The 57,671-nt window shown below is 55.5% G+C and carries 54 protein-coding genes, 1 pseudogene and 1 riboswitch (1 of these 56 running past the window's edge); of the genes and pseudogenes, 13 read left to right on the top strand and 42 right to left on the bottom strand.

Annotated features, from left to right (window positions below; all coding sequences use genetic code 11):
* The 9 genes from B5D52_RS09045 to B5D52_RS16705 all read right to left on the bottom strand — a co-directional run.
* A partial coding sequence (locus B5D52_RS09045; RefSeq protein WP_200805618.1) for a 2-oxoacid:acceptor oxidoreductase family protein occupies window positions 1-1,449 on the bottom strand: 1,449 nt, incomplete at its 3' end.
* Between the two features lie 55 nt (window positions 1,450-1,504).
* On the bottom strand, window positions 1,505-2,665 hold the full coding sequence (locus B5D52_RS09050; protein ID WP_016147054.1) for a UxaA family hydrolase: 1,161 nt from the start codon (window positions 2,663-2,665) through the stop codon (window positions 1,505-1,507).
* Window positions 2,666-2,676: 11 nt separating this feature from the next.
* Window positions 2,677-2,967 (bottom strand): UxaA family hydrolase, encoded by a 291-nt coding sequence (locus tag B5D52_RS09055; RefSeq protein ID WP_016147055.1) that lies wholly within the window; start codon window positions 2,965-2,967, stop codon window positions 2,677-2,679.
* Window positions 2,968-3,004: 37 nt separating this feature from the next.
* Entirely contained in the window at window positions 3,005-4,288 is a 1,284-nt protein-coding gene (locus B5D52_RS09060; protein ID WP_016147056.1) for a nickel pincer cofactor-dependent isomerase, group 22, read from the bottom strand.
* A 461-nt stretch (window positions 4,289-4,749) separates the two neighbouring features.
* Window positions 4,750-5,259, bottom strand: a complete 510-nt coding sequence (locus B5D52_RS09065) for a TRAP transporter small permease (protein WP_016147057.1) — start codon at window positions 5,257-5,259, stop codon at window positions 4,750-4,752.
* A 12-nt stretch (window positions 5,260-5,271) separates the two neighbouring features.
* Complete coding sequence (locus tag B5D52_RS09070; protein ID WP_016147058.1) at window positions 5,272-5,955, bottom strand: cyclase family protein; 684 nt, start codon at window positions 5,953-5,955, stop codon at window positions 5,272-5,274.
* Between the two features lie 33 nt (window positions 5,956-5,988).
* Window positions 5,989-7,053, bottom strand: coding sequence for a TRAP transporter substrate-binding protein (locus B5D52_RS09075; RefSeq protein ID WP_016147059.1), 1,065 nt, complete (start codon window positions 7,051-7,053; stop codon window positions 5,989-5,991).
* Between the two features lie 62 nt (window positions 7,054-7,115).
* The gene (locus tag B5D52_RS09080) at window positions 7,116-8,405 is read right to left on the bottom strand and encodes a TRAP transporter large permease (protein ID WP_016147060.1); all 1,290 of its coding nucleotides are present in this window, start codon (window positions 8,403-8,405) and stop codon (window positions 7,116-7,118) included.
* Window positions 8,406-8,500: 95 nt separating this feature from the next.
* Window positions 8,501-8,623, bottom strand: coding sequence for a hypothetical protein (locus B5D52_RS16705; RefSeq protein WP_275532122.1), 123 nt, complete (start codon window positions 8,621-8,623; stop codon window positions 8,501-8,503).
* Between the two features lie 731 nt (window positions 8,624-9,354).
* Here B5D52_RS16705 and B5D52_RS09095 point away from each other — a divergent pair.
* The 4 genes from B5D52_RS09095 (at window position 9,355) to B5D52_RS09110 (ending at window position 14,190) form a co-directional block, all read left to right on the top strand.
* Window positions 9,355-11,265 (top strand): acyl-CoA dehydrogenase family protein, encoded by a 1,911-nt coding sequence (locus B5D52_RS09095; protein ID WP_016147061.1) that lies wholly within the window; start codon window positions 9,355-9,357, stop codon window positions 11,263-11,265.
* A gap of 15 nt (window positions 11,266-11,280) precedes the next feature.
* Window positions 11,281-12,495 carry an FprA family A-type flavoprotein gene (locus B5D52_RS09100; protein ID WP_016147062.1) on the top strand — a complete coding sequence of 405 codons (1,215 nt, stop codon included), beginning with the start codon at window positions 11,281-11,283 and terminating at the stop codon, window positions 12,493-12,495.
* 260 nt (window positions 12,496-12,755) lie between these two features.
* A complete protein-coding gene (locus tag B5D52_RS09105) occupies window positions 12,756-13,241 on the top strand; it encodes an RNA polymerase sigma factor (protein ID WP_275532123.1) in 486 nt (161 codons plus the stop codon).
* An 85-nt stretch (window positions 13,242-13,326) separates the two neighbouring features.
* Window positions 13,327-14,190, top strand: coding sequence for a DUF4179 domain-containing protein (locus B5D52_RS09110; RefSeq protein ID WP_016147064.1), 864 nt, complete (start codon window positions 13,327-13,329; stop codon window positions 14,188-14,190).
* Between the two features lie 311 nt (window positions 14,191-14,501).
* On the opposite strand, the gene B5D52_RS09115 is transcribed toward B5D52_RS09110, so the two are convergent.
* Both B5D52_RS09115 and B5D52_RS09120 read right to left on the bottom strand, forming a co-directional pair.
* Window positions 14,502-16,148, bottom strand: coding sequence for a SulP family inorganic anion transporter (locus B5D52_RS09115; RefSeq protein WP_016147065.1), 1,647 nt, complete (start codon window positions 16,146-16,148; stop codon window positions 14,502-14,504).
* 221 nt (window positions 16,149-16,369) lie between these two features.
* Window positions 16,370-17,152 carry an EcsC family protein gene (locus B5D52_RS09120; protein ID WP_016147066.1) on the bottom strand — a complete coding sequence of 261 codons (783 nt, stop codon included), beginning with the start codon at window positions 17,150-17,152 and terminating at the stop codon, window positions 16,370-16,372.
* 179 nt (window positions 17,153-17,331) lie between these two features.
* Window positions 17,332-17,437, top strand: a riboswitch (TPP riboswitch).
* A gap of 84 nt (window positions 17,438-17,521) precedes the next feature.
* Between B5D52_RS09120 and B5D52_RS09125 the strand changes: the two genes are divergently transcribed.
* The 5 genes from B5D52_RS09125 (at window position 17,522) to B5D52_RS09145 (ending at window position 22,343) form a co-directional block, all read left to right on the top strand.
* Window positions 17,522-18,286: an ABC transporter permease gene (locus B5D52_RS09125; RefSeq protein ID WP_016147067.1), complete on the top strand. Its 765-nt coding sequence runs from the start codon at window positions 17,522-17,524 to the stop codon at window positions 18,284-18,286.
* Window position 18,287: 1 nt separating this feature from the next.
* A complete protein-coding gene (locus B5D52_RS09130) occupies window positions 18,288-19,280 on the top strand; it encodes an ABC transporter substrate-binding protein (RefSeq protein ID WP_016147068.1) in 993 nt (330 codons plus the stop codon).
* Between the two features lie 12 nt (window positions 19,281-19,292).
* Window positions 19,293-20,030 carry an ABC transporter ATP-binding protein gene (locus tag B5D52_RS09135; protein WP_016147069.1) on the top strand — a complete coding sequence of 246 codons (738 nt, stop codon included), beginning with the start codon at window positions 19,293-19,295 and terminating at the stop codon, window positions 20,028-20,030.
* Window positions 20,014-20,724: a TatD family hydrolase gene (locus B5D52_RS09140; RefSeq protein WP_016147070.1), complete on the top strand. Its 711-nt coding sequence runs from the start codon at window positions 20,014-20,016 to the stop codon at window positions 20,722-20,724. Before B5D52_RS09135 ends, B5D52_RS09140 begins: the two co-directional genes overlap by 17 nt.
* A 158-nt stretch (window positions 20,725-20,882) precedes the next feature.
* A complete protein-coding gene (locus tag B5D52_RS09145; RefSeq protein ID WP_016147071.1) occupies window positions 20,883-22,343 on the top strand; it encodes a D-alanyl-D-alanine carboxypeptidase family protein in 1,461 nt (486 codons plus the stop codon).
* 51 nt (window positions 22,344-22,394) lie between these two features.
* Here B5D52_RS09145 and B5D52_RS09150 read toward each other — a convergent pair whose 3' ends face one another.
* Window positions 22,395-24,020 (bottom strand): FAD-dependent oxidoreductase, encoded by a 1,626-nt coding sequence (locus tag B5D52_RS09150; RefSeq protein ID WP_016147072.1) that lies wholly within the window; start codon window positions 24,018-24,020, stop codon window positions 22,395-22,397.
* Window positions 24,021-24,032: 12 nt separating this feature from the next.
* Window positions 24,033-24,596, bottom strand: coding sequence for an alkyl hydroperoxide reductase subunit C (gene ahpC, locus B5D52_RS09155; RefSeq protein ID WP_016147073.1), 564 nt, complete (start codon window positions 24,594-24,596; stop codon window positions 24,033-24,035).
* 234 nt (window positions 24,597-24,830) lie between these two features.
* Here ahpC and B5D52_RS09160 point away from each other — a divergent pair, with 234 nt between their 5' ends.
* The 3 genes from B5D52_RS09160 (at window position 24,831) to B5D52_RS09170 (ending at window position 28,356) form a co-directional block, all read left to right on the top strand.
* Complete coding sequence (locus tag B5D52_RS09160; protein ID WP_016147074.1) at window positions 24,831-25,775, top strand: helix-turn-helix transcriptional regulator; 945 nt, start codon at window positions 24,831-24,833, stop codon at window positions 25,773-25,775.
* A 147-nt stretch (window positions 25,776-25,922) separates the two neighbouring features.
* Window positions 25,923-26,195: a DUF6110 family protein gene (locus B5D52_RS09165; RefSeq protein WP_016147075.1), complete on the top strand. Its 273-nt coding sequence runs from the start codon at window positions 25,923-25,925 to the stop codon at window positions 26,193-26,195.
* A 52-nt stretch (window positions 26,196-26,247) separates the two neighbouring features.
* Window positions 26,248-28,356, top strand: a complete 2,109-nt coding sequence (locus B5D52_RS09170; protein ID WP_016147076.1) for a heavy metal translocating P-type ATPase — start codon at window positions 26,248-26,250, stop codon at window positions 28,354-28,356.
* 59 nt (window positions 28,357-28,415) lie between these two features.
* Here B5D52_RS09170 and B5D52_RS09175 read toward each other — a convergent pair whose 3' ends face one another.
* The 5 genes from B5D52_RS09175 to B5D52_RS09195 all read right to left on the bottom strand — a co-directional run bounded on the left by B5D52_RS09175 (window position 28,416) and on the right by B5D52_RS09195 (window position 33,119).
* On the bottom strand, window positions 28,416-29,066 hold the full coding sequence (locus tag B5D52_RS09175; protein ID WP_016147077.1) for an MgtC/SapB family protein: 651 nt from the start codon (window positions 29,064-29,066) through the stop codon (window positions 28,416-28,418).
* 24 nt (window positions 29,067-29,090) lie between these two features.
* Window positions 29,091-30,050 carry a CehA/McbA family metallohydrolase gene (locus B5D52_RS09180; RefSeq protein WP_016147078.1) on the bottom strand — a complete coding sequence of 320 codons (960 nt, stop codon included), beginning with the start codon at window positions 30,048-30,050 and terminating at the stop codon, window positions 29,091-29,093.
* Window positions 30,047-30,508, bottom strand: a complete 462-nt coding sequence (locus tag B5D52_RS09185; protein WP_016147079.1) for a hypothetical protein — start codon at window positions 30,506-30,508, stop codon at window positions 30,047-30,049. The genes B5D52_RS09180 and B5D52_RS09185 overlap by 4 nt, the downstream gene beginning before the upstream one ends.
* Window positions 30,509-30,514: 6 nt before the next feature.
* Complete coding sequence (locus tag B5D52_RS09190) at window positions 30,515-31,510, bottom strand: ComEC/Rec2 family competence protein (protein ID WP_016147080.1); 996 nt, start codon at window positions 31,508-31,510, stop codon at window positions 30,515-30,517.
* Window positions 31,511-31,601: 91 nt separating this feature from the next.
* Window positions 31,602-33,119, bottom strand: coding sequence for a sodium:solute symporter family protein (locus B5D52_RS09195; RefSeq protein ID WP_016147081.1), 1,518 nt, complete (start codon window positions 33,117-33,119; stop codon window positions 31,602-31,604).
* A gap of 283 nt (window positions 33,120-33,402) precedes the next feature.
* Between B5D52_RS09195 and B5D52_RS09200 the strand changes: the two genes are divergently transcribed.
* Entirely contained in the window at window positions 33,403-34,122 is a 720-nt protein-coding gene (locus B5D52_RS09200) for a GntR family transcriptional regulator (protein WP_016147082.1), read from the top strand.
* 65 nt (window positions 34,123-34,187) lie between these two features.
* On the opposite strand, the gene recQ is transcribed toward B5D52_RS09200, so the two are convergent.
* The 24 genes and pseudogenes from recQ to pyrH all read right to left on the bottom strand — a co-directional run.
* Window positions 34,188-36,032, bottom strand: coding sequence for a DNA helicase RecQ (recQ, locus tag B5D52_RS09205; protein WP_016147083.1), 1,845 nt, complete (start codon window positions 36,030-36,032; stop codon window positions 34,188-34,190).
* Window positions 36,033-36,108: 76 nt separating this feature from the next.
* A complete protein-coding gene (locus B5D52_RS09210) occupies window positions 36,109-37,122 on the bottom strand; it encodes a threonine aldolase family protein (RefSeq protein ID WP_016147084.1) in 1,014 nt (337 codons plus the stop codon).
* Entirely contained in the window at window positions 37,109-37,498 is a 390-nt protein-coding gene (locus B5D52_RS09215) for a CPCC family cysteine-rich protein (RefSeq protein WP_016147085.1), read from the bottom strand. Before B5D52_RS09215 ends, B5D52_RS09210 begins: the two co-directional genes overlap by 14 nt.
* Complete coding sequence (locus B5D52_RS09220) at window positions 37,491-38,240, bottom strand: exodeoxyribonuclease III (protein WP_016147086.1); 750 nt, start codon at window positions 38,238-38,240, stop codon at window positions 37,491-37,493. The genes B5D52_RS09215 and B5D52_RS09220 overlap by 8 nt, the downstream gene beginning before the upstream one ends.
* A 10-nt stretch (window positions 38,241-38,250) precedes the next feature.
* Window positions 38,251-39,420, bottom strand: coding sequence for an aminotransferase class I/II-fold pyridoxal phosphate-dependent enzyme (locus B5D52_RS09225; RefSeq protein WP_016147087.1), 1,170 nt, complete (start codon window positions 39,418-39,420; stop codon window positions 38,251-38,253).
* 161 nt (window positions 39,421-39,581) lie between these two features.
* Window positions 39,582-40,055, bottom strand: coding sequence for a pyridoxamine 5'-phosphate oxidase family protein (locus tag B5D52_RS09230; RefSeq protein WP_016147088.1), 474 nt, complete (start codon window positions 40,053-40,055; stop codon window positions 39,582-39,584).
* A gap of 19 nt (window positions 40,056-40,074) precedes the next feature.
* Window positions 40,075-40,398, bottom strand: coding sequence for a phosphoribosyl-ATP diphosphatase (hisE, locus tag B5D52_RS09235; protein WP_016147089.1), 324 nt, complete (start codon window positions 40,396-40,398; stop codon window positions 40,075-40,077).
* A complete protein-coding gene (hisI, locus tag B5D52_RS09240) occupies window positions 40,395-40,739 on the bottom strand; it encodes a phosphoribosyl-AMP cyclohydrolase (protein ID WP_016147090.1) in 345 nt (114 codons plus the stop codon). The genes hisE and hisI overlap by 4 nt, the downstream gene beginning before the upstream one ends.
* A gap of 39 nt (window positions 40,740-40,778) precedes the next feature.
* On the bottom strand, window positions 40,779-41,546 hold the full coding sequence (gene hisF / locus B5D52_RS09245) for an imidazole glycerol phosphate synthase subunit HisF (RefSeq protein WP_016147091.1): 768 nt from the start codon (window positions 41,544-41,546) through the stop codon (window positions 40,779-40,781).
* 1 nt (window position 41,547) lies between these two features.
* Window positions 41,548-42,261 carry a 1-(5-phosphoribosyl)-5-[(5-phosphoribosylamino)methylideneamino]imidazole-4-carboxamide isomerase gene (hisA, locus tag B5D52_RS09250; RefSeq protein ID WP_016147092.1) on the bottom strand — a complete coding sequence of 238 codons (714 nt, stop codon included), beginning with the start codon at window positions 42,259-42,261 and terminating at the stop codon, window positions 41,548-41,550.
* The gene (gene hisH / locus B5D52_RS09255) at window positions 42,258-42,875 is read right to left on the bottom strand and encodes an imidazole glycerol phosphate synthase subunit HisH (RefSeq protein ID WP_016147093.1); all 618 of its coding nucleotides are present in this window, start codon (window positions 42,873-42,875) and stop codon (window positions 42,258-42,260) included. Before hisH ends, hisA begins: the two co-directional genes overlap by 4 nt.
* Before the next feature lie 204 nt (window positions 42,876-43,079).
* Window positions 43,080-43,673: an imidazoleglycerol-phosphate dehydratase HisB gene (hisB, locus tag B5D52_RS09260; RefSeq protein ID WP_016147094.1), complete on the bottom strand. Its 594-nt coding sequence runs from the start codon at window positions 43,671-43,673 to the stop codon at window positions 43,080-43,082.
* Window positions 43,674-43,685: 12 nt separating this feature from the next.
* Window positions 43,686-44,966, bottom strand: coding sequence for a histidinol dehydrogenase (gene hisD / locus B5D52_RS09265; RefSeq protein ID WP_016147095.1), 1,281 nt, complete (start codon window positions 44,964-44,966; stop codon window positions 43,686-43,688).
* 5 nt (window positions 44,967-44,971) lie between these two features.
* On the bottom strand, window positions 44,972-45,610 hold the full coding sequence (hisG, locus tag B5D52_RS16525; protein WP_278246318.1) for an ATP phosphoribosyltransferase: 639 nt from the start codon (window positions 45,608-45,610) through the stop codon (window positions 44,972-44,974).
* Window positions 45,611-45,646: 36 nt separating this feature from the next.
* Window positions 45,647-46,600 (bottom strand): annotated as a pseudogene (gene hisZ, locus B5D52_RS16530) (ATP phosphoribosyltransferase regulatory subunit); the annotation flags it as partial.
* 124 nt (window positions 46,601-46,724) lie between these two features.
* Complete coding sequence (locus tag B5D52_RS09275) at window positions 46,725-46,991, bottom strand: hypothetical protein (protein ID WP_016147097.1); 267 nt, start codon at window positions 46,989-46,991, stop codon at window positions 46,725-46,727.
* Window positions 46,992-47,054: 63 nt separating this feature from the next.
* On the bottom strand, window positions 47,055-51,416 hold the full coding sequence (locus B5D52_RS09280) for a PolC-type DNA polymerase III (protein WP_016147098.1): 4,362 nt from the start codon (window positions 51,414-51,416) through the stop codon (window positions 47,055-47,057).
* 76 nt (window positions 51,417-51,492) lie between these two features.
* Window positions 51,493-52,548, bottom strand: a complete 1,056-nt coding sequence (gene ispG, locus B5D52_RS09285; protein ID WP_016147099.1) for a flavodoxin-dependent (E)-4-hydroxy-3-methylbut-2-enyl-diphosphate synthase — start codon at window positions 52,546-52,548, stop codon at window positions 51,493-51,495.
* An 18-nt stretch (window positions 52,549-52,566) separates the two neighbouring features.
* On the bottom strand, window positions 52,567-53,601 hold the full coding sequence (locus B5D52_RS09290; protein WP_016147100.1) for a M50 family metallopeptidase: 1,035 nt from the start codon (window positions 53,599-53,601) through the stop codon (window positions 52,567-52,569).
* Between the two features lie 18 nt (window positions 53,602-53,619).
* Window positions 53,620-54,771 carry a 1-deoxy-D-xylulose-5-phosphate reductoisomerase gene (locus B5D52_RS09295; RefSeq protein WP_016147101.1) on the bottom strand — a complete coding sequence of 384 codons (1,152 nt, stop codon included), beginning with the start codon at window positions 54,769-54,771 and terminating at the stop codon, window positions 53,620-53,622.
* Between the two features lie 24 nt (window positions 54,772-54,795).
* Window positions 54,796-55,626, bottom strand: coding sequence for a phosphatidate cytidylyltransferase (locus B5D52_RS09300; protein WP_016147102.1), 831 nt, complete (start codon window positions 55,624-55,626; stop codon window positions 54,796-54,798).
* 3 nt (window positions 55,627-55,629) lie between these two features.
* On the bottom strand, window positions 55,630-56,388 hold the full coding sequence (locus B5D52_RS09305) for an isoprenyl transferase (protein WP_016147103.1): 759 nt from the start codon (window positions 56,386-56,388) through the stop codon (window positions 55,630-55,632).
* Between the two features lie 60 nt (window positions 56,389-56,448).
* Window positions 56,449-57,006 carry a ribosome recycling factor gene (frr, locus tag B5D52_RS09310; protein WP_016147104.1) on the bottom strand — a complete coding sequence of 186 codons (558 nt, stop codon included), beginning with the start codon at window positions 57,004-57,006 and terminating at the stop codon, window positions 56,449-56,451.
* Window positions 57,007-57,671, bottom strand: the 3' portion of a protein-coding gene (gene pyrH / locus B5D52_RS09315) for a UMP kinase (protein ID WP_016147105.1). 58 nt of this gene lie beyond the right edge of the window; 665 of the gene's 723 nt are visible here — the last part of the coding sequence; its start codon lies beyond the right edge, outside the window — the gene reads right to left on this strand; it ends in the stop codon at window positions 57,007-57,009.

Here is a 57,671-nt window from a genome sequence, read left to right on the forward strand (position 1 = left end):
AGCTGCCGATACCAGATAGGTGGACTGGATGGGCTCGTCGCCAAAACGCAGGTGCGACTGGGTCAGACCGCCCGACTTCATGGAGTCGTAAGAGAAGTATGCCTGTGCGTACTTGTTTGCGGTCAGGCCGATGGTAGTAATGGCATTCTTGTTTGCGCCAACCGTACCGTCGCCGCCCAGACCCCACAGCTTGCACGATACCTGACCCGGGTGAGCCATCTCAACCTCGGTGTAATCGAGCGAGGTATGAGTTACGTCGTCGTTGATACCAATGGTGAAGTTGTTCTTGGGCTTGTCCTGTGCGAGGTTGTCATAAACTGCAACCAGCTGGCCGGGAGTGGTGTCCTTGGAGGACAGGCCGTAACGGCCGCCGACGATCTGGATGTCGGTTCTGCCAGCCTGATTGAGTGCGGTGCATACGTCGAGGTATACCGGCTCACCAACCGAACCAACTTCCTTGGAGCGATCGAGAACGGCGATCTTCTTACAGGTTGCCGGGATGGCATCCGAGAAGTGCTTAACCGAGAACGGACGGTACAGGTGAATCTGCACCATACCAACCTTGCGGCCGTTCTGGTTGAGGTAGTTTACGGTCTCCTTGAGTGCCTCGGAAGCCGAGCACATCACAACGATGACTTCCTCTGCGTCCGGTGCACCGTAGTAGTTGAACAGCTTGTAATCACGGCCGGTCAGCTTGTTGATCTCGTCCATGTAGTGCTGAACGGTCTCCGGAACGGTTGCGCTCTTGACGTTCGCGCCTTCCTTACACTGGAAGTAAATGTCCGGGTTTACGTTGTTGCCGCGGTTGGTCGGATGCTCGGGGTTCAGTGCCTGTGCACGGAATGCCTTGAGGGCATCGTAATCGACCAGGCCGCGCAGATCCTCGTAGTCGAGGGTCTCGATGCGCTGCATCTCGTGCGAGGTGCGGAAGCCGTCGAAGCAGTGCATGAATGCGTACTTTTCATGGATGGCCGACAGATGTGCAACTGCGCCGAGATCCATTGCCTCTTGGGGCGAGGACGACATCAGCATTGCATAGCCGGTCATACGGCAGGTCATAAAGTCGGTATGATCGCCGAAGATGGAGTGATGGTTCGAGGTAACAACGCGCGATGCGATGTGCATGACGTTGGGCAGGAACTGACCGCCCATTGCGTACATCGCCGGGATCATCAGCATCAGACCCTGCGATGAGGTAAAGGTCGTCGTCAGTGCGCCTGCCTGCAGAGAACCGTGGCAGGTACCTGCTGCGCCAGCCTCGGACTGCATCTGGATGACGTCTACGGTCGAACCGAACAGGTTCTTCTTGCCCTTCGCAGACCACTCATCCACCTTTTCTGCCATCGGCGAGGACGGCGTGATCGGGTAAATCGCCGCGACCTCAGTGAAGGCATAGGCCACATGGGCGGCAGCCGTGTTACCGTCCATTACGGCATACTTTTTATTCATACGGATCTCATCTCCTAGTTTAAATCAATGTCAAATCACACGGAATGATTGTCTATTATACGAAATTGCAGACACGAGCGATCGCCATTTCGGTAAAGCCCAGTGCCTCGGCCTTGGTCTGTCTGCCGCTTGCAACTTCGCTCACGAGCTTCATAAAGTCATCGCCCAGCTTCTTGAGGTCGCCGCCGTAAATGATGGGAGAAGCATCCACGTCGATGTTGTCTTCCATCTTTGCGAAGGTGATGCGGTTACCGGTGATCTTGATGACCGGTGCAAGCGGGTTACCGGTGGGTGTGCCGCGGCCAGACGAGAATACGATGACCTGTGCACCGCCTGCAACCATTGCTGCAACCGAAGACGGGTCATTACCCGGGGTGTCCATGATGACCAGACCCTGATGCGCCTCGACCTGCTTTGCGTAGTCATATACTGCATTAACCGGGGTGTGACCGCCCTTATGGATGCAGCCGAGCGACTTCTCTTCCAGCGTGGTGATACCGCCGGCCTTGTTGCCGGGAGACGGGTTGCCCTCACGGACTTCCTCACCAACCAGCTGCAGAGCCTTCTCGTAACGATGAACGATCTCGAAGATGCGGTCGTGCACCTCGGGGGTTGCTGCGCGGCGTGCCAGAATGTGCTCTGCGCCGATGAACTCGGTGGTCTCGGACAGAATGGAGGTACCGCCTTCAGCGACAATGCGGTCGCTCATCTCACCGATGAGCACATTTGCTGCCAGACCGCTCGTCGGGTCAGAGCCGCCGCACTCGGTACCGATGATGAGCTCGGACATCGGGAACTCTTCCTTCTGCAGCAGAGATGCATCAGCTACCATTGCCTTGGCATAGCGCACACCAATATCAACTGCCTTGAGGGTACCGCCAACTTCCTGAATGATAACCTGCTCGATGGGCTTGTTGGTGCGCTCCTGGATAGCCTTTACAACCAGATCCATCTGGCAGTTCTCGCAGCCCAGCGATACAACAACCGTGCCGTATACGTTGGGGTTTGCAGCGTAGCCTGCCATAACGTCCATGGTGTACTGCTGGTCGGATGCAACCTGCGAGCAGCCCAGCTGGTTATTAAAGGTAACCGCACCCTCGACCTGCTGTGCAATGATGCGTGCGGTATCGGAAGCGCAGACACTGGCCGGCAGGATCAGCACTTTATTGCGGACGCCGACACGGCCGTCCGGACGCTTATATCCATAAAAAGTCATGTCCGTCCTCCTTATTCCTTCTCTTCCAGGTTCTCACGATGGCCTTCCACGTTGTGTACATGGACGTGGTCACCGACTTCAATGTCACACATGGCAACGCCAATGTGCTCGCCGTACTTGACAACCGGCTCGCCTGCCGCAATCTTGCGGACAGCCAGCTTGTGATAAATCGTAATATCCGCGCGTGCGGTCAGCTGCTTCTCTTCGCCGTCGCACAGGTAGGTCACGGTCTCGCCCTTGGTGATCGGCTCGATGGCAACTGCTACGTTGTCCTTGCCGTCAATCATCATGGCATTCAGCATATTTTTTCGCTCCTTTATCTGGGCTAAATTTCAAAAATCAGAACAGGTTACCCTCTTCGTCAAAGGGCAGGTCATACGGCTCGGAAAGAATCTCGATGTTGGGATTCTCCTTTGCCAGCGGCAGCAGGCCCTCGGAAATCTCGATGTACTCGATGTGCATGGTATCCGGAATGCGGATCATCTTCATGTTGTTCTGATCCTCTGCGTCCGGGCAGCAGCACAGTGCCAGCTGCAGCGCCTCGCGGTCATTGTCCATGATCATCGGGATCTTCATCAGATGCAGGAAGGTATTGGTGACACCGGTCGGGTAGGTCATCTCCAGCTTCATCTTATTGAACAGTCTGCGGGTGGTAACCTCTGCAAGGCCGATACCCTGTGCATTGCCGTGGGTCTCATCGGTCAGGTCAAGAATAACAACCTTCTCTGCGTTGATACCGCCAGAGCAGTACTTGGGCTGTACGAAACGGCCGGAAATGTTGGGGTCCATGCCGTCGCCCGAGATGTTCTTGCCGATCTTATCGACAACCAGAACGTCACACTTGTCAAATAGCAGGTGTGCGATGGTCTTGTAGGACAGATCGCGCAGCTTGGGCTCCTCGGTGATGATCTCATCAGTGGTCAGGCCACGAATCAGGTAGGTCTCGTCGTATGCGTTCTCGATGATGGCGATACCACCCAGAATCGGGCAATGCTCCATGATCGTGCGGCCATACTCCTCAACCAGCTCGTGCATGATCGCCGGGCTCTGGTGATGGATGCTCTCTGCGCCGTGCTGCTTGCCCAGGCCAATAGCCATCATCTTCATCAGGCCGCTCTCGTAACGACCACGGAAAGAGGTATGGGGCTTGATACGGTTAAACAGGATGATACCGTCAGCTTCCATGGCGTTCTTGTCCACGAAAACCGGCTGCTTGCGGATGCCGGACAGGCCGACCTGTACGGTCTCCATCGAACTCTTGATCGGGCAGCCCATGTTTTCCTCGGTGATGCCGTAATCCTTCAGAATCTGGGTCTGGCCTTCTGCTGTTGCGCCGCCATGGCTGCCCATAGCTGCAACGATGTACGGCTCTGCGCCCTTGGACTTGACAAAGTCTACGATTGCGCGTGCCATCATAGCGTAATGGTTGATACCGCGGCTGCCGCAGGTGATTGCAATGCGCATGCCCGGCTTAATCTGGCCGCCCAGCGCCTCGCGGGACAGTTCGTTCTGAACGGTCTCGACAATCTTGTCCTCCGGGATGTGTGTGTCGTCAAACACCTCGCGAATCTTCACCATCTTCGGTACCGGTACGTCCTTAATCAGATCGGTAATGGTTTCCAATGAAAATTCCTCCTTTCAAATCCTCGTTTGACTCCTATCATCATTACTTTTTACAATCAAACCGACTTTTCCCTGTGCGGCGATTGTATTTTTCAAGGATTCTTACTTTTATGGTATCCATATCATTCGATTTTTCGATACATTGTTCTTATTTAAGAACAATGTTCTTTATTTCATCCTGATATATTATATCACGCAGTCAACAGGGTGTCAATTTGCGGCATGGTGCTTTTTCATCACTTTGCACAAATTTCCGTCCTTTTCCACAGTTTCACGACAAATCGGTATCTGTGCGCCGGATTCGCTTGTCTTTGCTCACAAATATGCCCTCTGAGAGGCGGTCAGATGGAGTCAAATTGCTGTTATTTTTTACCAGAAACATTTTTTACTCTGCTGCCGCAAAGCAAAAAATCCCATTGAACGTCCATATCCGAGCATTCAATGGGATTTTCTATGACAAATTAGTCTACCGTCTCTGCCTTATTCCCATTGGCCAGGAACTTAATGCATGCGACCAGCTTAACCACAGCCATAATTACGATCAGGACCATGCCTACCATGATACCGCTGTTGAGTACCCACAGCGGATACTTCATAACGGTACTTGCTTCACCGGTAGTCATCTGTGTGGTGATGATCGTATACATCTGTGTTACGATCAGCGCGGAAACACCCAGGGCGATTACGTACTGAAAGGTTTTGAGGATGGTGTACTTTACCATCTGCTTTTTCTCCTTGGCCTTGTCCTCAAACAGGGTCAGGGAAATCAGTTCATCATTTTGGAATGCCAGCGCAGAGCCAACAAATACGATCCAGACGAACAGCAGCTTGAGCAGCTCGTCTACCCACGGCGTAGAAACGATCAGGACGTTACGTGCCAATACAGCGTAAGTCTCGACCAGGATCATAACTACACCGATAAAACCGAACAGTGTCTCTGCCGCCGATAAAAGCTTCTCAGATGTTTTCATAGCGACATCTCCTTATTCTTCTACAACAGCAATTACACGGATCTGGCTGCCGTCGGCCTGCTTGGTATTGAGCGGAAGCGCAATCAGCTGGCAGGTCGGCGTGCCGATCTCCCACAGATTGGTCATATACTCAATCTGCAGAATCTCTCCCTGCTTGAGCACATGCTCATGCACCGGCTGCGGCGTATACGGATCGCCCGGCTTCATAAAGCGATGCTCACGGATCGCATAATCCTGCGGGAAGTCATAGCCGACAACCTTGGGCGCGTACTTCTGAATCCAGATACCTGCGTCCTCGGTCAGATACGGTGCGTTATCCCAGAAATCGGTGGTCTTGAACGACACCTTCTTCGGACGGTCGGTACGAATGATCAGGCTGTCATAGTGCTTGTCCTTAAACGGCTCGTTTGCCTTCTCCAGCATTTCGCCGGTGATCGCCGTATTGTCTCCGCAATCGGAAAGATCGAGCACCAGGCAATCGGTGATCGCCCAATCCTGGATCGGATAATCATCCAGATTCTTGCCGTTGGGATCAAAATGCAGCGGTGCATCAATATGCGTATACCAGTGAGACTGCAAATTATAGGCCGTGCACTGCCAGGGGTCACCGTTTGCATGGGTACGGACCGGAGTAACCTTGAAGCCGTAACGCCAATGCTCCACGATGGGCAGGGTCAAATCAACAATTCTTCTCATATAAATCTTCTCCTTTTTCAGAAAAGAGTCCGCTTACTGCGCATTCTGAATCATATCTACCAGCTCGGTGCCATATACATCGGTAAAGATCGACCAGGAGGGCATTGCTCTCTCCTTGAATGCAGCCTTGTCCGGATTTTCAACGATCTCACAGCCGTTGTCGAGCAGCGTCTGCATCGCAGATGCCTGCGCTTCGTCGACCATCGCAAGCTGTGCGTCACGTGCAACGTCAGCCGCCTCAAGGATCAGAGCCTGCTGAGACTCAGACAGTCTGTCCCAAGTCATCTTGCTCATGCCCATGTACAGAGGCGTATAAACGGCATCGGTCAGGGTAACGTAGGGCTGTACCTCGTAGAACTTACGGGATACGATCTCATGGAGCGGGTTGTCCTGCGCGTTTACGGTATTCTGCTGGAGCGCAGTATACAGCTCGGAAGCGTCGATGCTGGTGGTCAGTGCGCCCATTGCTTCCCAAGTCGCAATCTGTACATCGGAAGCCAAGGTACGCATCTTAATACCTTCCATATCTTCGGGCTTGGTGATCGGACGCACGTTGTTGGTCAGCTCACGGAAGCCGTTCTCCCAGAAGGACAGGCCGATAATGCCGTTGTCCTCGAACATTGCATGGATGGCTTCTGCTGCAGGGCCTTCGGTTGCAGCACGCGCAGATTCCAGATCAGAGAACAGGAACGGCAGCTGAAATACGTCAATTTCGGGTACCAGGTTGGAGAAGTAAGAAGTACCGGCAATGCCGATATCGATCGTACCCTGCTGCAGACCCTGAACCATCGAGGTCGCATCACCGAGTGCGGTGTCGTAGAACGCCAGCGCTTCGATGGTGCCGTCAGAGTATTCGTTGAGGTAGTCTGCCATAACAGCCGTCGCGCCGCCTGCCGGCGTGTTTTCTGCCATGGAGCCGCAGAACAGGCTCATGGAGAAGTGGTCGCCGGTGATCTCGCCCGAAGCAACCGGGCCAGGATCGGGTACTTCACGCTCGGGCTCGGGGGTGATGTCAACAGGCGTACCAATACTGGTGCACGCGGTCATGGTCAGCGCCATGCTGAGCGCCAGACCAAACGCAATCACTTTCTTCTTCATAACAATATCTCCTTTTCACTACTTAATCATCTTGCGGATGCGATTAATCAGGATTTCCCTGTTTAACCGGCAGCACCGTTCATCAGATTCGGCAGGAAGATAACGATGTCCGGAATCAGGAGGACGATCATGGTGCCGATAAAGATGGCAAGCAGCGGAATGGGCAGATGCGGGATGATCTTATGTACCGGCTGACCGCCGACGCTGGATGCGACGTACAGGTTGATACCAACCGGAGGCGTTGCCAGACCGATGCAGAGAACGATAACCATGACAACACCGAAGTATACCAGGTTAATGCCGTAAGCCTGCGCGGTCGGGCAGAAGATCGGAGCGAAAATCAGCAGAGCCGGAACGGCATCGATGAAGCAGCCTGCAACCAGCAGGATGACAACAACCGACAGCATGAACATGAGCGGGCTGCTGATGGAAGAAGTAAACATGGTTGCGATATTCTGCGGGATACCTGCACGGGTAATAACCCAACCGAATACCTGAGTTGCTGCTACGATGAGCATGATGCCAGCAGCGCTCTTAACGCCGCCGTAAACGATCTTGCAGACATCCTTGAGCTTGATTTCACGGTAAACGAACAGGCCGATGACCAGGCAGTAGAAGCAGCAGATTGCAGATGCCTCAGTCGGAGTGGTCTTACCGGAGTAGATGCCGCCCAGAATGATAACCGGTGCGAGCAGTGCAAAGAACGCATGGCCGAAGGACTTAATTGCTGCGCCCAGCTCGAACTTGCCGGCACCGCGGTAGCCCTTCTTGATGCACTGTGCAACGACGACCAGAAGCAGGATCAGGCCGAGGAGCAGACCGGGAATCAGACCAGCCAACAGCATATCGCTGACCGACTCGTTGGATGCAACTGCATACAGAACCATCAGAATGCTGGGCGGGATGATCGGGCCGAATACGCCGCCGACGGTCTGAATTGCACTTGCAAAGCCGGGGTCATAGCCATCCTCTTCCATGTAAGGGATCATGATACCGCCAACTGCAGCCGTGGTTGCAGCGCCTGCACCGGTCATTGCTGCAAAAATCATACTTGCAACAATGTCAACGACTGCCATGCCGCCAGGAATCCAGCCGACCAGCTTTCTTGCGAAGTCGACGATACGGCGCGAAATACCGCCGCCCTGCATCAGGCAGCCTGCAATAACGAAGAACGGAATCGCAAGCAGTGTAAACGAGTCAACGCCCTTGAGCAGCTGCTGTGCCACGATGATCAGCGGGATGTTCGTGTACAGTACCAGATACAGGATCGAGGACAGACAGAGGGTAAATGCGATCGGAATTCCCAGGAAAAGCATCACAAAAAAGGAACCAATCAAAATAACTAGATCCATAGAATTCACCTTCTCAAAAAAAATATTATGTTTTGGTGTTAACAACAGATTTCACCCCAAATTGCAGGCGTGAAATCCGGTACAGATCAGTCACATCACCCCCATAAACCAAGATTTTTCTTATCCATATCACTGTCCCAGGTATTTGCACATGGGACAAGAATTTCGCTGCTCTCATCTGATATAAAACCGCCCAGATGATCGCCATATTCTTTCACAGGTCCCCCCTGTACGTTGAATGGATAAGTAACCGAAATTACAGCACTCATGTATGCGCGCTGTAATCTCAATCAACCCAGCGCATCAACAGCTGTCTTCTCAGACTGCAAGGTGTATTTTGTGAAACCATTTGCCGTCAAAAAGAAGAAATGATTCATCCGCCCATCATTCTATCTCACGGATAAATCAACTTTGTGCGCTGAAAGCTCCGCTCAGCAGAACATTATGTACTACCAAAAGGAGCTTTAGATTGCGTTAATTATATCACAAAGGTGTTCTGTTTTCAAATCATAATTTGATATTCCGAACCGCAGATGACAAAGAAAAAAACGCTATAACCCTCTGCATATGTGCCTATTTTATCGCATATTGTCGTTTCCGCGCTCCTATATCTCTTGATATATGCAACCAAGTCAATCGAAAAAGATTGTATCAGAAAAAAATTTTGGGCAATTTTTCCTGAAGAATAACCCATCCAATTGTTGCCTAAGCAACCATAATCTCTGCTTTTTTGCTTTATGCGCATAAAATCTTACCTTTTTTGATCTTTAAGGGAAAAGTTAATATTTTTATTTGTGCACAATGCGCAGAGCTTGCATAAGTGCACAAAAAACGCTGTTTTATTCTATCTAAAAGTTCGATTGACGAAGGAATACCAAAATAGTATTCTTTAGGAAAGTGATCGATTCCAGACCGCATAATTTGATTCGAGATAAGGAGGTTTCCTTTTATGTTATTCCAAACCACCGAGGCGCACGAAGCGCTGCGTGCAAAAGTACGGGCATTTGCAGAAAAAGAAGTCAAGCCCCATGCATTCCGCATGGATCAAGCAAACGAATTTCCGACCGAAGCTGTCAAAAAATTGGGTGAGCTGGGTCTTATGGGTATTCCCTACCCCACCGAGTACGGCGGAGCCGGTCTGGATGTGTTAAGCTACGCCATCGCAGTGGAAGAGCTCTCCCGCGTGGACGGCGGCACCGGCGTTATCCTGTCCGCGCATGTTTCGCTCGGCTCGTGGCCGATTTTTGCCTTCGGCACCGAAGAACAAAAGCAAAAATACCTGGTTCCGCTGGCAAAGGGCGAAAAAATCGGTGCGTTTGGTCTGACCGAACCCAACGCCGGTTCAGATGCGGGCGGTACCGAGACCACCGCGATCGACAAGGGCGACCATTACCTGCTCAACGGCGGCAAAATTTTCATCACCAACGCGCCCAAGGCTGACATCTATGTCGTCTTTGCAGTCACTACCCCTGACATTGGTACCCGCGGCATCTCGGCGTTCATCGTTGAAAAGGGTTGGGAGGGTTTCACCTTTGGCGACCACTACGACAAAATGGGCATCCGCTCCTCCTCGACCGCCGAGCTGATCTTCAACGACGTGAAAGTGCCCAAGGAAAACCTGCTGGGTAAAGAAGGACAGGGCTTCAAAATCGCAATGGCAACCCTGGACGGCGGTCGTATCGGTATTGCATCGCAGGCGTTAGGTATCGCGCAGGGTGCGTATGAGTCGGCACTGGAATACGCCAAGGAGCGTGTTCAGTTTGGCAAACCCATCGGCTTCCAACAGGCAATCTCGTTCAAACTCGCAGACATGGCAACTAAGCTGCGCTGTGCACGGATGCTGGTCTACTCGGCAGCCGAACTCAAGGAAGCACACGTGCCGTACAGCATGGAATCGGCAATGGCCAAGATGTACGCATCGGACATTGCGCTCGAAGTTACCAACGATGCAGTGCAGATCTTCGGCGGCACCGGCTTCCTCAAGGGCATGGATGTTGAGCGCATGTACCGTGATGCCAAGATCACGACCATTTACGAAGGCACCAACGAAATTCAGCGTGTCGTCATCGCCTCCCAGCTGCTGGGCAAGCCGCCCAAGTCCGAAGGTGGCAGCGGCAGCCGTGCAAAGAAGCCTGCACCGGTCACCGGTGTGCGCAAAAAGCTCATTTTCCGCGAAGGCTCAGGTGCCGAACGGGTTCAGGCACTCGTGCAGGCACTCAAAAAGGATGGCTACGACTTCTCGGTCGGCATTCCGATGGACACGCCCATTGCGCAGGCTGAGCGTCTAGTATCTGCCGGTCAGGGTATCGGTGACAAAAAGAATATGAAGCTCATCGAGCGTGTCGCCGCTGCTGCCGGTGCAGCAATCGGCTCCTCCCGTCCGGTCGCTGAAACTCTCCAGTATGTCCCGCTTGACCGCTATGTCGGCATGTCCGGACAGAAGTTTAAGGGTAATCTGTACATCGCCTGCGGCATCTCGGGTGCCATCCAGCACTTGAAAGGCATTAAGGATGCCTCGACCATCGTTGCAATCAACAAGAATGCCAGTGCGCCCATCTTCAAAAACTGCGACTACGGCATCGTCGGCGATTTGAATGAAATCCTCCCGCTGCTGGCTGAGGCACTCGACTGCGGCGAAAAGCAGCCCGCTCCGCCCATGGTTAAGATGAAGCGTCCGAGCGTACCCAAGCCCGAGCCGATTGGCAAGACTTACGTCTGCGGTGGCTGCGGCTATGAGTACGTCCCCGAGTTGGGTGATCCGGATGCCGAGATCGCACCGGGTACGCTGTTTGAAAAACTGCCCGAGGACTGGGTCTGCCCAGAATGCGGCGAAGGCAAAGAAATGTTCATCAAAGGATAAAGGAGGCGTTTCATTATGTATTGCGTACGCAATGTAACCGAAGATTTATACTGGGTCGGTGCTAATGACCACCGGCTGACTCTGTTTGAAAATATCCATCCCATTCCGCGCGGTGTGTCCTACAACGCCTACCTCTTGCTCGACGAGCACAGTGTTCTGTTCGATACCGTTGACTGGTCGGCCTGCCGTCAGCTGCTCGAAAATATGGACTATCTGCTTGCAGGCAAACCGCTCGATTATCTAGTCATCAACCACATGGAGCCCGACCACGGTGCATCCATTGAGGAAATCTTACTGCGTCATCCCAAGGTCAAGGTTATCTCGACCGAAAAGTCCTTCCTGCTCATGCGTCAGTTTGGCTTCCAGTTGGATGGTCACGAACTGATTGAGGTCAAGGAGGGTGACACCTGGAGCTTTGGCCGGCATACCGTGACCTTTGTCGCCGCACCGATGGTACACTGGCCCGAAGCGATGGTCACCTTTGACACCACCGACGGCGTTCTGTTCTCCGCCGATGCATTTGGCTCGTTTGGTGCACTGGACGGCAAGCTGTTCGCCGACGAGGTCAATTTTGATCGCGACTGGATTGACGATGCCCGCAGATATTTTACCAACATCGTCGGAAAATACGGTCCGCACGTCCAGCTTCTGCTCAAAAAGGCCGCCGGTATTCTGGATCAAATCCGCTACATCTGCCCGCTGCACGGTCCGGTCTGGAGACAGGATCTCGGATACTTCATCGACAAGTACGATCACTGGAGCCGCTACGAACCGGAAGAAAAGGGTGTTATGATTGCCTACGCTTCCATGTACGGCAACACCGAGGCGGCAGCTCAGGCGCTTGCAACCCAGCTGTGCGCGCAGGGCGTGACCAACGTCTGGATGTACGACGTATCCAACACCCATGTGTCCTACCTGATTTCCGAATCATTCCGTCTCAGCCACATTGTTCTGGCATCGGTAACCTATAATCTGGGCATCTATCCGGTCATGCACAACTTCCTGATGGACATGAAGGCGCTTAACCTGCAAAATCGCACGGTTGCGCTCATCGAAAACGGTTCCTGGGCAGTCAAGTCCGGTGATCTCATGCAGAAGTTCCTCGAAGATGAGATGAAAAACATGACCGTTCTGAACGATCGTCTGTCTATGGCCTCTGCGCTGCATCCCGACAAGGCAAGCGAACTTCAGGCTCTCGCCAGTGCGATTGTGAAATCTATGCAGAATTAAACCAACTCAAACAACACACCCCCGACTGCGCAAATCTCGCGTAGTCGGGGGCTTTCTTGTTTGCGCTGCAAATCTTTACAACGCACAGCCCTTCCTTTATTGTATAGGTATGCGACTTTCGGACGGATTGCCGAGACGTCCCACCTGCTGTCACAAAAAATATTTTTTCTAAATGAACGAAAACTCACAGCAGCATCCGTCTAATCAAGTGAAAGGAGGGACGACCTATCGAACAAGATCAAACGATCGCGTTAGAGCGGCTGATCAACACCTATGGCGACCAACTGTATCGCCTGTGCGTATTAATTCTCGGCGATGCGCATCTCGCCGAAGATGCAGTACAGGACACCTTATTAAAAGCATGGAAAGGTCTGAATGGATACCAAGGGCAGGCCAGTGAAAAAACCTGGCTGACAACCATTGCCGTCAATGTCTGTCGGGACTACCGACGGCTGAACTGGTTTCGCCGTCGTGCGGATGAGGAAACCCTGTTGGAGCAAATCCCAGCCCCACCCACCTCAGAACCCCAGGACGATCTGATTCTGCGTGCCGTTCTGCACTTGCAGCCCCGCTACCGCGAACCGATTCTGCTGTACTACTGGCAAGAATACACCATACGCGAAATCGCCCAAATCACCGGAGAAAAAGAAAACACCATTTCTACCCGTCTGCGTCGGGCAAGAAAGCAACTCGAAGAGGAACTGAAAGGAGTGTTCGATGGAACCGCGTTGGAAAGAATCCCTTGACCGGCGAATGGAACCGGTCACTCTGACAGAAGAAGCACGGGAGCGAATCCTGCTGCAAGCCAATCAAACGAAAGGAGCGCCAAAAATGAAATCTCGTCGTCGTGTCATTTTGGTCGCAGCCGTACTGGCTGCCCTGTGTGCCGGAGCGGCAACCGCTGCCGGCATTATGGATATGATCCGACAGAGCATCACAAGTGCCGAGCAGGAAGTCGGCACAACAACACTCGCACTGAGTCAATCGGATGCCGGATATACGGTAAAGCTGAATTCCTTAATGGGAGATGAACAAAACGTCTATCTGCTCGGTGAGATGGTACGTGAAGACAGTCAGCCACTCAAAACCGATTCCCTTTCGGCACCTGAATATCCCGCTTTCCGCGGTGTCGCTGCCGATCTCAATCTGGAAACCTGTGAATTTCCCGGGCAGGATACGGCTGAGAGCTGGGGATGGTCGACCATGGCTCTGAGCGATGACCAGCCCGAGGACAACATCGTCGAGTTTGTCATCCAGTTGCAATCGGATACGATGCCGATGGAAGGCGAAACCAATCTGGTCATTGACGAGCTGATGTTTGCTGCGGATGGCGCGGAACAGCGTGTTCCGGGTCACTGGGCATTCACCGTACCGCTGAAGCGTGAAGCATTTGGCGAAACGTTACAGGTCGATTTGCAAATTCCGCTGCCTGATGGCACTGTAACACTCAAATCCATCTATTGCGGCGCGATGGACATGCGCACGACTTGGGATGACCCGAATGACCTGATCAGTGACTATCTGGACAGCATCAAACTAGTAACGGTAAACGGCGATCGTATTCCTTGCCGTTCCTGGTATGACAGCACGGTCGAATTTGCTCCGTTTAATCTGGGTCTTGGTCATCTGGCACCTACCGATTTGGCTGCCATTGAAGTCAACGGTCAGTCCTACCCGCTCGCGACCGGCAAATAATTCAAATTTCTGATGGTTGCTCACCCATTCCCAGCTCCGCTTATTTCCAAACAAAAACAGTCCTCATATTGGGGACTGTTTTTTCATCTTCCAAAAAATCGGCGTATTGGATTGCAAATTTGCGTAAAACAAAGAGGTCAGCCTCTCTCGCATTCCTTATTATAATATATGTATATGATCTTTCATCGAGCCATCTTCTTGCCATACGTGACTGTTTGATTCTTTCATGCTCGACCCATCACACGATCATTCCATATATCAAAATCCCCTATGAATCATCCCGACAGACATGCTGTCCTCTCTCATCAAGCTTACTTGGTCAATGCCGGATACGGACGATGATCCAGCAGCGCACGTTCTACGCTCCAGTAGAACGCCTCTTCGCCCAGCAGTTCAATCACACCTGCACGCTCAAACATATTGCGCGATGCCGCAGGCAAACCACAGATTGTAATGTCCATACCCTTTTCCTTCAGTTCGGTCAGGATACTCAGCAGCGTCTGTACCGCAGAGACGTCCACCGACGAAACACCGCGCATGGAGAACATGACCGTGTCGCAGCCTTCTACCTTACCGGGCAGTTCCTCCAGCACACTGATATTAGCAAACAGCAGCGGACCGGTGATGTACGCAACCATCGCATTCTTGTATCGCTCCTTGAGCGTTTCATCCTCGCAGCCCAAACGATTCATATCGACGCGCTCATAATTGATTTCCAGCTTGCTCAGACGAACGAGCATCAGAATGAGCGACAGGCCGACACCGACAATGATTGCAACCGTCAGGTCAAACAGGATGGTAAAGATCATGGTGACGACAAACTTGGCAATCGCACCTTTGAACTTATGTCCAAAGAAGTACTTGATTGCATGCCATTCATTCATACGCCATGCAGTTACCATCAACACACCGGCAAGGCCGGACAGCGGTACATATTTGATGATGGGTGCCAACACCAGCATCATGACCAGCAGGCCCAGCGCATGGAATACACCGGTCAGACGGGTGACCGCACCCGACTTAACCGCAACCGAGGTACGTGCCAGCGCAGCCGTTGCCGGAATACCACCAAAGAACGGCAAAACAATGTTGCCAACGCCCTGCGCGAACAGTTCCTGGTCATTGTTGAGCTTCACACCGGTCGCACGTCCGGCAGATGCACCGCACAGCAGGCTCTCCAGCATGTTCAGAATGGCAATGGAGAACGCGGGCGCGATCAGCGCGGGCATGGATGCCAAATCGATCTTGGGAAAGCTCAGACGATCTTCTAGAAGCAGGCTCTGCGGAATCTCACCTACGGTTGCAACGTCCAGCTTGAACACCAGCGTGGCCGCTGTGGTAATGATAATGCCGATCAGCGATGCCGGTACCACTGCGTTCCACTTTTTGGGGAAGAATACCATCAAAAGTACCACAAAAAGTGCAACCAGTACGGTGGTCAAGTCCGGGTGAAAGCCCAAATCTTTGTAACTGAGCAGCTTAGCAATCGCGGTCGCACCTTCCGAGTGCGTACCGAAGAAGTTGTCGATCTGTCCGAGCGCAATGACAACCGCAATACCCGAGGTAAAACCGGTAATAACCGGCGACGGCACAAACGACGTCAGTTCACCCAGATGCAGGATGCCCGCGATGACCAGAATGATGCCGCTCATCAGTCCGGCAACGAACACGCCCTGCATGCCATGCGTCGCAATCAGCGAACCCAGAATGGCCGCCATCGCACCCGTCGGACCCGAGATCTGATAGTAACCGCCGGTCAGCAGCGACATGACAATACCTGCAACAATCGCGGTTACAAGACCAGCCGCCGCCGTTGCACCTGCCGACACACCAAACGCAAGCGCAAGCGGCAGCGCAACTGCCGCAACGGTCACACCAGCCATCAGGTCTTTGGTGAGCTTTTGGGCATTATATCCCCGAAACTCCACTGCGAGACTGCTTATAAAGTTTTTTCCCATGTTTATCCCCTTTTTAAATTTTGTCACGTGGTAAATAAAATTATATCAGGTTCTGAGGGTTAATCAAGGGCTTTTGTCGTATATCCGACTCGGATTCGTAATTCTCTTCGGAGTGCACAAATTCATGCCGTCTGTCCCGTAAAAAATAACACGCGATTCCGGGGCAGCGACCTCAGAAACGCGCGCTGATATGGTTTTTGTTTTGTAGTCTGCTACCTACTCTAACTACTCTCATACAGTCTAAGCAGACAGCGCTTTCGATACTTGAGCTCGGCATATTTCATAACCTTGCGGCAGCAGACCGGATTGAACAGTCCGCCAAGTACGCCCACAAGCGGCAATCCCTGCACGGCTTTGGCGAGCACCAGATCGTCGGCAAAGGCCTGTGCGGTATGGGTCAGCTGGTCGTTCACATCTACCGTTTGTCCGGCAATGAACGCTTCCACCGCACGATTACATGCTTCCCACGCCTCGCCTTTCTGTACGGAAGCTTCCATCAACAGCAAAATAAAATCCCGCTCGCTTGCCGTCCGATAATCAAACCCGTAGTGCAGCGCAATTTTATATACACCTTGCAGCAGCACGCCGACAAACAGCACAATGTCCGGCAATCCGATGCCCAGAACACCCAGTCCAATCCCTTCTGCGCTCGTCGTCAGCATCCCCTGCATTTGCGTGCGCGATGCCTGTCTGCGCAGTTCTTTCAAAACCTTGCGGTCTGCCTGCATTTGAAGTGCAAAATCGTGTACCTCATATCCATTTCGGATAGATTGCGCATCATACGTTTTTTCAATCCAGTCGGTACCCTTATCAAAAATCACTTCAAACGCCTTACAGAATGCCTTTTCCAAATTCGAATAGACCTTTTCCGGCACTTTGTCTTGCAAATTCGTCTTCCACTGCGGCGTTTTTTGCCGCATAGCAGCCTTGTGCAGTGCTTGCTCCTGCCGCGCCACGAGAGTCAGTTCCTTTTGAATCGAAGCCTGATGCTTTGGAGTTCCCATCTCTGCTCTACCTCAGTTCTGTAATGGTATCCTGTTTTTCTCAGTATAGCACGCCCCAAATCAAATGAAAATATCACCCCTTCTGAATTTTTCCAAGCACCATTCCCGCTCCTTCGCGTATAACTGCCTTTTTCGGTCACGGACTTTACATTTGTATTCCAACGTGCTAAAATAAAATGTACATCAGACAGGGGTGCCTTGATCGGCTGAGATCTGCGCTGGGCGCAGGGTCCCTTATTACCTGATCCGGATCATACCGGCGTAGGGAGTCGAAGTTTTCGTGTTTTTCACCTGAACAAGTTTGCAAAGCGACTGATCCTGCAACGGATGAGTCGCTTTTTTATTTTTATTTCATTGGAGCGCTGCGTCATGAAACGATACCAACAATACATCATGCCTGTGCTTTGCCTGATCGTCGTGCTGGCCGTCTGGGAGTTCAGTGTACAGTTTTTCGGCATTGATCTCTATGTTCTGCCCGCACCAAGCGATATTGTCAAAGCCATCGGTTCGGAGTTTGGCACCCTGTGGATGCATTCCATGGTGACCTTGCAGGAGGCTGTCATCGGTCTGCTGATCGCCACCGTGCTCGCCATCCTCATCGCTATCCTCATGGACTTAAACCGTACCTTCCGGCACAGTGTCTTTCCCTATCTCGTGGTTTCCCAGACCGTCCCGGTCATGGTTCTGGGACCGCTCTTTACCATGTGGCTGGGCTTTGGACTGGCGCCCAAAATTCTCATGGTTGTCTTTATGTGCTTTTTCCCCATCGCGATCGCCTTTTCCGATGCGCTTCAGCACGTAAACCGCAACCAAATCAATCTGCTGCGCAGTTTTGGCGCGAATCTACTGCAGCAATATCTATATGTAAAAATCCCCACCGCGGCGCCTGCGCTGTTTTCCGGACTCAAAGTCTCGGCGACCTACTGCATCGGCGGCGCCATCGTCGGTGAATGGCTGAGCGCATCCGCCGGTCTGGGCTATTACATGATTCGCGTCAAAAATGGCTTTTTGATGGATAAAGTATTCGCTTGTGTCATCATGATCATTATTTGGAGCTTACTGCTCAATTTTGCGGTCACGCTGCTCGAGCGCATACTCTTTCCCTATACAAGAAAACGCAAAGGAGTCTCGTAAGATGAAAAAAGGATTGGCAATGTTCCTCGCGCTGGGTCTGTGTCTCGGCATGACCGCATGCGGCGGACAGACCGAACAGACCACCGAGGGGGATGGTCTCAAGGAAGTAACGCTGGTACTCGACTATGTACCCAACACCAACCACACCGGCATTTATGTTGCCCAGAAGTCGGGCTATTTTGAGCAGCACGGCCTCAAGGTCAACATCATTGAGCCGGGTGACAACGACGCAACCACGCTGTGTGCGGTCGGCAAGGCTGAATTTGCCGTGACCTATCAGGAGAACGTCACCTATGCCCGCACGGCATCCGAGCCACTCCCCATCCGTGCCATCGCTGCCATCATTCAGCACAACACCTCGGGCTTTATCTCCCGTGCAGAGGACAACATCCAGTCTCCCAAGGACTTTGAGGGCAAGGTCTACGCCGGCTGGCAGGCTCCCAGCGAGGAAGCCGTGCTCAAAGCCGTTATGGCAGGCGCAGGCGCTGACTTCTCCAAGCTGACCATGGTCGGTGCAACCGGCAGCGGTCTGGAATCGATGGGCGACGACATCGACATTCAGTGGGAATTTGAAGGCTGGGCAGTCATCAACGACCGTATGCAGGGCTATGACATCAACTACATGCCGGTCAAGGATCTGGACTCCCGTCTGGACTACTACACCCCGGTCATCATCACCAACGAAGACATGATCGAAAACGATCCCGAGACCGTTCAGGCCTTCATGGATGCCGTCAAGCAGGGCTATGAATACGCCATCGAATCGCCCGAGGCTGCCGCAAACATCCTTCACGAAGTCATCCCGGATACCGACATGGACTTCCTGCTTGAGTCCCAGAAGTTCCTCAGCGATCAGTACAGCTTGGACAGCGACACTTGGGGCCTGATGAAGGACGAAGTCTGGGACGGCTACACCGAGTTTATGTATGAGTACGGTCTGATCGATCATACCATCCCGGCCAGCGAGCAGTACACCAACCAGTTTATCAAGTAAGGAACGATCACCATGAAATTGCAGATCAAAAACATCTGCGTCACGTTCGAACAAAAGCGGATTCTGGAAAACCTGTGCATGGATGTACAGGACGGGGAATTCGTCGCGCTGATCGGCCCGTCCGGCTGCGGCAAGAGCACCCTGCTCAACATCCTCGCAGGCGTGCTCACGCCCGAATCGGGCGAAGTGTTCGTGGACGGCACACCGGTGCACGGTGTGTCCTCCCGCTTCGCTTACATGCCGCAAAACGACCTGCTTCTGCCCTGGAAAACCATTCTGGACAACGTGACCCTGTACGGCAGGCTGCACGGGCAGAAAAAGCAGGCGCAGGAGGCCGCGCTCAAGGAGTTTCCAGTATTCGGTTTGCAGGGCTATGAGCATGCTTATCCCGATGAGCTGTCCGGCGGTATGCGTCAGCGCGCAGCATTCCTGCGCACCGCACTGTGCAGCGCAGATATCATGCTGCTCGACGAGCCGTTCGGTGCACTCGATGTCATCACTCGAAACGAGATGCAGGACTGGCTGCTGCGGCTACGTGCCGAACTTGGACGCACCACCCTGCTGGTCACCCACGACATTGACGAGGCGCTGTATCTGGCTGATCGCATTGTCGTTCTGGGCGGCCGACCGGCTTCGGTCACCCGCGAGATCGATCTGACCGGCGTACAAAAGAGCCGCGACTGGCTGTATGAACAGAGTGATCTGCGCAAGGAGATCCACAGGATTTTACGAAATGAAATCGATCATTGACGGTCACATCCATGTGACACCCGCGCTTGTCCCCCATCTGCGCGATGCGCGATGCATCGCCAACGCAGACAGCCCGGAAGAATACGATTTTTTAACCCATACCCAACTGCCCGGCATGGTCATTTCCGCCGGTATTCACCCTTGGAAAGCTGACTGCACATCTTGGGATGCGATGGAACCCATTCTGCGGCAGGTATCTGTGATCGGAGAAATCGGTCTGGACAATGTCTGGTGTACGGTCGATCTTGACGTGCAGCGCACCGTTTTCGAGCGACAGCTTGCCTTCGCGCAGCAGCTGGGCAAGCCGGTCATCCTGCACACCAAGGGCATGGAACGCGAAATTCTGGACACCATCCGCCGCTACCCCAATCGCTATCTGGTGCACTGGTACGCCTGCCCGCATGGACTGCAAGACTATATCGACTTGGGATTCTGGTTCACGGTTGGGCCGGATGCTGCACTCGACCGGGATGTTGCCCATCTGGCGCAAACTGTCCCGCTCGATCGTCTGCTCATAGAATCCGACGGTCTGGACGGCATCGCATGGGGTCAGCACGTAACCCTCACCCCGGCCGACTATCCGGCCGCGATGGAACGCCATCTGCACGCGGTCGCCGCGCTGCGCGGACTGACCGCTGACGCGCTCCGTCCTGTCCTTATGCACAATCTGGACACCTTCCTATTGGGCATTTAGCCTTCTCACATACGAAAAGCACCGATTCACACAGAGTCGGTGCTTTTTATTTGTCACCTTTTACTGCATTTTTCATAATTTTTATTGATTTTATCTCAATATTTTGTATAATAAATATATATTCTGCTTTAGCAGAGCAAAGAAAGTAGGGATAAGAGATGAAACAAAAATGCAATCGACTGCGGGGATGGCTGGCGTGCATGCTGGCCAGTCTGATGCTGGTTCTTGGTCTCACCCCAACGGCGTACGCGCTGGACATTGAGGCCGCTTCGGCCTTCGTCATGGATGCACAGACAGGGGAATGTCTGTACGAATACAAGGGTGATGTCGCTCGCGTACCCGCCAGCATGACCAAGGTGCTGACCGCGTACATTGTCTATCAGGAGTTGGAAAAAGGCACGCTGACTTGGGATACCCCGGTCAAAATCAGCCACAATGTCGCGGTCAAGTCCCGTGACAGCAGCTATCCAATGGCTGTTCCGCTGACCGAAGGCCAGACCTACTCGGTCGACACACTCATGCACCTGATTATGATCCCCTCGGCCAGCGCTTCCTGCATCGCGATGGCCGAGCACATCAGCGGCAGCGAAACGGCATTTGTGGAACGCATGAATCAGACCGCTGACGCGCTCGGATTGAATGCAACCTATTATAACTGCCACGGTGCGCGCGTCAACTACATCACTGCTCGCTCTCAGGCTATGCTCACCCGCCGCTTCATTCAGGACTACCCGGATATCCTGCGCATCACCTCCAAGAGCGGCGTTTCCTTTAATGGTCGCTGGTACAACAACACCAACCACATGCTCAACACCATGGCACCTTATGAGGGTCTGGACGGATTTAAGACCGGTACGATCTCGGAAGCTGGTTACTGTGTCACTACGACTGCCGAACGCAACGGCCGTCGTGTTATCTCGGTTGTCATGAAGTCCACCAGCGATGCGCAGCGTTTTGCGGATTCCCGCCAACTGCTTGACCTCGGTTTCTCGGAAATCGCCAAGCGTGATGCGTCCCGTCAGACCACCACGCTGCAAATTGTTCAGCAGCCGAATGTCGTCAACCCCTTCCAGAAATTCCAAGTCAGCGCACAGATCGGCGGCGTCTCGGTAAACTACGTTGCCGGTGCACAGTGGTACGTCAACGGTGAGGCGGTCGCGGACTACGGAAACAGCTATTTCCAGGTTACGAACGGCAAGACCAGCGTGCTGGACTACACGCTTGATCGACTGGACACGCAGTCACTCAACGTGCAGCTCTGTCTGACCATGGCCGACGGCACCGTGCGCACGGCGCAGACTACACTGCCGGTTGCATCGGTCGATCTCGCGCTCGACGCTTCGCTTAATCTGGAACGCGCAGACGTCTATCCGGGTAAGACGGTCACCATCACGGCAGATGTGACCAGCCCGGCAGCTCTGCCCAAGGTCACCGTACCGGTACAGTGGGAACTCGACGGTAATGTCATCCCCAACGCACCCCAGACGGTCACGCTGGAAAACGGTCACGGACAGGTCTCTCTGGATTGGACCGCGCCCGACGACGGCAAGTACGATCTGACCGTCTCCATCGGCAATGCGGACGAAGTTGAACTCGAATGCGAGCTGCGTGCCGCTTAAACTTAACCCCATACGCGCAAAAGGGACAGTCAAAAGACTGTCCCTTTGCTTTTACAGATTCTGTTCGATCCAGTCCAGAATCTGCTCGATATTCTTTTTGCCAAATGTGATTTGGCTGTCATTGAGCACCATACACGGCACGCTCATGACCTGATACTGCTTTTGCAGATCAGGGAAATGATTGAGATCGTACACCTCGGCGGTGACCTGTGCGTTTTCTGCCGCAATTCGCTGTGCCGCCGTGACCAGTTCCGGGCACTTGGTGCACGAGAGCGAGACCAGCACCTTGAGCAAGATCGGCTGATGCAGACTCTGAATGCGTGCGGCAACCGACGGCTCGATGCTCTGTCCCGGTCCTGCCGCATTGTACAGTCCGAGCACGAACGAAGTAAATTCATGTCCGCCCGGAATGCCATGGAAGGCCAATCCGGTATAGCTTCCATCTGCACGGCAGACACGGACACACGGACGGTCAGCAACTTCCGCGCCCGCGTAGGTCACGGTCAGCTTGTCGGTCAGACGGCTCAGCTCGGTCATGTAGGCTTCCAGCTCCCGTCCGGCTGCGTTGTCGTCGATTGCAAGCTGCAAGCACAGAGAGCTCTGCATGCGGTCAAACACCGACTGCAACTGCGCCAGCAGATCGGGTGTAAACAGTTCGCTCTGCACATCGGCGTGCACCGCCTGCGGTTCGGGCTGCTTGGCCACTGCCTGCGGCAGTTCGGGACGCAGACCGGTCTCGGCCTGCATCTGCGCAGCGTAGCGCTCCAGCTCGGTTGCCGCCAGTGCGCCATCACCTACCGCTGTCACGACCTGACGCAGCGACTTGACGCACACGTCACCGGCAGCATATACGCCGGGAACGCTGGTCTGCTGGCTGCGGTCGGTCACCACATAGCCCTGCTCATTCAGCTCGGCAATGCCGCGCAGCAGGTCGGTCTCAGGCTCATATCCGGCAAAGACAAACACGCCGAACGTATCACCATCGGCTGCCCGATACTCTCCAACCTCACCGGTCTGCGAGTTGCGATACCGCAGGTAACGCAGTGCCGTATCGCCTTCCACCTTCTCAACCTGGGTATGGGTCAAGACGGTAATCTTCTCATGCTCACGCGCAGCGTTAGCCGCTGCCGGTGCGCAGGAAAAATCCGCACCGCGCATCATAATCGTGACATGACGCGCATATTTGGTGAGAAATACGCTCTCCTCGGCTGCTGCGAAACCGCCGCCCACGACGAACACATCCTTGCCGGCGAAAAACTCACCGTCACAGGTCGCACAATACGCCACGCCGTGACCTCGAAACTCTTCTTCGCCTTCAAAGCCGATCATGCGAGGATGGGCACCGGTGGCAAGCAGGATGCCAAAGCATCGCAGCTCGCCCCGATTGGTATAAACGGTCTTGATTTGCCCCTGTACATCCAGACGCTCAGCCTCGGCTAGCAGGAACTCTGCGCCGAACTGCTCGGCTTGACGCTGCATGACAGCCGTCAGCGCCGCACCGCTGGTGCGCTCGATGCCCGGGTAGTTGACCACCTCTGCCGTAATGGTAATCTGTCCGCCAAAGTGCTCCTTTTCCAGCACCAGCACACGATACCGTGCCCGCGCCAGATAAATGGCTGCGGTCAGGCCGGCAGGCCCGCCTCCGATGACGACAACATCATAGAGATTATCGCTCATCCGGCTCATCCCTTACAGCTGGCCGACCAGATCCAGGCTGGGCTTAAGGGTCTCTGCGCCCGGCTTCCACTTTGCAGGGCATACCTCGTCGCCGTGCTCGGCAACAAACTGGCTCGCCTGTACGCGGCGCAGCAGCTCGTCTGCGTTGCGGCCAACATTGCCCGCGATGACCTCGTAAGCTACGATACGGCCTTCCGGATTTACGATAAAGGTGCCGCGCTCTGCAACGCCGCTCTCGTCGATGTAAACCTCAAAGTCCTTGGCCAGTGCGTGGGTCGGGTCTGCCAGCATGGGGAACTGGATCTTCTTGATGCGGTCGGATGCGTCATGCCATGCCTTATGTACAAAGTGGGTATCGCACGAAACGGTGTATACTTCACAGTTAATCTTCTGGAACTCGGCATACAGATTTGCCAGATCCTCCAGCTCGGTCGGGCAGACAAAGGTGAAATCAGCCGGGTAGAAGAAGAATACACTCCACTTTCCTACCACATCTGCCTTGGAAACGGTCTGAAAGGCTCCGTTCTGGTAAGCCTGTACCTGAAAATCGCGAACTTCTTTCTGAATCATAGACATAATTGTCATGCCTCCTTATATTTTGAATTTGATTTGGTTAGTTCTGACCAACTTCGAGAATAGTATACGATATCAATTATCATTTGTCAAGCACTGTTTCCATTTATTTTTTCAAAAATTTCCAATGCCATTTGGCTTGCAATCTTCCCCCTGCAAAACAGCTTGCATTTTTCTCCCAAATATAGTAAGATATGGTTAGTTATAGCTAACTAACCATCAGAAAGGAGGAGCGATATGCTAACAGAATATCTTGCGCAGCACCCGGCGCAGGCCGATGCCGTATGGCATACCGTTATGCCCGGCGTCTGTGTATACCGCTTCTCCATCCGCGAACCGCTCATCCTATCTTCACCGCATTTGGATGCGCTGCATTTTGAAACGCTCTACTGTGATCAGGGTACTCTGACCCTGGAGCAGATAGGAAATCAGGCACGCACGGTCGGTGCGCACGACGTTTTGCTGGTCTCGGACACGGACAACCTATGTCGTCTGTGCATTCCCTCCTCTTTGAGCGGGATTCTGGTATCTGTCGATGCTGTTCAGGCACGCAGCAGTCTGCGCACGCTCTGTCATCTGATGGGTGATCTCACGCTCGATCTGCACACCGTTCGGCACCGTATGGCGCAGCAAAATGGCTGTGCCCTGCTGCGGCAATCGTCCTGGACGCATGCCATGTTCGCTACCCTGCTGCAGCTGCCCCAGGCCGAACACGCACGATACTGCGTCTGGAAATCGACCGAACTCTTATATCTGTTATGCACGCACAGCAACCTGCTCGAATCCGATTGCAGTCCGGTCATCCCCGACAGTCGGCTGGCGTACACCGTGCGCGATATCCGCGATTATATGGCGTGTCATCTGGACGAAAAATTGACCATCGCCAGCCTGTGCCGCCGCTTCGGCCTGTCCCCGACCGCCTTCAAAACCTGCTTCCGCCGCATGTATGGCCAGCCCATTCACAACTGGCTGCAGCAAAAGCGCATGGAACATGCCGGAACTCTTTTGCGTGCACAATCCATGACCGTTCTGCAAGTTGCGCAGTCGGTCGGATATGACGGGGTCAGTCAATTTAACGCCGCATTCAAGCGCCGCTACGGTCTTACGCCCACCCAATACAGAAAAATGTCCGATCCCGTCGATCGCCGCCCGATTCCGCAAGACGATCCTGCTGCAATCTGATATAATCTAAAGTCACAGAAGCCATCTGCCTAAAGGAGGGAATTCCTTTGAAACAGCATCGTTTTTGGGCTTGGGGTGCTGTGATCTGCATGATCATGGTCATGCTGACCGGCTACCACCGTAAATAACAGAAAGGAAGTACACCTGATGAATCTTTACACCAAACTCGCCTGCTTCGCCGGCGGCGCACTGTTCGGCTCGTTCGGCGTCAAGCTGCTGTCCAGCCAAGACGCAAAGAAGGCTTACATCCATGCAACCGCTGCCGGTCTGCGCATGAAAGACTGCGTAATGAAGACGGTCACCAATGCACAGGAGAATGCCGCAGACATTCTGGCCTCGGCCAAGGATATGAATGAAGCGCGTTCGGCTGCACAGTGCGAAGCCGCTGCCGCTGCCGAGATCAACGACAGCGAAATTTGATGCAAAACAGGGAGCCGTGCACGCGGCTCCTTTTTGCGCGAAGGAGTCACACATGAACGCAACAATTTTACACGAAAGCCGCGGACGCATCCGCCTGCGGCTCAAACAGAAGCAGATGAGTCTGCGTCAGGCCGATCTGCTGCAGGAATGGCTGGACCGGCAAACCTGGGTGCAGCAAGCGACCGTGCACGAACGCACCTGCTGTGTCATCGTGCGCTATCGCGGCACACGCGAGCAGGTCTTAGATGCCATCCGCCAATTCTCCTGGCAGCAAGCAGACCGCTCCATCACGCTCCCTGCACACAGCAGCCGACAGCTCAACCGCGATTTCGAAGAAAAACTGGTCGGCAAGGTGCTCTGTAAAGCTGCCTGTACGCTCTTCCTGCCCTCTCCCCTGCGTATCGCCCGCATCGTCTGGCAAATGATCCCCTTCCTGCGGCGCGGAATCGGCTGCATGCTGCGCAGACAGCTCAAAGTCGAGGTGCTGGACGCGCTCTCGATCGGCATTTCCGCTTTCCGCCGTGACTTTGGTACGGCTGGCGCTGTCATGTTCCTGCTTGAAGTCGGAGAACTGCTCGAAGAGTGGACGCGCAAGAAGTCGGTGGAGGATCTCGCACGCTGCATGGCGCTGGGCACCGACCGTGTCTGGCTGCACACACCGGACGGCGATATCCTGACCCCGATCGCACAGATCGTGCCCGGCGATCAGGTGGTCATCCGTGCCGGCGGCGTGATCCCGGTCGACGGTCTGGTGCTTGAGGGCGAGGCAACCGTCAATCAGGCCTCGCTGACCGGTGAATCCATCCCGGTCGCCAAGCATGCCGGCAGTCTGGTCTATGCCGGTACGGCAGTCGAAGAAGGCGAATGTCTGGTAGAAGTCCGGCAGGCTTCCGGACAGAGCCGCTACGATCAGATCGTATCCATGATCGAGCGCTCGGAACAGATGAAGTCAGCTGCCGAAAACAAGGCCGTCCACCTCTCCGACCGTCTGGTACCCTATACCTTTGCGGGCAGCCTGCTCAGTCTGGCACTGACCCGCAATCCCGCTCGCGCACTGTCGGTATTGATGGTCGACTTTTCCTGTGCCCTCAAGCTGGCTATGCCGCTGGCTGTCCTGTCCGCCATGCGCGAGGCTGGCAGCGAACACATCACGGTCAAGGGCGGTAAGTTTCTGGAAGCCGTCGCACAAGCCGACACCATCGTCTTTGACAAGACCGGTACCCTCACCCACGCCTGTCCGCAGGTCGCGCAGGTCATCCCCTTCGGCGGCACCGACGAGCAGGAAATGCTGCGTTTGGCTGCCTGTCTGGAGGAGCACTTTCCGCACTCCATGGCGAACGCCGTGGTCGAGGAGGCCAAACGCCGCGGTCTGACCCACGAGGAATTCCACTCCAAGGTCGAATATCTGGTCGCGCACGGCATTGTCAGCACGGTCAACGGCGAGCGTGTCCGCATCGGCAGCGCACACTTCATCTTTGAAGATGAGGGTTGTGTCATCCCGAAGGGCGAACAGGAACGCTTCGATGCCCTGCCTGCCGCCTACTCGCATCTATATCTGGCGGTCGGTCAGCAGCTCGCCGCTGTGATCTGTATCTCCGATCCGCTGCGTGCCGAGGCACGGGATGTTCTGTCCGCGCTGCGTGCGCTGGGCATCTCTCAAACGGTCATGTTGACCGGCGACAGCCGCCGCACAGCAGCTGCCATCGCAAGCGAAGTCGGTGTGGACACCTTCCGCGCCGAGGTGCTCCCGGCAGATAAAGCACAGTTTATCGCTGAACTGCGTGCCGCCGGTCACACCGTACTCATGGTCGGTGACGGCATCAACGACTCGCCGGCACTGTCCGAGGCCGATGCCGGTATCGCCATCCGCGACGGTGCAGCCATCGCCCGCGAGATCGCAGACATCACGCTGTCCGCAGAAAGTCTGTGGGAACTGGTGAAGCTCCGCCAGATCGCGGTCGGCCTGATGGCGCGCATTCGCTCCAACTATCGCTTTGTCATCGGATTCAACGGCACTCTGATCGCGCTTGGCGTTGCCGGTATCCTGTCCCCGGCTGCCTCGGCTGCGCTGCACAATCTATCGACGCTTGGCGTCAGCCTGCGCAGCATGCAGTCGCTGCCCAAGCCGAAAATCGTTCTGCCCGGTGCTGAAAACACCTGATTTTCACACAACAAAAAAGCCCTGAAGCATCATGCCTCAGGGCTTTCGTTCATTTTTGATCAAATGGCGTCAATTTCGACCTGCGAAACGCTCTCGATGCTGGAAATCTGACGCAGCAATTCGGATGTGCTCACGTCGCGCTGTTTCCATCCCAGATACAGCTCAAACCGCACCTTCATCCACTGTGCATCATACGAACGGCAGGAAAAATTGCTGATGTTGGCTTCTTCCAGCTCCAGCAGTTTACAGAGTTCTTCCAAACTGCATCCCTGTTCACTGCACAGGAGCGAGATCTCGTAACGCGGCATTTTGAACATGCGCAGCGAGATCATAGAAACCAGAAATCCACCAATCGCAATGGCATACTGTCCGGCACCCATGGACAGTCCCAAGCAGGCAACCACCCACAGGGTCGCCGCTGTGGTCAGGCCACGTACCGAACGGCCTTCTTTCATGATCGTACCGGCTCCCAGAAAACCGATGCCCGAAATAACCTGTGCGCCCAGGCGTGCCGGGTCGGAATTTGCCGTGCCGACAAACACGCCTGCGGTCTGTCCGCCGAGCAGCATGACAACCGCCGCACCGATCGCGACCAGCATGTGGGTGCGGATGCCCGCGGGATGGTGTCTGCGTGCGCGCTCCCAGCCGATTCCACCGCCAATGCACATCGCAAGGATCAAACGCAGCGCAATTTCCAGGTAGATCAACATGGCAAGCCCTCCTTTATTGACTCGTTATGCCGTCCAGATTGGATTGGTGAGCGCAATGCGCTGCTCCTCCCGTCCAAAATAACGGCCGATCAGGTCGGCGCGCAGCCAACCCTTTTGTGTCCGTACCGTGACCGTCTGTTCTGCGCACACCGGCAGTGTCTCGATGACTTCACCATTCTGTACCAGCACAATTTTCTCGGGAATGATGGCGGTACGATCCCAGTCATGCGGCATGGTCTGATCATCCATGCACAGTTTGAGCGTCACATTTCCCGACTCGGTCTGCTGTCCCGGATAAACCGGTCCCTGTGCGGTCTCCGCCTGCATGGTCAGGAGCGGTCCGGCCGCCAAACAGATGCGGCTGTCCCGGATTGCCTGCAAGACGTTCTGCTCATTGAGCTCGTCTTCAATGCCTACATAGGTATGCGCATACGAGCGGGTATCCTCTCGGTGCCAGTCGCGTCCGCTCGTCGCGGTGATGTGGCACCCACGGTTTAACAGCTGTTCCCACAGCTCGATTGCGCGCAGGCTCTGCACCTTGCAGGGCGCGTTATCTCGCGACCATACTTCCAAAAAGTCAACTGCCTGCCAATCGGCAATCTGGAACTCCCAATGGTAACCGGTATTGACCGGGTTGGACAGTGCAAACGGATGGGCAATGCCTACCAGACCGCAATGGTCGTGAATGCGCTTGATGGCCTCATCAATCATGTCCGGTGTGACGCCGCGCCAGTCGGTATATGTATATTCTCCCAGCACCAGCATATGTCCCCAGTAGGTCGTCCACTCGATGCCATGTACACCGGTCAGTCCGCTTTTTTCAATCGCCGCGTTAAACTCGGTCGCGCCCGACTTGGTATTGTGGTCGGTCAGCGCAACACCGGCAAAGCCGCGCGCCTTGGCAGCCTGTACCAGCTGTGTCGGGGTAAAATCACCGTCACTGTGCTCGGTATGAGTATGCAGTTCAACAGGATACCACTTCACGCGTCCTCACTCCCTTCTACACGCAGATAGCCCTCGCACACCTGAGACAGAATCTCATGGATGTGCAGCATGCCCGCCCAGGTGCCTTCCATCGCACACGGCGGTTCAAACCCGCGCGAAGCGTGTTTGGTGGTCAGAATATGCACCTGCTCGGTCTGCCACCGATGTGCATTACCCAGATATACGCCATCCCGCTCGAGCGACAGCGTGATCAGGTTCTTGATCGGGAAAAACTGCTCGGACTGCATGGGCTGAATGTCCCGCGGGTAACGGTCGTAGTAGCGCGTGAGTGCGCGCTCGACTGCCATCTCGCACCGCTCGGGCTGCTGCTCCGCACCCGGGGAAAACGTAAAGGTAATCAGCAGTCGTTTGATGTTTGATGGGCAGCAAAATGCAAACGGGATGTCCCGTCTGGTATCCTCCGGTGTCCAATTATAATGCCGTTCGTATAAAATCATCGGCGATCATAAACTCCCTTCTGAAAAATAAGCATCCGCAGCTGCACCCGGACAGCAGCGCAGCGCGCACGGTATCCGGTCATTCTGCGTCCCAAACGCATTTTCCAGCAGACCGGTTGTGTAAATCTGTGTTGCTCGGTTCCGTGCGTTCAGGTATTCCTGCGCGCGCAGGCACACTGCGTCGCAGGCACTGTTGAAGGTTCGGTCGGCATCGGCGCACATGACAAAGATCTCCGGGTCGCATGCATCGACCAGACTTTGCGGCATACCGTCCTTTTGTCCATGGTGGGTTAATTTGAGCACTTGGGCACGCGGGAAATCGTCCTTTGCGCAGCGTTCATCCCAACCGCTGCACAGGTCTCCGGTCAAAAAGGCTTTCCAGCCGTCCGCAGTCTGCAGACAGCATGCCAGACTGCACTGGTTTTCCGTGCTGTCAAACGCCCGCATCTGTGTGAGCTGACGTTCCGGGTCGGTCTCGGCACAAAATTCCGCAAACCGGCGGCGGCGTTCCTCCATACGGGTTTTATCCATGCCGAACAGGCGGATGGAAAGACCATCCCACAGCGGTTCAAAATCGTCGGTCGCTGTACGCTCGATCATGGTCGTTCCCTGTGCATGCAGGCAGGCAACGAGAGCCTCCCAATGGCGCAGGCCCTCGGTAAACAACCGCATGCTCAGGTCGTGATCACAGACCGGTTCCGCTGTCCGTACTGCCGCTGCCGGACTGTCTGCGTGCAGGCAGTTACACCAGAATGTATCCACCGGAAACTGTCGCGCAACCTCCAACAGACCGCTGACATGGTCGTTATGAACATGGGTGCAGATCATACAGTCGATGCGCTCGACCTGCTTCTCCTTTAAAAAGGTAACAGCCGGAATGGTGCCGGGCTGTGTGTAGGCCACATCATCCACGCCTGGGCCGCCATCAATCAGCAGACAATGTCCCCCATCCAGTACCACCATTGCCTCGCCATAGCCAACGCTCAAAAAATAAAGCTCCATGTTTTACCTCCCTGTCTATTGTTGCCAAAAACGGGCAGTTTGTCAACTGCCCGTTTTTGTTTATGTCTGCTTTTTTGTAACTTTGAATCGCTTATCGAATGGATGCGGTCTTTTCCTGGTTGCGCTCTGCGATAACCAGTGCGACACGCTCTTCCTCGGTGTGTACCGGAGGCGGCGTCATCAGGCTGACAATCACGCCAACGATCAGAGTAACGATGGTAACCGGCAGTGCGGGACCTGCGAAGATGCCGACCAGCCAGCTCTGGAACGGTGCGATGGTCAGATAGCATACACCGAACAGAATGCCGCTTGCCATGGTAGCAACGCCGCCCTGCCAGGTTGCACGCTTCCAGAAGCGACCAACCAGCAGTGCAACTGCCATACCAGGCGTGAACGAACCGATTACGTTATTGATGTAACCCATGATATCGCTTGCGAAGATGGTCATGCAGAATGCGCCAACCAGCATGATGACCAGGATGATACGCGAATACTTCGGGATCTCATCATCCTCGACCGGCTTCTTGAAGATCAGTGCGTAAACGTCGGTCAGGAAGGTGGTGACACCGGCGATGGCGTCGGAGTCTGCCGAAGACATGATTGCGGACAGGCCGGCGATCAGGCATACCAGACCGATTGCGGGCGGGAATACCGTGGTTGCCATGTACGCGAAGGTGAAATCAGGATTGTTCAGAACAGCTTCTGCACCGTTCTGGGTTGCGATGGTGAAACCGGACATACCAACGATTGCGGGCAGAATGGAGAAACAACCGACGACTGCTGCCGCGATCAGGATTGCCTTACGTGCGGTTGCCGGAGACTTTGCAGTGTAGACGCGCATGTGTGCGGTCGGGCCTGCCATTGCGCCGTAGTAAGAAGCCAGTGCAACGGCCAGTACGCCGAAGATGCCCTTTGCGCCCAGGCCGAATGCAGTCATTGCACCCGGGTTGCCAGCTGCTTCATAGGTTGCGCGGATGGTCTCATAGCCGCCTGCGGCCGGGATTGCGAGAATCGCAATCAGAACGAAACCGCCGAACAGCAAGATTGCCTGAATGGCGTCCGTCCATACAACTGCCATATAACCGCCAACGAAGACATATACGCCAAATGCCAAAACCGTAATGATCTTCGCCGGGATCATATCCATACCGATGAGGTATGCCAGATAGTTTGCACCGCCGTTGATGGCGCTGCCGACCCAGACAATGGAGACGATGAAAATAACAACCGACATGAACTTTCTCATATACGGGCTGCCGTCATAGTAGAACTGAAGCTCCTCACACAGGGTACGGAACTTAAACTTACGCACATGCGAAAAACAGAATGCAACCGTGATCAGACCGATTGCGTTTGCCAGCGGGTAAACCGCACCCAGCCAGCCATCGCGGAAACCGTTTGCGGTCGCACCAACCGAGGTACCGGTGCCAACTGCTGTTGCTGCCGCCGTGCAGATCAGCAGAAGCAGACCGACATTTCGTCCGCCCATGAGGTAATCCTCACCCTTTGTGCTGCCCTTGCGGCTGGTCAGGTAAGCAATGAGTATCATCAAAGCGATGTACACAAAGAATCCCACCACAAACAGCGCGACATACTTGTTTGAGATCATGCTTTTTTCCTCACTTTCTTCCAAAAGTTTCTCTCTGCTCCTAATAGTTGTATAGACCTCTTAATCATTTTATACCACTTCACAGATAAGTTGTAAAGACCTCTTTCGTATTTTCATTGTTTATTCCAGATACACACCGCATTTTTTGTATAATATGACAATATATGACTATATTTTTACACCTTACCCCCTTGAAAATTTACTTTAACCGACATATAATGAACTAAGTTTTACTCCCTTTCGCATCCTCATATCGCGATCCATCTCAAGGAGGGCCACATTCATGAAATCCAAATCTTCTGCTTTATGTGCAAAAGAGGCTTTTTTGGCGCTCTATCATGCAGGAGAATTTTTACCCGGGCACAAGCTGCCCTCGGAACTGCAAATGGCACAGCGTCTGGGGGTCAGCCGCGAAACCTGGCGCAAGGCACTCGGTCTGCTGCGCAGCGACGGCCTGATCGTCTCCCGCCACGGTTCGGGCACCTACCTGCTCGATCGTCCCCGCCGCATTTCAAACGATCTGTCTCAGCTGCAAAGTATGGGTGCTATGATTGAAAATGCCGGTATTGTGGAAGAAAAATCCGATATTACCTGCTCGATTGCACCGGCTCCGGCCGATGTGTCCGAGTTTTTCAACACGCCCGCGAATGAACCCTTCTTCATCCTGCAGCGCGTGCGTCACGCCGAAGTCGGCATTATTTCGGCCAGCTTGGGTTATCTGCCCTGCCAATACACCGATCAGATTGACCCCGCGCATCCGCCGCGCTCGCTGTTCTCCTATCTCGAGGACACCTGCGGCATGTCGATCAGCCGTGCGTTCACCGAGCTCTTTATTCCGCCCGAGGACGATCCGCTGCGCGCGCTGCTCCATCTGCCCACGCACTATGATGCCTTCGGATTCCGCCAGTTTCATTACGATTCGCGCGGCAATCCCCTGCTCTACTCGCTCGACTACTTACGCGCTGACTTGTTCCACTTCACGATCATGCGCACCCGTCCATAACAACAAAAAGGTAGACCATCTGGACTTGTTCCAGCTGTCTACCTTTTTTCTTTTGCGATTTTATATTACGGTCTGTCGCCTTGTTGTCTGCGCCGGTAAGCCGAGATACTGTCCACAAAGGCTTGACCGTATCGCTTGGCTTTGTGCGCCGCAACTCCCGGAATGTCCCCCAGTTCATCCACCGTGCGCGGCATGCGCTTGCACATCTCACGCAGTACCGTCGTGGGAAAAATCGAGAAAGACGGTACACCGGCACGCTTGGCCAATCGGTCACAGGTCTGCTCAAGCACTTTGAGCAAGCTCTCGTCGACCGGTCCCACGGCATCCCCCAGATGTACTGGCACCACGCGCACGCCCTTGGGTGATTTGACCGAAAACGGCAAGCGTTTTTTGATGATGTCGCCAGATTTTGCGCTCAGCTGCACAATCGGACGTTCCTCCGCACGGCAGGTCAGATAGCCCTGTGCAATGAGGCAGTCCAGAATGTAGCGGATATGGTACACCGACTCACCGCGCATGATGCCGAAGGTCGACAGGTTTTCCAGTCCGCTCTGCTGCACCCGCTCGGTCGTCTGACCCTGCAAAATCTCAATCAAAAACCGTTTTCCGACCGTCCGGCCGCGCTGATTGAGTCGAAAAACGCACGAGACGATCTTCTGTGCATCCACAGTTGCGTCCTTCCACGCCCAGTGCGTGCCGCAGTTGCCGCAGCCGCCACAGTAGGACGGAGAGGACTCGCCGAAATAGTGCAGCATGGTCTGCCGCAGGCAGTCGGTGGTCTGGCAGTACCAGCGCATTTTGCGCAAGCGGTCAAGATCACGCTGCAAGGCAGTCTGGCGTGCCTCCTCGTCCAGATCATCGGACAAATCCCGGCTGTTTTCGATCAGAAAGCGGCACAGGCGCACGTCCGACTCGCTGGCATACAGAATACAGTCGGCCATCTCCCCATCGCGTCCCGCGCGTCCGGCCTCCTGATAGTAGCTTTCCAAATCCTGCGGCATGTTGTAATGGATGACATAGGACACGTTGGGCTTGTCGATGCCCATGCCAAAGGCGTTGGTCGCCACCATGATGCGCTTGCGGTCATAGAGAAAATCTTCCTGCGCAGTTTGACGGGTTTCGGCATCCAGTCCGGCGTGATAGCGTGCCGCAGCAAAGCCCCGGCTGTGCAGAATGCCGTACACGTCATCAACCAGCTTTCTGGTCAGGCAATAGACGATGCCGCTCTGCTCTCTTCTTCCGGCCAGTTCCGCAATCAATGCCGACTTTTTATCGGCTGGATGGTGGACAAAAAAGCGCAGATTGGGACGGTCAAAGCCGGATACCAATAGAAACGGGTCTTGCAGACCGAGCAGCCGGATGATATCCCCACGCACTCGTTCGGTGGCCGTCGCCGTGAACGCACAAACCGGCGGGCGTTCGGGCAAAATCTGCAAAAATTCCGTGATGCGCAGATAGCTCGGGCGAAAATCCTGTCCCCACTGGGACACGCAATGCGCTTCGTCCACCGCAATCAGCGACAAGCGCACCCGCTGGCACAGAGCTTGCAAACTAGGTGTTTGCAGGCGTTCGGGTGCGACATAGAGCAGTTTATACTTGCCCTGTGCGGTCTCACGGAGAATGCGCGTGCGTTCTTCGACCGGCTGGGCACTGGTCAGACAGGCCGCCGGAATGCCTGCCTGACACAGGGTGCGCACTTGGTCACGCATGAGCGAAATCAAAGGCGAGATGACCAATGCAAGTCCGGGGCGCATGAGTGCCGGTATCTGATAACACACCGACTTGCCCGCACCGGTCGGCATGACACCCAGAACATCCTGTCCGGCCAGAATGCGCATAACCAAGGGTTTTTGATTGTCTCGAAAACTATCGTATCCAAAAAATTGTTTGAGCACAGCTTCCGGCTGCATCGGTCTTCCCTCCCTTCTCCGGTTGGTCAAAAAAATCAGCCGTCCGATCTCCGAACGGCTGGTTTTCATGCTTCGATTACAGCAGCGCGAGCATCGCGTCGACATCCTCGGCCTTGGTCGCCCACGAGGTGACAAAACGCACGACGTCATGGGTTGCGTCCCAGTTCTTGGTGAACTCGAATGCGGCTTCGGTGGTCAGCTCAAAGATCTGATCCTTGTCCAGCACGGCAAACACCTGGTTGGTCGTGGACGGATAGGCCAGCTCATAGCCCTTCGCGATCAGTCCATCACGCAGGCGTGCGGCCATGGCATTGGCGTGACGGCCGAGGGTGAAGTACAGATCACCGGTAAACAGACCCTCGAACTGCATGCCCAGCAGCCAGCCCTTAGCCAGCATTGCACCGCGGTTCTTAATCATGTAACGGAAATCAGGCTTAAGTGCGTCGTTGACCAGAACCAGTGCCTCGCCAAACAACGCACCGTTCTTGGTGCCGCCGATGTAGAATGCATCGCACAGGCGGTGCAGGTCGGCAGGGATAAGGTCGCAGTCCTCTGCGGTCATACCGCTGGCCAGACGCGCGCCGTCCAGATACAAGAGCAGGTTCTGACGGTCACAGACTGCGCGCAGTGCTTCCAGCTCGTGACGGGTGTAGACCGTACCAACTTCGGTGGACTGCGAAATGTAAACCATGCGCGGCTTGACCATGTGCTCGTCCGGGTGGCTGCGTACCACCGACAGCACGTCTGCCGGGGTCAGCTTGCCGTCCTCCTTGGGCACGGTCAGCACCTTGTGACCGGTGCTCTCAATCGCGCCGGTCTCGTGCACGTTGATGTGTCCGGTGTCTGCACAGATGACCGCCTCGTAGGGACGCAGCGCGGACGCAATCATGGTCAGGTTGGTCTGGGTGCCGCCCACCAGAAAATGTACATCGGCCGACGGACAGCCAAAACGCTCGCGAATCATAGCCGCTGCATGTGCGCAGTACTCGTCCATTCCGTATCCGATGACCGGAGTGAGGTTATTCTGCCGCATGGCCTCCAAAATCGTCGGATGTGCACCCTCACTGTAATCATTTCTAAAATTCAGCATCGTTCGTTTCTTCTCCTTCTATCAGCATCGCCGGATCACTCCAGCCAAATGTCCGAAAGTTCAGCTGTGCTTCCAGCAGGCTCAGGCCGTGATTGCAAGCGCTCGGTTCCCTCTCATCCTGCACCATTGCATCGGCCTGCCAGCCGCAAATCGGACACACAAAGCCCATTCCACCCTCGGGTACCGTGTCCATACCGCATACCGCGCACGGTGTCAGCGGCAGTCCGGTGATCGGGTCGCAGGCGGGCTCGTCCTCGTCGTGCTCCTCCGGCCACCGGGCTGCAAAGTCCGGTCGGTCATAGGGATCGAGGGTCTCTATCTGCTCCTCGATGGGTTCCCCATACCAATATTCCGGCCATTCTATTTCTTCATGCAAGTTCGATCACCACCGGACAGTGATCGCTGCCGAACACATCGGTCAAAATGCGTGCGTCCTTGACGCGGTCAATAAAGCGCTCGGACACCAAAAAGTAGTCAATACGCCAACCCGCGTTTTTCTCTCTCGCCTTGAAGCGATAGCTCCACCACGAGTACACACCCTCCACTTCGGGATAGAAATGGCGGAAGGTATCGACAAAGCCAGCGTCCAGCAGTTCGGTCATCTTGGCGCGTTCTTCATCGGTAAAACCAGCGTTCTTGCGGTTGGTCTTGGGATTTTTGAGGTCGATTTCCTTGTGCGCGACATTCATATCGCCGCAGACAATGACCGGCTTTTTCTGGTCAAGCGCCTGCAAATATGCGCGGAAGTCATCCTCCCAGGTCATGCGATAATCCAGACGTTTGAGGCCATCCTGCGAGTTCGGGACATACACGGTCACGAGGTAAAATTCCGGATATTCAGCCGTGATGACGCGGCCTTCATGGTCGTGCACATCGATGCCGATATCATAGGTGACCGCGAGCGGCTCGGTCTTGGAAAAAATCGCAGTACCCGAGTACCCCTTCTTATCTGCCGAGTTCCAATAATCATAATAACCCTCAACTTCGGGTGCCTGCTCGGGCTGGAGCTTGGTCTCCTGCAAGCACATCATATCGGGCTGCTCACGTTCAAGAAATTCAAAAAAGCCCTTGCCCACGCATGCACGCAGGCCGTTGACGTTCCAGGAAATCAGTTTCATTTTATTCTCCTTATGCGCGGTTCAAAATACCGCTATCCTTAATACGGCGGACAGCTTCCTCCATGCGTGCGGGCGGTACGACGAGTGCAAAGCGCACATAGCCCTCGCCCTGCTCGCCAAAACTCAGACCGGGTACGCAGATGACACCGGTCTTGTCCATCAGGTCGAGTACAAACTCTGCCGAAGTCGCATAGCCTTCCGGAATCTTGGCCCAGACGAACATACTGCCCTTGGAATCGGGTACGTCCCAACCGATGCTGCGCAGGCCGCCGCACAGTGCATCACGGCGTGCCTGATAGCCCGAGCGGTTGCGCTCGACAATATCCTGCGGGCCGTTCAGCGCGGCCACCGCACCAGCCTGTGCCGGGTAGAACATACCATAGTCAATCTGCGAGCGGAAATCATGGAAACGGCGGATGACGTCGCGATTGCCGACGGCAAACGAGACGCGCATGCCGGTCAGGTTGTAGGTCTTGGACAGCGAGTTGAACTCGATGCCGACATCCATCGCGCCCGGAATGGACAGGAAGGACAGTCCCTGACCGCCATCCATGACCAGATCGGAATATGCATTATCGTGCAGCACAATCAGGTCGTGCTTCTTGGCGTATTCGACCAGCTTGACATAGAAGTCACGGTCAGCCACGGCGGTGGTGGGGTTGTTCGGATAGGATACGACGATCATCTTGGCACGATCGGCCACCTCGTCCGGAATATCGGCAAAGTCCAGAATCCAACCCTTCTCTGCATAGAGCGGATACAGACCCAGTTCGGCACCGGTCATCATGGGACCAAAGGTAAAGATCGGGTAACCCGGATCGGGTGCGAGCACCAGATCGCCCGGGCCTGCAAACGGGAATGCAACATGCGCGATGCCCTCCTGCGAGCCCGAAACCGACATAATCTGGTCGGCATCCAGCTTGACATCGTACCGGCGTGCGTACCAATCCTGCACGGCCTGGATGAGCTCCGGGGTGTCGTTCATGGAGTACTTATAGTTCTCCGGATCGGTTGCCGCCTGTGCGACCGCCTGCATGACATGTGCATCGGGCTGAAAATCGGGGGTGCCGATGGACAGATTGATGACATCCACGCCGCGTGCGGCAAGCTCGCGCTTTTTGTCGTCAAGCTGGTTAAAAATATTCGATTCGGTATCTTGTCCGAATTTGATGTATCTCATGTATCAAACACTTCGCTTTCTAATGCAGTCATAGAAATTATAATACAGAATGCAGCTTGATGCAAACCGTATTCACATTTTTTGCCGAAAAATCGCACACAAAAAGAGCAGCCGGTCGAGCTGCTCTGTCTGGAACCGCGACATGGGTGGTCACGCAATATTTAATGTCGTTTTGCGGTCAGCTGTTCGGTGCGCACACGCAGCACAGCGGTCTTTCCCATCCAGTGGGGATCAAATTTCCAGTCCTGATCGCCCGCGACGTGCTGCATCAGGCAGCGCAAGCCAGCTTCCTTTTCCTCATCCGAGGTGACCAGCTCGCACCGTCCTGTGCCGATGACCGAGGCGTAGCGGTTGGTGTAGGTGCAGGCGTCGTCCGCCTCCCCTTCCAGCACATAACCGCAGTCCATTTCGAAACAGACACGCGCATCTTTACCCAGCAAATCGAGTTTGCGTCCAGACTGCGCGCTGTGCAGGTAAAATACCGGCTGTTCTTCGTTCCAAGTATAGCCGAAGTTCAGCGGTACGACATAGGGCACGCCGTCCTCGCCGTTCATAGCCAGTCGGCACACCTTGCAGGCGCGCAAAATCTTCTCGATGGCCGCGCGCTCTTTGACTTCTCGTTCCTTGCGTCTCATAAAGTCCTCTTTGTAGTTATCAGGTGTTGTGGTCGGAGACGTGGAACTGCTTGAGGTTGCCGATCTTGGCTGCACGCACATCCATTTCCTTGCAGACATCCTCGAGCGTTACGCCGCACTCATTCATCATCACCATCATGTGATAGAATACGTCGTTGATCTCACCAATCAGCTCGGTCTTATCGCCATTTTTGGCCGCGATAATGGTCTCGGCACACTCCTCGCCCACCTTCTTGAGAATCTTGTCCAGTCCCTTGTCAAACAAGTAGCAGGTATAAGATCCTTCCATCGGCTGCGCACGGCGCTGCGTAATGACCGCTTCCATTTGTTCAAATGCGTTCATTGATTCTCGTCCTTTCGCTCATCTTTTTCCCAAAGGGTCGTAAAAAAGCAGGTGCGGTTGCCGGTATGGCACACCGGGCCGCACGGTCTGCCCAGATAAATCAGGGTATCGTCGTCGCAGTCGGATAAAATGCGCTCGACGTAAATAAAATTGCCCGAGGTTTCGCCCTTGTTCCACAGTTTCTGGCGGGAACGGGAGAAAAACCAGGCTGTTCCGGTCTGCATGGTGCGCGCGAGTGCTTCTTCGTTGGCATAGCCCAGCATGAGCACCTCACTGTTTGCGCTGTCCTGACAGATGACCGGAATCAGCGGTGCTTTGACAAAAAATTTGCTTAAATCCATGATTGTTCCCTTCTTTGAATGCCGGAATCGGCACTGATCCTACACCCGGCGCACCGGAATGCCCCGGCCTGCCAGATGGTCTTTGACCTCAGAAATAGTCAGCTCGCCATAGTGGAACAGCGAAGCCGCCAGCGCCGCGTCCGCACTGGTCTGCTCGAACACGTCGCTGAAGTGGTCAAGCGTACCGCAGCCGCCCGATGCGATGACCGGGATGGGTGCCATTTTGCATACCAGATCGGTCAGCGTCAGGTCAAAGCCCGATTTCGTGCCGTCTCGATCCATTGAAGTCAGCAGAATTTCACCTGCGCCGCGCTCGTAAACCTCTCGCGCCCAAGCGACCGCGTCAATACCGGTTGGATTGCGTCCGCCTGCTGTGTAGACCTCGAAACCGCTCTCGGTCTGCCCGGAATGACGTGCGTCGATGGCCACGACCACGCACTGACTGCCGTATTTCTCGGCTGCGCCGTTGATGAGGTCGGGGTTTTTGACCGCCGCCGAGTTGACCGAAATCTTATCTGCGCCCGCGCGCAGGATCTCCTTAAAGTCCTCGACCGTGCGGATACCGCCGCCGACCGTGACCGGAACGAAGACCTCGCGGCAGGTGCGGCGCACCACGTCCGCGATGGTATCGCGGTTTTCATGCGTCGCGGTGATATCCAAAAAGACAATCTCGTCCGCGCCTGCCTTGGAATATGCCTTGGCAAGTTCGACCGGGTCACCTGCATCACGCAGACCGACAAAGTTCACGCCCTTGACCACGCGGCCGTCTTTGACATCCAGGCAGGGAATAATACGTTTTGCCAGCATGTTATTCCGCCTCCTTGATGGCCGCAGCGAGGTCAAGTGCACCGGTATAGACCGCCTTGCCCGCAATGGCCGCGTCAATGCCTGCCTCACGCAGGCGGCGGATATCTTCGAGCGTCGTCACGCCGCCCGATGCGACGATCGCGCACGAAACGGCCTGCCGCAGTGCGCCCAGCTGGTCAAAGTTCGGACCTTCCAGCATGCCATCCTTGTCGATGTCGGTAAAAATAATGGTCTGTACGCCAAAGTCAGCCATCTTCTTTGCGAAAGAAATGTAATCTTCACCCGAGTCGCTCAGCCAGCCGTCGGTACGCACGGTGCCAGAACGTGCATCAATACCGACTGCGATTTTTTCGCCGTACTTCTGCACCGCCTCGCGGACAAATTCCGGATTGCGCACGGCAGCCGAACCAATAATCACACGGGAAACGCCCAGTGCAAGCACTGCGTCCACGTCGGCCATCGTGCGGATGCCGCCGCCCAGCTCGACTGCCGCGCCGGTCTGCTCGATGACGCGCTTGACGACATCGTAGTTTGCATGGCTGCCGTCCTTGGCACCGTCCAGATCGACCATGTGGATGAGGTCGGCGCCGGCAGCCAAAAAGCCGCGGGCGGTCTGTACTGCGTCCTCGGCAACCTTATGCGCCGTGCCGTAGTCACCCTTTTGCAGGCGCACACACTGGCCATCTTTCAAATCGATTGCAGGTAAAATCTTCATGCGCGTTCCTCCGTCAGTGCCGCAAAGTTTTTCAGGATTCTCAGGCCGACTTCTCCGCTCTTTTCCGGGTGGAACTGGCAGCCGAACACGTTGCCGCGTGCGACCATGGCCGGGACTTCCACGCCGTAGTCGGTCACGCAGGCGAGGTCGGCAGGGTCAGCCGGGCAGGCAGCGAAGGAATGGACAAAATACACGGCGTCGCCCTCGTTTAAGCCCTGGGTCAGGGCATTGGGGTGCACGATGTGCAGGCCATTCCAGCCGATCTGCGGCAGTTTATAGTCAGTTTTGATGCGTTTGATGCTGCCTGGAAGCAGTCCGAGGCCCTCACAGGGGCGTACCTCCTCCGACTGTTCAAACAGCATCTGCATGCCGAGGCAAATGCCGAGGAAGGGCTTCTGCTGTGCTGTGTCCAAGGCAGCTTCCAGCAGGCCGGAGTCCTTCAGCGCCTGCATCGCGTCCGGGAATGCGCCCACGCCGGGCAGGATAACGCCAGAAGCGCCCGCGAGGTCGTCCGGTGTGCTGGCGATTTTATTTTCATAGCCCAGAAAATCGAGTGAATTGTGCACGCTCATGAGATTTCCCGCGCCGTAATCTACGATTGCAATGTAACTCATAATTCCTCCTTGTGGTGAGGATATTGTAAGATTGCGCGTCCTGCGGGACGCGTTCATTTTTTTATTTTTGTGGATTCCCGGGTCGGACACCGGGAATCCAGAGGGGATTTCGCCATCTGCGGATGGCGACTCAGGGCGCTGCCCTGAGAACCCGCAAACCTTTGAAAAGGTTTGATCGAAACTTCAATATCAAGTCGTGCGACTTTAGAGTACACCCTTTGCGCTCAGCACTTCCCCACCGGTCTCGGTGACCGCCTGACGCAATGCGCGGGCAAGTGCTTTATAAAGCGCCTCGGTGATATGGTGTGCGTTGTCACCGTACATACTCTTGAGGTGCAGGGTAATGCCGGCATGAGTGGCGAATGCACGCATGAACTCCACAGTCAGGCAGGTATCATACTGTCCGCACATGGGCTGCGGCATGGGTGCATCGTAAACCAGATACGGTCTGCCTGAGATATCCAGTGCACAGAAGCCCAGCGCCTCGTCCATGGGGACATACGACGAGCCAAAACGTGCAATGCCTGCGCGGTCGCCTAGAATACGAGCAAGAGCCTGACCCAGAGCGATACCGACATCCTCAACCGTATGATGTCCGTCTACTTCCAGATCGCCCGTGCACTTCAAAATCAGTCCAAAACCGCCGTGTACCGCAAAGCTATTCAGCATGTGATCGAAAAATCCGATACCGGTCTCAATCTTACGCTCGCCGCCCTCGAGATTCAGGTACAGAGCAATCTGAGTTTCCTTAGTTTCCCGGCAGATGGTCGCCTGCCGGATGGTGGTCTCTCCTCTCATGGGTACCTCCTGTTATTTTCCAAAGCGCACGGCGACGCTGTTCGCATGCGCATCCAATTTTTCACATTTTGCCAGTGCGATGATATCATCGGCCAAATTTTCCAACGCACCGCGCGAATACTCGATGACCGAGGTCTTCTTCAGGAACGTATCGGTAGACAGCGGTGAGAAAAAGCGTGCCGTGCCCGAAGTCGGCAGAACGTGGCAGGGGCCTGCCATGTAGTCGCCCAGCGGTTCGGGTGCATACTGTCCGAGGAAGATAGCTCCGGCATTCTTGAGATAGGGCAGCCACTGGCGCGGATTGTCGGTCACGACTTCCAGGTGCTCGGGTGCGACGACATTCGCCATCGCGCAAGCGTCTTTCAGTTCCTCAAACACGACTGCGCAGCCGTAGCCTTCCACAGACTCGCGGATGATCTCCCATCTGGGCAGTTCCTTGGCCTGACGCTCCATCTCAGCCGAAATAGCCTGTGCCTGTGCCATGGAATCGGTCAGCAGAACGGCAGAAGCCAGCTTGTCATGCTCGGCCTGCGACAGCAGATCGGCTGCAACCCAGGTCGGGTTTGCGGTGTAGTCAGCGATAACCAGCACCTCGGACGGCCCTGCGATCATGTCGATATCGACCGTGCCGTAAGCCATCTTTTTGGCCGCTGCAACGTAAGCATTGCCCGGGCCGACGATCTTGTCAACCTGCGGAATCCAGTCTGCGCCATAGGTCAGCGCCGCAATCGCCTGTGTGCCGCCGATGGCGATGACCTTGTCGACGCCCGCAATCTTAGCCGCGGTCAGCACAGCATCCGACATGTTTTCGGTCGGCGGTGTGACCATGATCAGTTCCTCAACGCCTGCAACCTTGGCCGGGACGGCGTTCATCAGCACCGACGACGGATAGGCCGCCGTGCCGCCCGGCACGTATAGCCCCACGCGCGTCAGACCGCGCACGGTCTGACCCAGTTTCTCGCCCGGTGCACGCTCGTATTCCCAGGTGCGTGCAAGCATCTGCTCGTGATAATCCCGGATGTTCTCAGCTGCCCGCTCGAGTGCGGTACGGACGGTCGGGTCACAGCGCTCATACGCTGCGTCGATGGTCTCCTGGGATACGATATACGGTGCCTTACCGTCGAATTTCTCGGCGTACTCCCGGACGGCTTCCATACCGCGTGCCTGCACGTCGGCCATGACTGCCGCAACCGTCTTTTCAATATCGCTGCGTGCCGCTGCGGCACGCTGTTTCATCTCGCGGATGACCTGCTGCTCGGCCTTGCCGTCCGCCAGAACTGTCTTCAGAAACATGGTTTTTACTGCTCCTCTCCGCCGCGTTCCAGGTCGCTGATGATGCGCTGGATGGCGGTCTTATTCATCTTGGCCGAGGCCAGATTGACGATGACGCGTGCCGAAATGGGCGCAACGTCCTCAATGACCTCCAGACCGTTTTCCTTGAGCGTCGAACCGGTCTCGACGATATCCACAATGGCGTCTGCCAGCTCCAGAAGCGGTGCCAGTTCGACCGAACCCTCGATCTTGATGGTCTCGACGTCCATATTCTTGCGGCTGAAAAATGCGCGGGTGACTTCGGGGTACTTGGTAGCAATGACCGGCGTGCGGTAATTGCCGTAAACGGTCTTGCCCTTCTTGGTTGCCAGTGCAAAGCGGCACTTGCCGAAGCCCAAATCGACCATCTCGTAGAACGAACCGCCCTTTTCCATGATGGTGTCCTTACCGACGACGCCCAGATCACATACACCGTGTTCGACGTAGGTGATAACATCGGCAGCCTTGGCCAACACAACCTCGATATTGGTATCCGGCAAACGGAAAATCAGCTTGCGCGACGGACTTTCCAGCTCACTGATATCATACCCCGCAGCTTTCATGCGGGCAAGGGTCTTTTTCTCCAGTCGTCCCTTGGTCAGCGCAATGCGGATGGTATCGCGCACCTGACGGTTATCGGCCTCGCTGCCGGTCTCGGCGATGCGCTCAACATCGATACCAAAGCCTGCCGCGGGCAAATCACGGCCAAACTTGGCACACAGCGCGTTGTACCGTCCGCCTGCGAGAATGGCTGCGCCCGCGCCGCCCAGATAACCACGGAACATGATGCCGGTATAGTAATCCATCTCGTGTACCAGACCCAAGTCGATGATCACCGACTCACCGAATCCAGCCTGTTCGAGTGCGGTATAGACCCGTCTGAGGTAAGCTACTGCGGCCAGCACGCGCATATTGCCGGTCATGTGCTCAACCTGGTCGAGTACCTCCACACCGCCGAACAGCTGCGGCATGGCACACAGTGCCTGATAGGCTGCACTGCCCTGATAGGGTGCCAGTGCATCGCCCAGCGCTGCAAAGGACTTGTTCTCAATCAGGCGACGAATGTCCTCAGCCGTCTGCTCATCTACGCCCAGTGCCTCGATGAGTGCCTTGTAGATTTCTGCGTGACCAAGCTCAATGCGGAAGCTGCCCGCCTCGGCTTGTTCGAGTGCGGAAAAGGCCGCTGTCAGAATGTCCAGATCGGCTTCCAGTCCGTCCGAACCAATCAGCTCAGCACCCACCTGCAAAAACTCGCTCTTGTGTCCATGACCCTCGGCAATCGAGCGGAACACCTTCTGACTGTAATACAGTCGTACGGGCAGCTCAGCACCCTCCAGACGGGTAGCTGCGATGCGCGCAATGGGCGTGGTGTTATCCGGACGTGCCACGCAGATGCGTCCGGCACGGTCCACGATCTTGAGCATGTTTTCCTGTCCGACCGCCGGGTTTGCCTGTGCAAACACGTCGTAATACTCGATGGCAGGTGTGATGACCTCACTGTATCCCCGGTCTTCCAGCGACTGCCGTACGCGCTGCTCGACAGCACGCAGGCGGCGTGCCGGTGCAAACAGCAAATCGCGGGTTCCCTCCGGGGTCGAAATCTGATAGCGGTTCATGATTCTCGCTTCTCCCTTTTGTAATTTATCATGCTAAAATCTTAGCACGCATTCCGCCCAATGTCAAGCCAAATTCTGTTTTTATACGGCTGTTTTCCTAATCCCGAATGCGCACCCAATACTGTCAGCCAAACAGCCAGCGACACAGCATGTGCGCCAGCCGAAGCAGGAAGATGGCCGAGCAGGCCAGGGCAAACAGACGTACTTTTGCATAGGGTTTGCGGTGATAGGTCTGGCGGTTGCGCTTTCGGAGGGTTTCCCCGGTATCCTTGACCGGCTGACTGCGGTTTGGAACAGACGGTACAGTGCGTTTTTCTGTGAACGTTTGATTTGCGGTCTTGGGATACTGCGCCGGATTGCGGCGTGCCCGCTCGCGGGATTCAAAGAACATCTTCCACCTCCTCATAAAAAGAAAGGGTTCCGGGAACCCCTCAAGATTCCCGGAACATTATTTTTATCCAAACAGGCTGATCTGGGTACTGCGCGGCATGGAGCCGAGCGCACCGATCTCGCCCAAAAGTTCGATGACCGACTTGGATACCTTGGGACAGCGCACCGACAGTTCCTCTGCCGACAGGAAGCGTCCCTTTTTGCGCTCTTCCACGATGTTGAGCGCTGCCTGCTCACCGATACCCGGCATGGAGGTGAACGGCGGGATGAGTCCCTTTTCGGTCACGATGAACTTGGTCGCGTCCGACTTGTAAACGTCCATCGGCTCGAAGATGAAACCGCGCTTATAGAACTCGTGGCACACCTCGAGCGTGGTCTGGGTATCCTTTTCGGCTGCCGAGATGGTCTTGTCCACGTCCTTGCGGTGCAGTTCGCGGATCTTATCCAGACAGACCGCGTCGCCCTTGATCATGCACGAAGCGTCGAAGCCCTTGGCGCGTACCGAGAAGTACGCCGAATAGAAGGCAAGCGGCTTATGCACCTTAAACCACGCAATACGGAACGCCATCATAACGTAAGCCACTGCGTGCGCCTTGGGGAACATATACTTGATCTTTTTGCACGAATCAATGTACCAATCGGGCACATTGTTCGCCTTCATGGCCTCTTCCATCTCGGGTTTGAGACCCTTGCCCTTACGCACCGATTCCATGGTCTGGAACGCCAGCTTGGGTTCTACGCCCTTACCGATCAGATAGTTCATGATATCGTCACGGCAGCAGATGCATTCATTCAGCGGAATGCCCGACGCGACCAGATCGGCCGCGTTGCCCAGCCATACGTCGGTGCCGTGTGACAGACCGGAGATACACAGCAGGTCGTCAAAGGTGGTCGGCTTGGTGTCCTTGACCATGCCGCGGACAAACTTGGTGCCGAACTCGGGCACGGCCAGACAGCCCAGGTCCCCCAGAATGGGGTCGGGGGCATCGTCAACGTAGTGCAGTGCTCGGTTGGACGTAAACAGGCTCATGACGTCGGGGTCATCGAGCGGAATCTCCTGCGCGTTAACACCGGTCAGGTCTTCCAGATGCTTGATGATGGTCGGATCATCATGACCGAGCTCGTCAAGCTTTAACAGGTTTGCGTCGATGGAGTGATACTCGAAATGGGTGGTGATGATATCCGAGGTCGGGTCGTCCGCCGGGTGCTGTACCGGGCAGAAGTCGTAAATCTCGACTTCCTTGGGCACAACGACGATACCGCCCGGGTGCTGGCCGGTCGTGCGTCGGATACCCGTACAGCCTGCGGCCAGTCGGTTTTCCTCGGCGCGTGAGCACTCGATACCGCGCTCCTCCATGTACTTTTTGACGTAACCGTAAGCGGTCTTTTCCGCGACTGTCGCAATCGTTCCCGCACGGAACACGTGGTCGTGACCGAACAGTTCACCGGTATATTTATGGATGCGCGGCTGATACTCACCCGAAAAATTCAGGTCGATATCGGGCACCTTATCGCCGTTAAAACCAAGGAAGGTTTCGAACGGTACGGAAAATCCTTCTTTTTTGAGCGGTGTGCCGCAGCGCGGGCAAACCTTATCGGGTAGGCACACGCCGCAGCCCACGCCCTCGTTCTCGTGCAGCTCGAAATACTTGCACTCCGGGCACAGATAGTGCGGTGCGAGCGAGTTTACCTCGGTGATATCCGACATGAAAGCGACGAGCGACGAGCCGACCGAACCACGCGAGCCGACCAGATAGCCGTCCTGAAGCGACTTACTGACCAGCTTCTGCGCGATCATGTACATCACGTCGTAGCCGTTGCCGATGATGGACTTGAGCTCACGGTCCAGTCTTGCCTGCACGATCTCAGGCAGCGGATCGCCGTACATGCGCTTTGCCTTCTCACGGCACATGGTTTCCAGCTCCTCGGCTGAACCCTCGATCTTCGGTGGGTAGTTCTCGCGCGGAATGGGACGGATGGGGTCGAGCATGTCCGCAATTTTGTTGGGATTGGTAATTACAACCTCATAGGCGCGGTCTTCACCCAGATACGCGAACTCTCCCAGCATTTCCTCGGTGGTTTTGAGGTACAGCGGTGCCTGATTGTCGGCATCCGGGAAGCCCTGTCCGGCCATCAGAATACGACGGTAGGCTTCGTCCTCGGGGTCGAGGAAATGCACGTCACCGGTCGCGCAGCACGGTTTGCCCAGTGCGTCGGCCAGCTTCAAAATCGTGCGGTTATAGTCGCGCAGCGCCTCTTCGTCCTCCGCGATGCCCTTGGCAATCATAAACCGGTTGTTGTCGATGGGCTGGATTTCCAGATAATCATAGAAATCCGCAATGCGTTTGAGTTCCTCAAACGGTTTGCCCTCGACCACTGCGTGAAACAACTCACCTGCCTCACAGGCCGAACCGAAAATCAGTCCCTCGCGGTGCTTGATGAGCTCGGAACGCGGCATCAGCGGACGGCGGTAAAAATGATCGAGAAAACTGTACGAAATGAGCTTGTACAGGTTTTTCAGGCCGACTTGATTTTGTACCAGAATGATGAAATGATGGCGGGGCAGATTTTTGAGACCGCCCTCCTTGGCGCGCAGTCCGGCGAGCAGCGGGTTGATATCAGAAATCTTGCTCGCGTGCTGCTCGTGTTTGAGCTTATCGAGCAGTTTCACCCAGATGCGTCCGAGCACAGCGGCATCTTCGCTTGCGCGGTGATGCTCAAACGGACCGACCTGTAATTCCTTGGCCAGAATGTTGAGCTTAAAACGGCTCAGATGCGGCAGCATGATGCGCGACATTTCCAGCGTGTCGATGTAAGTAAACTCGCGCTCAATGTCCAGTTTTTTGCACGCTGCCTTGAGGAAAGACAGGTCAAACCCTGCGTTGTGTGCGACCAGCACGCGGTCACCCATAAACGCAAAGAACTTGTCCAGCGCTTCGGGCAGGTCGGGTGCATCGGCAACCGTCTCGTCCGAAATGCCGGTCAGCTCGGTGATCTCGGGCGGAATGGGTTTGTGCGGATTGACGTAAGTCTGGAACGAGTCCTTGATCTCGCCCTCTCGCACCAGTACCGCTGCAATCTCGGTGATCTCCTCGGTTGCGGGCTTTAATCCGGTGGTCTCGAGGTCAAAGACGATAAAATCACCATCCAGGCTGCCGTCCAGATCACCGCGCACAACCGAAACTGCCGCTGCGTCGTTCACGTAATAAGCCTCGACACCATACAGAATCTTGGGATAGTCGGCTTCCTTGCCGTCCACGACGTGCAGCGCCAGCGGAAACGCCTGCGCACAGCCGTGGTCGGTAATCGCCATCGCCGGCCAGCCCCATGCCTTACAGCGATTGATGAGATCTTTGGTGTCGGATACGCCGTCCATCGCACTCATATTGGTGTGCAGATGCAGCTCGACACGCTTTTCGGGTGCATTGTCCATGCGAATCTTCTTCTTGGACTTGACGATCGCGGTCGGCTCCAGAATGCTCTCCTTCTCGTAGCTGTCAAAACTGATCTTGCCCTGTACGATCAGATGCATGCCGGTCTTGATGGCCGACACGATATCACCCGCCTGATCTTTGGCCATGAACTTGGAGACGCGGATGGAGTTGGTGTTATCGGTGATATCGAACGCAATCTTGACCCACTCCTTGCCGGTCTTTTTGCTGGTGATCTCACGGTGATCGACAAAAAACACGTCGCCCTTGATGGTCACGCGGTCGAACTCACCCAGCGCGTCGCGAATCGGGATGGGTTCCTCGGTGTACAGCTTGCCCAAGATGAGGTTTTCGTCCGCGACCTTCTCCACCTTGGGACGCTGATAGCCGCTGTTCTCCCCTGCCGGACGCACCTTGAGGTTTTTGCGCGGCTTCTCGGGCATGGGTTCGGCTACCGGCATGGCATCCATCGCGGCTTTGAGTGCGGCATTGCGTGCCGCATGCTGGCTCTCGATGATCTTCTCGACCTGCTCCTCGGCAAACGGCACGGCCTCGACGACAACGCGCTGTCCGGTCTCGGTCTCGATACGCTCCTGCATCTGGCGCAGCGCAACCGAGAAATAGCCGCGTGCGGTGTCGCCCATCGAGATGCGCAGATGACCGTCGGCAAAATCCCAGCGGCTGGCTGCCAGCAAACCGGTTGCCGACGGCATGCGATGGCACAAGTCCTGCCGCAGCAGGTCGATGTACTCCGGGGTCAGCGCGTCCATCTGGTAGCGCGGTGCGATGGAAAAGCGGGTCAGTCCATACGCCTGCGCGATTTCCTTGCCCAGTCCGTCCAGATGCTCGAGCGAGATGGGTTTCTGGTAGGCCACATGACAGATCATCTGCTGATGATCGTGACTGACCGCCAGCGAGCGCACTTCTCCGCCCATGCAGTCCTGATATGTTTCACTTTTACAGCGATCAAAAAGCTCAGAAAGCGTTTTTGCCATAAAAATTTGATACTCCTAATCTAAGTTCCAAAATGCCGGATGGGGCCGCTGTCAGCCGCCCCACCGTCGTGATTTCTTATGCTTCGTACTTTGCGATTTCGTCCATGAGTGCGTCCACAAGCTCTTCCTGCGGAACACGGCGCAAAATCTCGCCCTTGCGGAAGATCAGTCCCACGCCGTCGCCGCCCGCGATGCCGAGATCGGCCTCTCGCGCCTCGCCCGGGCCGTTGACTGCGCAGCCCATGACTGCAACCTTGAGTTTCTTACCGTGAATGCCTGCGACGCGCTGCTCGACCTCCTTGGCAATGCCGATGAGGTCAATTCTCGTGCGTCCGCAAGTCGGACACGAGACCACGTTCACACCGTCATCGTTCAAGCCGACCGCCTTCAAAATGGCCTGTGCGGCGTAAATCTCCTTGACCGGGTCATCGGTCAGCGACACGCGGATGGTGTCACCGATGCCCAGTGCCAGCAGACCGCCGATGCCAGCCGCCGACTTGATCGTACCCATGTACTCGGTGCCTGCCTCGGTCACGCCCAGATGGAGCGGATAGTCGGTCTGCTCGTGGGCGAGCTGATAAGCACGCATGGTATACGGCACAGACGACGACTTCATGGACAGGCAGATGTCGTAAAAGTCGAACTTTTCCAGCAGAGAGGCATGATAAAGTGCGCTCTCAACCAGTGCCTCGGGTGTCGGGGCACCGTACTTTGCCAGAATACTTTTTTCCACCGAACCGGAGTTGACGCCGATGCGGATGGGAATATTCCGCGCACGGGCGGCCTGCACGACCGCCTTGACGCGATCATCCGAGCCGATATTGCCCGGGTTTAAGCGAATTTTATGCACGCCTGCCGCGATGGACTCGATGGCAAGGCGATAGTCAAAATGAATGTCCGCGACGACCGGAATGGGAGAGCCTTCACAGATGTCCGCGAGTGCGCGCGCTGCGTCCATGTCGGGCACGGCGCATCGAACGATCTCGCATCCGGCATCGGCCAGCGCACGAATCTGCGCAAGCGTCGCCGCTGCGTCCCGCGTGTCGGTATTGGTCATGGACTGCACCGCAATCTTGGCTCCGCCGCCGACCGCGACCGGGCCGACGTGAATCTGTCTTGTCTTTTGTGCCATTTTTCTGTATTCCTCCCGTTAGAGCAGGCGCATGATGTCCTGTCCGGTGACGTACAAAATGAGCGCGAACAGGGCGCACAGGCCCGCAAGGTTGACATATCCCTCGAGCTTTCGGTCGAGCGGCTTGCGTCTGATCCCCTCCACAAGAAGGAACAGAATGCGTCCGCCATCCAGTCCGGGGATGGGTAAGAGGTTCATGACGCCAAGGTTAATGGAGATAAAGGCCAGAAGCGACCAGAACGGCAGTGCACCGGCCTGCGCGGTCTGTGCAGTGACCGCAACCACGCCCACCGGGCCGGAAAGCTGGTCGACACCGACAGCGCCCGTGATGAGGTCGCCCAGGCTATGCCAGACCATACGGATGTCATTGACTGCCAGCACCAGTGCATAGCGCAGATGACCCGTCAGCGTCAAATCCTCGACCTCAAAGTACAGACCGTAGCCCTTTCGGCCGTCGCCCAAATCCAAGTCATTGGCCAGTTCTACACCGTTTACCTGAATTTTCTGTCCGTCACGTTCCAGTACAAAGTCGAATTTTCCGTCGGACGCGCCGCGGCGCAAGCCCTCGGACACGTCACTGCCGGTAAAAATGCGGTATCCGTCAATTTTCAGGATGCGGTCGCCTTCCATCAGTCCTTGCTCGCCCTGTGACGAAAAGCCCTCGGCGAACTGCGCAATAACCGGCACGGCCTCCTGCTGGATGTTCCACGACAGACACAGCAGGATGACAAAGCCCAGAATGAAATTCATCACCACGCCTGCAACCAGAATGATAAAGCGGGTCAGCCACTTGGCATTGCCGAATGCACGCGGGTTGTCAGACTCCTGATCTTCGCCGCTCATCACGCACGCGCCGCCGATCGGCAGCAGGCACAGGCAATAGGTCGTCTCTCCGACCTGCTTTTGCAGCAGTTTGGGGCCCATACCGATCCAAAACTCGTCGACCTGTACACCGCCGCGCTTAGCCGCGATGCAGTGGCCGAACTCATGCGCCATGATGAGCAGGCCAAAGCCCAGCAGGGCAATCACGATCCAAAAAATGTTTGCCAGCATAGAAATTTTTCTTTCACCTCATTCGGCTCCGACAAGCGACAGCACGGCTTCCCGCGCCTCGCGGTCGCTCGTCAGGATATCGTCCAGGGTGGGGTCGTTTACAAAGGGAATGCGCTCCATGGTCTGTGCAACCAGCTCCGGAATGCGCCAGAACGGCAGTTTATCGCTCAAAAACAGGCCGACTGCCGCCTCGTTGGCTCCATTCAGGACTGCGCCCGCGTTGCCCTTGCGCGATGCCGCCTGACGCGCCAGATTCATGGCCGGGAAGGCCTTGTCATCGGGCGGATAGAAGGTCATCTTGCCCACTTCGGCGAGCGACAAACGCGGTACCTTGCAGGGCACACGTGCCGGGTAGGTCAGCGCGTACTGAATGGGCAGGCGCATATCGGGTACGCCGAGCTGCGCGAGCACTGCACCGTCGGCAAACTCGATGAGCGAGTGAATGATGGACTCGCGATGCACGACAATCTCGATCTTCTCCTGCGGCAGATCGTACAGCCACATGGCCTCGATCAGCTCCAGCCCCTTGTTCATCATGGTCGCCGAGTCGGTCGTGATCTTAGCGCCCATCGACCAGTTGGGGTGCTTGAGCGCCTGTTCCCGGGTGACCGTGCGCAGTTCCTCCGCGGTCTTGCCAAAGAACGGGCCGCCCGAAGCGGTCAGAATGATCTTGTCGAGCGGATTGCCCTGACATGCCTGCACGCACTGGAAGATGGCCGAGTGCTCGGAGTCTACCGGCAGGATGTGCACGCCCTTTTTGCGTGCCGCCTCCATGACCAATCCGCCCGCGCAGACCAGCGTCTCCTTGTTGGCAAGTGCAATGTCTTTGCCGGCGTCGACAGCGGCCAGCGTGGGCAGCAGTCCAACCATGCCGACCACCGCGGTCACAACCGTATCGCAGTCCGGATGGGTCGCCGCTGCGACCAGACCGTCCATGCCGCTCATGACCGTAATATCGGTGTCGGCAAGGGCGATTTTGAGATCGCGTGCGGCGGTCTCGTCAAACGCAACGCACAGCTTGGGATGCAGTGCGCGCGCCTGCTGTTCGAGCAGCTTGATATTCCGATTGGTGGTCAGTGCGACCACCTCGGCATCGATCGAGGACAAAATATCAATGGTCTGTGTGCCGATCGAGCCGGTCGCACCCAAAATAGATAGATGCTTTTTCATTGTATCACAATTTCCTCCGCAATATTACACGGTCGGGCCAAGAACACGCAGGACGAGCTCGACGACCGGCGCGACAAAAATCACGCTGTCAAAGCGGTCGAGCACGCCGCCATGACCCGGAAAAATATGTCCATAGTCCTTGATGCCGGTCTGGCGCTTGATGATCGAGAACGACAGGTCACCGACCTGTCCGATGACCGCGCCCGCAGCTCCCATAACAGCCGCACCGGCATAATGAATGTCCAAACTGGTATAGCGGTTCATGAGGAATACGACCAGCATCATCAGCGCAGTTGCGCCGACGACACCGCCGATCGCGCCCTCAACGGTCTTTTTGGGGCTGACCACCGGCGCGAGTTTGTGCTTGCCGAAGGCCATACCTGCAAACAGTGCGCAGGTATCCGATCCCCAAGCCGCAACGAGCGGCAGCAATACCAGAAACTGGCCGCCCTCCATGGCGAAGATACGCCACAGCGAGAGCAGGAAGTACGGCAGAATCAAACCGCCGAAAAATCCGGCCATAACCTCGTTTGCATGCACCGAATCATGCCGTCTGAGCAGGCAGGCAAAGAGCGCAACCAGCAAAAACAGTGCGACAACATGCAAAAGCAGTCCACTGGGCACGACAAAAAGCGGATTCGGCACACAGGTGCCCAGCGCGTAGATCGCCGCTGCCAGCATGCTCGCCCGCAGCATCCAGCGGTCTTTTACCAGTCCGGTCGGGTGCATGACCTCATACGCGGCCAGCACGCACAGTGCGGTAATCGCCAGTCCCAACACGATGGGCGGCAGAACATAGAGCGCCAACAGCACGAAAATAAAACCGATGACGCCAAACAAAACTCTTGCTTTCATGGGTCAAACACCTCCAAATCTGCGCGAACGGCGGTTAAAGTCCGCGATCGCGGCATCCATATCCTGGGTCGAGAAGTCCGGCCACAGCACGTCGGTAAAGTAATACTCGCTGTAAGCCGACTGCCACAGCAGGAAGTTGGAGGTGCGAATCTCGCCCGACGGACGAATGATCAGATCGGGGTCGGGCATATGTGCGGTATACAGGTTCTGAGAAATGCTGTCCTCGGTGATATCCTCGGGTTTGAGCGTTCCGTCCTGCACCTGTTTTGCCAGTGCACGCACGGCGTTCTTGATCTCATCGCGTCCACCGTAGTTGATGCACAGCGACGCAGTCGCCGCATTTTCGCCCAGCGTATCGGCCAGTGCATGCACTTCGTCGATCTGTCTGCGAATGTCCTCGGGCAGCACCGACAGGTCACCGAGCACGCGCACGGCGACACCGCGTGCGACCATGGTCTCAGCCGCTTCGCGCAGGTAGGTGCGGAACAGATTCATGAGCGCGTCTACCTCGTCCTGCGGACGCTTCCAGTTCTCGGTCGAAAAGGCATAGACGGTAAAATACTGTACGCCGATGTCCTTGCAATAGGTCGCAATCGTGCGGAAGGTCTCCGCGCCGACCTTGTGGCCAGCCTTTCTGGGCAGACCGCGCTTTTTCGCCCATCGGCCATTTCCGTCCATAATCACCGCAATATGCCGCGGTACCGGCATGTTTTTCCCCGTCGCCTGCGGTTTTTTGCCCTTCAGGCGGTCAAAAATCCCCATAGTCACACCTCAGTGAAAAGGGCGGCATTCCCCTGCCGCCCCCTAATCTTTGTCTTTGCATTAGACCTCGGCAAGCTCCTTGCCCTTCTTTGCAACAATGCCGTCGATCTCCTTAACATACTTGTCGGTGATCTTCTGCATCTGCTGCTCTGCGTCCTTGACCTCGTCCTCGGTCATCTCGCTCTTCTTCTTGAGATCCTTGAACTTGTCCATCGCATCGCGGCGGATGTTACGGATTGCTACCTTGGAGTCCTCACCGATCTTGGAACACTGCTTGATGAGCTCCTTACGACGCTCCTCGGTCAGCGGCGGGAAGGACAGACGGATGCACTTGCCGTCGTTCTGCGGGTTGAGACCCAGGTCAGAAGTCTGGATTGCCTTCTCAATCTGGCGCAGGATGGAGGCATCCCAAGGCTGGATCTGCAGCGTGCGCGGATCGGGAGAAGAAACTGCTGCAACCTGCGGCAGCGGAGTGGGTGCGCCGTAATACTCAACGGTCAGCTTGTTGAGTACGCCCGGGTTTGCACGGCCTGCGCGGATGGCTGCCAGTTCCTTGACCAGAACGTCGATGGTCTTGCCCATCTTCTCTTCGTGCTGCTTGATAATTTCCTTCATCATTTACAGTTCCTCCTTGACAAGCGTGCCGATCTGTTCACCGGTCACGGCGCGGTAAATATTCTCAGGGTCGGACAGAGCAAAGACCAGAATCGGGATATGGTTATCCATGGACAGCGAGGTCGCGGTGGTATCCATAACGCCGAGGCCCTGATTGAGTACATCCATGTAGGTCAAACGGTCGTATTTCTTCGCATCCGGGTTCTTTGCCGGGTCGGAATCGTATACGCCGTCAATGTTCTTCGCCAAAAGAATGACTTCTGCGCCGATCTCTGCCGCACGCAGCGCTGCTGCGGTATCGGTCGAGAAGTAGGGGTTGCCCGTGCCGCAGCCGAAGATGACAACGCGACCCTTGGACAGGTGGCGGGTTGCCTTGTTGCGGATGTAGGGCTCGGCAATCTGATCCATCGCGATTGCAGTCTGTACGCGCACCTCGCAGCCGCGCTGCTCGAGTGCGTCCGACAGTGCCAGTGCATTGATGGTGGTTGCCAGCATACCCATATGGTCGGCGCGGGTACGCTCCATGCGTCCGCCGCCATCCTTAACACCACGCCAGAAATTGCCGCCGCCGACAACAATGCCGACCTCGCAGCCAATGTCTGCGCAGCGCTTGATTACGTCACAAACCGGGCCGATCACGTCAAAATTCAGGCCGAAGTGCTTGTCAC

The organism is Butyricicoccus pullicaecorum DSM 23266, from assembly GCF_900167005.1.
Classification (GTDB): Bacteria; Bacillota; Clostridia; order Oscillospirales; family Butyricicoccaceae; genus Butyricicoccus; species Butyricicoccus pullicaecorum.

Coding starts and splice junctions, on each gene's coding strand:
- B5D52_RS09050 (WP_016147054.1), bottom strand. CDS start 2,665: ATGACTTTTTATGGATATAAGCGTCCGGACGGCCGTGTCGGCGTCCGC.
- B5D52_RS09055 (WP_016147055.1), bottom strand. CDS start 2,967: ATGCTGAATGCCATGATGATTGACGGCAAGGACAACGTAGCAGTTGCC.
- B5D52_RS09065 (WP_016147057.1), bottom strand. CDS start 5,259: ATGAAAACATCTGAGAAGCTTTTATCGGCGGCAGAGACACTGTTCGGT.
- B5D52_RS09070 (WP_016147058.1), bottom strand. CDS start 5,955: ATGAGAAGAATTGTTGATTTGACCCTGCCCATCGTGGAGCATTGGCGT.
- B5D52_RS09075 (WP_016147059.1), bottom strand. CDS start 7,053: ATGAAGAAGAAAGTGATTGCGTTTGGTCTGGCGCTCAGCATGGCGCTG.
- B5D52_RS09080 (WP_016147060.1), bottom strand. CDS start 8,405: ATGGATCTAGTTATTTTGATTGGTTCCTTTTTTGTGATGCTTTTCCTG.
- B5D52_RS09095 (WP_016147061.1), top strand. CDS start 9,355: ATGTTATTCCAAACCACCGAGGCGCACGAAGCGCTGCGTGCAAAAGTA.
- B5D52_RS09100 (WP_016147062.1), top strand. CDS start 11,281: ATGTATTGCGTACGCAATGTAACCGAAGATTTATACTGGGTCGGTGCT.
- B5D52_RS09110 (WP_016147064.1), top strand. CDS start 13,327: ATGAAATCTCGTCGTCGTGTCATTTTGGTCGCAGCCGTACTGGCTGCC.
- B5D52_RS09115 (WP_016147065.1), bottom strand. CDS start 16,148: ATGGGAAAAAACTTTATAAGCAGTCTCGCAGTGGAGTTTCGGGGATAT.
- B5D52_RS09120 (WP_016147066.1), bottom strand. CDS start 17,152: ATGGGAACTCCAAAGCATCAGGCTTCGATTCAAAAGGAACTGACTCTC.
- B5D52_RS09125 (WP_016147067.1), top strand. CDS start 17,522: ATGAAACGATACCAACAATACATCATGCCTGTGCTTTGCCTGATCGTC.
- B5D52_RS09130 (WP_016147068.1), top strand. CDS start 18,288: ATGAAAAAAGGATTGGCAATGTTCCTCGCGCTGGGTCTGTGTCTCGGC.
- B5D52_RS09135 (WP_016147069.1), top strand. CDS start 19,293: ATGAAATTGCAGATCAAAAACATCTGCGTCACGTTCGAACAAAAGCGG.
- B5D52_RS09140 (WP_016147070.1), top strand. CDS start 20,014: ATGAAATCGATCATTGACGGTCACATCCATGTGACACCCGCGCTTGTC.
- B5D52_RS09145 (WP_016147071.1), top strand. CDS start 20,883: ATGAAACAAAAATGCAATCGACTGCGGGGATGGCTGGCGTGCATGCTG.
- B5D52_RS09150 (WP_016147072.1), bottom strand. CDS start 24,020: ATGAGCGATAATCTCTATGATGTTGTCGTCATCGGAGGCGGGCCTGCC.
- ahpC (WP_016147073.1), bottom strand. CDS start 24,596: ATGTCTATGATTCAGAAAGAAGTTCGCGATTTTCAGGTACAGGCTTAC.
- B5D52_RS09160 (WP_016147074.1), top strand. CDS start 24,831: ATGCTAACAGAATATCTTGCGCAGCACCCGGCGCAGGCCGATGCCGTA.
- B5D52_RS09165 (WP_016147075.1), top strand. CDS start 25,923: ATGAATCTTTACACCAAACTCGCCTGCTTCGCCGGCGGCGCACTGTTC.
- B5D52_RS09170 (WP_016147076.1), top strand. CDS start 26,248: ATGAACGCAACAATTTTACACGAAAGCCGCGGACGCATCCGCCTGCGG.
- B5D52_RS09175 (WP_016147077.1), bottom strand. CDS start 29,066: ATGTTGATCTACCTGGAAATTGCGCTGCGTTTGATCCTTGCGATGTGC.
- B5D52_RS09185 (WP_016147079.1), bottom strand. CDS start 30,508: ATGATTTTATACGAACGGCATTATAATTGGACACCGGAGGATACCAGA.
- B5D52_RS09190 (WP_016147080.1), bottom strand. CDS start 31,510: ATGGAGCTTTATTTTTTGAGCGTTGGCTATGGCGAGGCAATGGTGGTA.
- B5D52_RS09195 (WP_016147081.1), bottom strand. CDS start 33,119: ATGATCTCAAACAAGTATGTCGCGCTGTTTGTGGTGGGATTCTTTGTG.
- B5D52_RS09200 (WP_016147082.1), top strand. CDS start 33,403: ATGAAATCCAAATCTTCTGCTTTATGTGCAAAAGAGGCTTTTTTGGCG.
- recQ (WP_016147083.1), bottom strand. CDS start 36,032: ATGCAGCCGGAAGCTGTGCTCAAACAATTTTTTGGATACGATAGTTTT.
- B5D52_RS09210 (WP_016147084.1), bottom strand. CDS start 37,122: ATGCTGAATTTTAGAAATGATTACAGTGAGGGTGCACATCCGACGATT.
- B5D52_RS09220 (WP_016147086.1), bottom strand. CDS start 38,240: ATGAAACTGATTTCCTGGAACGTCAACGGCCTGCGTGCATGCGTGGGC.
- B5D52_RS09225 (WP_016147087.1), bottom strand. CDS start 39,420: ATGAGATACATCAAATTCGGACAAGATACCGAATCGAATATTTTTAAC.
- B5D52_RS09230 (WP_016147088.1), bottom strand. CDS start 40,055: ATGAGACGCAAGGAACGAGAAGTCAAAGAGCGCGCGGCCATCGAGAAG.
- hisE (WP_016147089.1), bottom strand. CDS start 40,398: ATGAACGCATTTGAACAAATGGAAGCGGTCATTACGCAGCGCCGTGCG.
- hisI (WP_016147090.1), bottom strand. CDS start 40,739: ATGGATTTAAGCAAATTTTTTGTCAAAGCACCGCTGATTCCGGTCATC.
- hisF (WP_016147091.1), bottom strand. CDS start 41,546: ATGCTGGCAAAACGTATTATTCCCTGCCTGGATGTCAAAGACGGCCGC.
- hisA (WP_016147092.1), bottom strand. CDS start 42,261: ATGAAGATTTTACCTGCAATCGATTTGAAAGATGGCCAGTGTGTGCGC.
- hisH (WP_016147093.1), bottom strand. CDS start 42,875: ATGAGTTACATTGCAATCGTAGATTACGGCGCGGGAAATCTCATGAGC.
- hisB (WP_016147094.1), bottom strand. CDS start 43,673: ATGAGAGGAGAGACCACCATCCGGCAGGCGACCATCTGCCGGGAAACT.
- hisD (WP_016147095.1), bottom strand. CDS start 44,966: ATGTTTCTGAAGACAGTTCTGGCGGACGGCAAGGCCGAGCAGCAGGTC.
- B5D52_RS09275 (WP_016147097.1), bottom strand. CDS start 46,991: ATGTTCTTTGAATCCCGCGAGCGGGCACGCCGCAATCCGGCGCAGTAT.
- B5D52_RS09280 (WP_016147098.1), bottom strand. CDS start 51,416: ATGGCAAAAACGCTTTCTGAGCTTTTTGATCGCTGTAAAAGTGAAACA.
- ispG (WP_016147099.1), bottom strand. CDS start 52,548: ATGGCACAAAAGACAAGACAGATTCACGTCGGCCCGGTCGCGGTCGGC.
- B5D52_RS09290 (WP_016147100.1), bottom strand. CDS start 53,601: ATGCTGGCAAACATTTTTTGGATCGTGATTGCCCTGCTGGGCTTTGGC.
- B5D52_RS09295 (WP_016147101.1), bottom strand. CDS start 54,771: ATGAAAAAGCATCTATCTATTTTGGGTGCGACCGGCTCGATCGGCACA.
- B5D52_RS09300 (WP_016147102.1), bottom strand. CDS start 55,626: ATGAAAGCAAGAGTTTTGTTTGGCGTCATCGGTTTTATTTTCGTGCTG.
- B5D52_RS09305 (WP_016147103.1), bottom strand. CDS start 56,388: ATGGGGATTTTTGACCGCCTGAAGGGCAAAAAACCGCAGGCGACGGGG.
- frr (WP_016147104.1), bottom strand. CDS start 57,006: ATGATGAAGGAAATTATCAAGCAGCACGAAGAGAAGATGGGCAAGACC.